Source organism: Devosia lacusdianchii (genome assembly GCF_022429625.1).
Lineage (GTDB): Bacteria > Pseudomonadota > Alphaproteobacteria > Rhizobiales > Devosiaceae > Devosia > Devosia lacusdianchii.
The window spans coordinates 3,491,617-3,547,199 of record NZ_CP092483.1 but is presented as its reverse complement, the minus strand read 5'-3'; the positions used below and the strand labels follow the sequence as shown (position 1 = coordinate 3,547,199).

Sequence of the window (55,583 nt, the reverse complement as noted above, 5' to 3'; positions counted from 1 at the left end):
CGCAGGAATTCGGTCACGCCGGCGTCGCGGGCCTCGGCGATCCGCTTGGCGTCGGGTGCGGCGCTCATCATGATCACCGGAATATCGCGATTGGGATTATCGACCAGTGCGCGTAGCTTGCGGGTGAAGGCGACACCATCGAGGCCGTCAAGGTCGGCGTCGATGATCAAAACATCGAAGGCACGGCGCTTGAGTTCTGCCAGCGCCTTGGTGGCGTCGAAGGCCTCGCGGATGTCCTTGCGGCCCAAAGAGCGCAGCATCTGGCCGACCAGGCTCGCCATGTGGGGCGTGTGATCGGCGATGAGCACGCCGTACTTGGTAATTTCCTCTGAGGCCATGTAATGTCGATGCCCGAAACTTAGGTGCTGGCAGCATAAAGAGGGGGCCTTGCCATGAGCTTAACAGGCGTGGCCGGTTTGCTGGCCAAGGCTGTGCGGGAGAGGGGAAAACAATGACTTTGCTGCGTTGACAGGGCAGGTCAATTTCCCTATGTATGCCGCCAAGTTTCCGGGCGGCGCTTAGAGAAAACTCTTGGGCGCCCCTTTTGTTTGACCAAGGAATCGATCGATGAAAGTCCGTAACTCGCTGAAGGCGCTGATGACTCGCCACCGCGCGAACAAGCTCGTCCGCCGTCGCGGCCGGGTTTACATCATCAACAAGGTGGACAAGCGCTTCAAGGCCCGCCAGGGCTAAGCTTGCCGACCAATAGTATGCATTGCAAAGCCCGCGAAAGCGGGCTTTGTTGCGTTTGCGCCGCCGGTGCGGCGCCAAGGACTGGCGATGCGGCGATCCCATACCATCAGCGTCTCGATCGATCGTTCCTATGACGACGTCTATGCCTACCTATCCAAGCCCAGCAATTATGGGCATTGGGCAGCGGTCGACACGGGTACATTCCGGCCGCTGGCCAATGGCGATTGGCAGGCCAATACACCCTTTGGCTTCAGGTATTTCCGCTTCACCCCGCCCAATGCCTTCGGCGTGCTGGACCATGCGATCTTCGAGCCGGGTCAGGCGGTATGGTACAATCCGATGCGGGTCGTGCCCAACGAGCTGGGCAGCGAGGTGAGCTTCACCTTCTTTCGCCGCGATGGCATGGACGACGCGCAATTTACCTCGGCCGTCGAATGGATCACCACCGACTTCCTGGCGCTCAAGAGCCTGCTAGAGGCACAAAGACGCCCCTAGCGTCAGAGCGTGGAGAGGACGGCCGCCAGGGTTCGGATGCCGGCATGGATGCTGGCTTCGGAGACCTTGGAATAGCCGACGAGAAGCGTGGTCGGTCCAACGTCGCCGCCGAGGGTGTGTCGGGACATGTAGGTGAATGCGAGACCCCGGCGGGCGGCCACGGCCGCCAGCTCGGCCTCGTCGTAGCGCGCCGGCAGAATAATCGAGGCATGCAACCCCGCCGAAATGCCTGCGACCACTGCTTGTGGCGCGAACTCGGCCAAGGCGGTGATCAGCGCCTGGCGTCGCTTGCGATAGATCAGCCGCATACGGCGCAGATGCCGGTCATAGTCGCCGCTGGTGATCAGCACGGCCAGCGCGTGCTGCTCGATGCGGCTGATGCCGTAATCCTGCAGGCGCTGCTCCTCGTGGACAAAGCCCAGCAAACGCGGCGGCAGGACGAGCCAGCCAAGCCGCAAGCCGGGCGCCAGGGTCTTGCTGGCCGTGCCGGCATAGACCACGGTATCGGGGTCCAGCCCCTGCAGTGCCGCGACCGGCTTTCGGTCGTAGCGGAATTCGGCGTCATAATCGTCCTCGACGGCAAAGCCGCCGCATTGACGTAGCCAGCCCAGCAATTGATGGCGGCGCTCGCCGCTGAGCTGCGCGCCGGTGGGGTATTGGTGCGTGGGGGTGAGGAGGGCGGCCTCCACGCGCTGTTCGACGACCTGGGCGACATCGACGCCGGCGTCATCAACCGGTATGCGGACCAGGTTCAATCCAACGGCGGAAAGCGGCGTCAGATTGGTATATCCCGGATCTTCGACGGCGATCCGCGTGATGTCGGCGCGGCGCAGGGCCTTGGCGACGAGGCTGCGCGCCTGCTCGAAGCCGCCGGTGATGACGATCTGGTCCGGGCTGGTGACGATGCCGCGCACCCTACCCAGATAATCGGCCAACGCATGACGCAGGACCGGGACGCCGTGGCGGCCGGCATAGCCGAAATCGGCCGGCTCCATGGCGGCCAGGGCCTTGCCGGTCGCCTTGAGCCATTGGGCCTTTGGAAACGAGGTCAGGTCGGGCGTGCCGATGCGGAAATCGTAGCGCAGCGTCGGGGTGGCCGCGGGCGCCGCCGTTTGAGCCTGCGGCGGGGCGGTGGCGGCCATCGGGGCAACCACGGGAACCGCCCCCTGCCGCACGGTGATGAAGCCTTCGGCCGCGAGCTGTTCATAGGCTTCGCTGATCAGGGGGCGTGAGACGTCGAGTTGCCGGGCGAGTTCGCGGGACGATGGCAGGGCCAGGCCGGGCTTGAGGGAGCCCAGGCGAATGGCATCGCGTAGCTGTTGCTCGATCTGGCCGCGCAGCGTCAGCGGACCGTCGCGATCTAGGCCAATAAGCAATTCGGTGCGCCGACTGGTCAACTATTTCTCTCCAAACTGGCGATTTAGCGCATAGCCAGTCTCGCACAAACTGTCCTCGAAGCAATAAGGCAGTTTTGGCAAGGAGAGGTTCGATGGGTATTTTCAAGCAAGTCGCGATAGTCGTTCGCAGGGCACTGGCTGTGCAGTCGCGCTCGCGGCTGCAAAGGTTGGCCCTGGCGGAGTTGATCGCCTTCAACCCGGCAAGGCTGGATGAATTGGGGATCGATCTCATTGCGGTGCAGGAGGCGATGCGCCAGCCACGTCCCGACCCGACACAGAAGCGCTCGACGGGCCGCCGGCATGGGAAGGGCACCTGCGCGCGCGGCAGCTATGTCGGAGCGTCACGTCCTGCCTAGGCGCCTTGCAGCCGTCTCGCGGGTTCGGCCTGGTGCAGGTAGACGGCGAAGGTGTCCCAAGGCGGGGTGACGGACACCTGCCAGAGAATCCGGCCGACCTCGCCGCGATGATAGCCCCCATGCAGCGCCACCTGGCTCAGCATCTCCCCGCGGTCATGTAGCCCTTTTCGCCATCGGTGAATGCGAAGGCGATAGGCTGCTCCAGATCGGCGGCCGAAACAGAGGTGATGTAGTCGCGGTACTCGCGATCGGAGGCGGCCATGGCCATGCGCAACTCCTCGAGCGCCGGTGTTTCCTCGGTATTGTCGGAGACATAGGCGTGGGGTATGCCGCGCAGGTGGGCCGAGAAAATCCGGGCAACGACATAATAATGGTTGATCAGGCGCAGGGCGGTGTGCAGCTCGCTCTTGTGGCGCTCCGGGTCCAGCGTGGCCAGCTTGGCCAACAGGTCGGCATTGGCCCAGGCGTGATAGTCGTAGATCTTGGCAAGCAGGTTGGTCATTGACGCGAGAGCCTCTATTTCGACAAATGTGAGCTATGTCTCTACATTTTATCGGGGGAGCCTCAGGTGTCCACTCGCGTTGCAAAGTCGCAGCCGACCATGCGGAAAGAGCCTCGGCAGGCCCGTTCGCGGGTCACGGTCGAACTGATGCTCGAGGCTGGGGCTCGCGTTTTGAGCAGTGAGGGTTGGGCCGGGTTCTCGACCAACCGAATTGCCGAACTGGCCGGCGTGAGCATCGGTTCGCTTTACCAGTACTTCCCGGACAAGGTGACGCTGGTGGCCGCCATCCGGCAGCGCCACCTGGACGACTGCCTGGCAATCCTGCGGGATATGCGACCGGACGGGCTGACAGCATCAGAGTTTGCCGATCGGCTGGTGGGGGATATGATCGCCGCGCACAGCATCTATCCGGGTCTGCACAGGGCCTTGCTCGACGAGGCGCCGAGTTCGGATGAGTACCTCAATCCCAATAGCGCGTTCGAGCGTGAGTATCTTGGTTACTATGTCACGGCGATCGCGCATTATTACCGGCGTGCGCCAAACGCGGCCGATCACGTCGCGGCGCTGGTCATGTCCGATGCGATCGATGGTGTCATCCACAATGCGGCGCGACGAGGCGCGCTGAAGGATGCGGCCGTTCGGCAAGAGCTGACGCGGCTGGTGGGGCTGTATTTGGGTGACGCAGTTGAGCAGGAGTGAGGTGGCTGCTCGAGAGGGCGGCGGCTAGGATTGCGGAGGGGCTGCTTCGGGCCGAAGTTCACCTGAAGCAGCCGCCCACCTGTCGTCGAATGAATTTCGTCGCGTATTCATCCATGGCGACAATTTCAGTCGTTTCTCTATTCGAGGACGACGATTGCCTCGACCTCAAAGAGCATGGATTCAACGGCAAGCTTGGGAACTCCAACCAGGGTCTGTGCCGGCAGGCTGTTGGCGAACATTGCCGAGACGTTCTGTGTCAGAACGCCTAGCTTGGACATGTCATGATCGACCACATAGACCGTGAGCTTGGCAACTTGATCTGGCCTCGCGCCGATTCCCTCAAGGGCTGCACCAAGGTTCGCGTATGCTTGTGCGACCTGGGTGGCGAAGTCGGGCGACAAGGCCCCTGTGCTGTCAAAGCCGCCCTGGCCTGAAATATAGGCCACCCGCGCGTTGGCAGGCACGATTATCGCCGTGCTGTAGCCGTTCGGTGTGGGATCGCCGAGGTTCGGCGGGTTGACGATGGTTAGCCCCTGCGCAGTCGCCGCGTTCGATATTCCCATGACGATTAGTCCTCCAATGAGTAGGTGCTTGATTGAGCGAGACATAATTTTTCAGTCCCTCAGAGTCGGCGGGCAACGGCGTGTTGTCCGCCATGATTAACACCGACACTTTACGCGGCCATACCTGTCACTCTGTGTCAGGTTGGTTTATGCCTTTCGCATGAGAGCAAGCCGACTTCTATCCATCCTGACCACGCTGCAAGCGAAGGGACAGGTTTCCGCCGAGGCGCTCGCCAACGAATGCGAGGTTTCGGTGCGGACGATCTATCGGGATGTAGATGCCCTTAGCGCCGCAGGCATCCCGATCTACAGCGTGCAAGGCAGCAGGGGAGGTTATCGGTTGCTCGATGGCTATCGCGTTCGCCTGAACGGCCTATCCTCAAGAGAGGCCGAGGCACTATTTCTGGCCGGCCTCGCGCGGCAAGCTGCTGACCTTGGTATGGGCGCTGTAGCGGCAAGCGCGCGTGCAAAGCTCTTGGCTGCGTTACCGGAAGCTATGCGCGCCGGCGCGATGAAAGCGCGCTTCCACTTCGATGCGCCGGCTTGGTTCGCCGAACCCGAAACCCTGGACCATCTACCAGCGATTGCCGACGCCGTGTGGAATCAGCGTCCGATACATATGCGCTACCAAAGCCGGACGACGGAAAAGGAACGGCGAGTCGAACCTCTTGGCATCGTCCTGAAAGGCGGCGCTTGGTATCTAGTCGTCCAAACGCACAAAGAAATTCGCACCTTCCGCGTTTCTCGGATCAGCCAGATGGCGGTACTCGATGAACGCTTTGAGTATCCGAAGAACTTCGACCTTGAAGCATATTGGGTAGAGAGCATCCGGCGATACGAAGTGGACCTTCATCCGAACCGAGCGGACATTCGTCTTTCGCCTTGGGCTTTGGATATGATGGAGGAGCTTCTACCTCCCTTTGTCCGTAATGGGGCTGTAATTTCGGAAGAAGCCGACGCAAGAGGCTGGAGGCAGGTATCCGTGTCAGTAGGTTCTATGGCGCACGCCGCCATGGAGATATTGCGCTTTGGCAAGGACGCCGAGGTAGTCGGGCCGCCCGAGCTTCGAGCTGAAATGGCGAGTATCGTTGGCACACTGGCAAAAGTTTATGATGGCGAATGCACGCCAAGGCAGCTTTAGGGAATTCGATTTCGTAAATTGAACAGCGGAAATGGGGTCGGAAAGTACCGGCCTGCTCAACGGAAAGGCCCCGAACGTGTCGGGGCCTTTTTCATTACAGAGATCGTGCCGAGGTTCAGCTCGAGCCGGCGCCGTCCTGGCGGACGAAGGCGATGCGGAGCATGTTGGTGGCACCCGGGGTGCCCAAGGGGATGCCGGCTGTGATGGCGATGCGGTCGCCGGGGCGGGCAAAGCCTTCCTGATAGGCGATGACGCAGGCGCGATCGACCATGTCCTCGAGCGACACGGCGTCTTCGGTCTGCACGCAATGGACGCCCCAGACCACCGACATGCGGCGGATAGTGCGCATATTGGGCGAGAGCACGATGATGGGCTTGCTGGGCCGTTCGCGGGCGGCGCGGATGCCGGTGGAGCCTGAGGCGGTGTAGGTGACGATGGCGGCCAGATCGAGGGTTTCGGCGACCTGGCGCGTGGCGGCCGAGATGGCGTCGGCGGCGGTGGCCTCCGGCTCGGTCTGGGCCGCGCGGATGATGCCGCGATAATTGGCGTCACCCTCGACGGCCACGGCTACCTTGTTCATGGTGGAGACGGCTTCGACCGGGTACTGGCCCGAGGCGGACTCGGCCGAGAGCATGATGGCGTCGGCGCCTTCGAACACGGCGATCGACACGTCCGAGACTTCGGCGCGGGTCGGGACTGGAGCCGTGATCATCGATTCCAGCATCTGGGTGGCGACGACCACCGGCTTGCCGTAACGGCGGGCCATGCGGATCATGCGCTTCTGCAGGCCCGGCACGGTTTCGAGTGGCAGCTCGACGCCAAGATCGCCGCGAGCCACCATGATGGCGTCGCAGAGCTTGATGATTTCTTCGAGGCGATCGATGGCCTGAGGCTTTTCGATCTTGGCCATGACGCCGGCGCGACCCTGCACGATCTTGCGCACGTCGATAATGTCTTCGGGACGCTGCACGAAGCTGAGCGCGATCCAGTCGGCATCGGCGGCGAGGCCAGCGAGCAGGTCGGCATGATCCTTCTCGGTCAGGGCGCCGGTGGGCAGCAGCGTATCGGGAAGGGAGACGCCCTTCTTGTCGCTGAGCTTGCCGCCATAGATGACCTCGGTCTCGATGGCGCCATTGCCGACCTTGGTGGCCTTGAGCGCCAGCTTGCCGTCGTCGAGCAGCAGGCGGTCACCGACCGACACGCTCTCGATGATCTCGGGGTGGGGCAGGTAGACGCGCTCGGCATTGCCGTTGTCGTCCTTGACGCTGTCGAGCGTAAACTTCTGGCCGGCGACCAGGTTCACCGAGCCTTCGGCGAACTTCCACACGCGCAGCTTGGGGCCCTGCAGGTCGACGAGTACGCCCAAAGGATGATTGAGCCGCTTTTCGACATTACGTATGCGTTCCACCGTCTGACGCATCAGGTCGTGGCTGGCATGGCTCATGTTGATGCGGAACACGTCCGCGCCGGCCTTGGCCAGTTCCTCGATCATCTTCTCTTCGTGGCTCGCGGGCCCGAGGGTGGCGATGATCTTTGCGCGTCTCATGCGTCTCATTGCGTGTCCGTTTCTTGCGTACTTATGTCGTCCTGCGGCGCGTCGGTCGTCACATCGTCAGGGTCGACAAGAAATGTCGGGTCTTCGAGGTCTTCGCCGGCATCCGGTCCAACCACGGCGGGGCCGTTGGTGTCCTCGGTCAGTTGCAGAGTCCAGTCCGTGCGGTTCTGGGTATCGATTTCGAAGAAGCCGGTGCGCTCATAGCCCCGGGCGAGGCAATCCTCAACCCCGAATATTGTGAAGGTTTCGTCACGCGTGCACATGAAGACCGAGCCGTCCCATGCACCGCCGCCGATATCATCCACCGCGAAGATGTAATAGAAGCGACGCTCAAGATCGCCCTGGTAAAGCACGCGGCAATCGCCCGGAGGGGCCTGCCACCAGCCCTCGCTCATCCAGCCGCGCTCGGCGCGATAGCCGAGGGCCACCGAAACCAGGTTGGCGGTCTCATTGCAGATACGTAGATCAGCCTTTGCCGGGCTGGCAAAAGCCAGGCCGACGCCAATCGCGCCAATCAGGGTCAGGCCTAGACGGGAAGCGTACAAAAGCGAGCCGGATTTCATCGGGAAAACGTGCCTTCTTTGAGCCCATGGTGCCCCCAAGGTCAATGGCTAATGGCGCGATTTGACCGAATTGCGGGTATGCCGGCCAAGCGGATGTGGATTGGGCCACAAAGGGGTTGAACCTGCCGCCGGAGTACGGTTCAAGCAGCGCTTGATCTGAGGGCATGTCGACATTCACGTGATGGCGGCCTGCAAATGGCAGCTTCCTGCGCTTCCGGTGCTCACGTACTCATGTACGCTCCGCTCCGGTTCTCGGAAGCCGCCGTTTTCGACTGGCCCTGACGTGAATCTCAACATACCCGACGAGGATACCCCATGGCCGAAGACAGCGTAGCCCAGGACCAGCTCCGGGCCTTTATCGAGCGCATCGAGCGCATGGAAGAAGAAAAGGCGGCGATCGCCGCTGACATCAAGGAAATCTATGCCGAGGCCAAGGGCAACGGCTTCGACACCAAGATCCTGCGCAAGATCGTGGCGATCCGCAAGCAGGACGCCAATGAGCGCATGGAGCAGGAAGCCCTGCTCGAACTCTATATGAGCGCGCTGGGCATGGTCGCGGCGCCGCCGGAAGACTGAGGCAGCTTTCCCGCGAAGGCGGGGATTGGCATTGACGACGCAGCGCCCTTGGGTTCGACGCCGAGGGCGTTGTGCTATGTGCCGCCGGGTTGAAGGGTGTCGTGTTTGATCGGGCGATGGTGCCAGGACCTCGTGGTTTACAAGCGCACCATGAGGTCTACTGCCCAATCAGATACGAGGCGACGCGCTCTACGCCAGGATATCGAGAACGGCGCCGGCCATGTTGTTGGCGGCGCGGACGACCTGCGCGGAGGCCTTGAAGTCGGTTTCGGCCATCTTGATGTCGACCATCTCGCTGGCCAGGTCGGTATCGCCGAGACCGGTGCCGATACGAGCCACGCGGCTGGCGCTGGCTTCGAGGCGGTCGGCGGCGCGGTGCATGCCTCTGGCGCCGATGGCAATGCTGGAAATGGTCATGGGCTGCGGCCTCTGCTGATCACGCCAGAAAGCCCTGAGATCTTTGATAATGTCTTAGCGGCGCTCGCCACTATCGGTTCAAAGGCCGCGCTTCGTGTCTATGCGGCGGCGAAATCGCTGAACGAGGCCTGGTCGCCGGCGGCGATCATGGCGCTGCCCGGCGGCACGGTCTGCCAGGTATCGCCGGTTTCCCCGAAGGGCTCGGAGGCGATGGCAATGCCGCCTTCCAAGCGTCGCCAATAGAGGGAGGGCGGATGGTCGTCGCTGGCCCAGCGGATGGCTAGCAGGCGCTCGCCATCGGCCAGGATGGCGGTGAAGCGAAGCGCCAGGCTGATACCGTTGGCGGCCATGATGCGCTGGCAGACAGCCAGCGTGCGGGCGAGAGCGGTGATCGGATCGGTGTTGAGGCCGTGGCCGAGGGCGGCAAGGAAGATGGCTTCGCTATCGCCATTGCCGCGCCGGCGGGCATAGAGATCGTCGGGGATCATGGCCTCGACCGAGCGGCGGATGCGGTCATAGCCGCCGATCTGGCCATTATGCATGAACAGATGCCGGCCGGCGGCGAAGGGGTGGCAATTGGCCATCGAGACTTCGCCTGATGTCGCCGAGCGGACATGGGCCAGGAACATCGGCGCCACCACCTGGTGGCAGAGCGAGGCCAGGTTGGCATCGGACCAGGCGGGTAGGGTGCCGCGATAGATGCCCGGTTCGGTCCGGGCGCCATACCAGCCGACGCCGCAGCCGTCGCCATTGACGACGGTCTTGGCCTCGCGGGCCGCCAGCGACTGGCTGACCAGCGAGGAAGCCGGTTCGATCAGCAAGGTATCGAGGAAGACTGGCTCGCCCGTGTAAGCGAGGAAGCGGCACATATCAGGCGGCGCGTTCCAACTCGTCCGCCAGGGCGAAGCGCACGGCGGCGTCGGCGTGGATGGCGGTTGAGTCGTAGCCCGGGAGGGGGAGGGCGGCTGGGTCGACTAGCAGGGAGATTTCGGTGCAACCCAGGATGACGGAGTCGATGCCGCGAGCGCGAGCGGCCTCGATAATGGCGAGGTAGCGGGCGCGGGAGGCGTCGTGCACCTTGCCCTGGCAGAGTTCGTTGAAGATCACGTCATGCACCGTGCCGCGATCGTCGGTCTCGGGGACGACAACCTCTATGCCGTGGCGCTTCATGCGCTCGGCATAGAAGCCGTGCTCCATGGTGTAGCGGGTGGCGAGCAGCAGCGGGCGGCGGCGGCCATCGGCACGTAGCGCCTTGGCGGTTTCGTCGATGATATCGATCAGCGGTACACCGGACATGGCCGCGACCGGTTCGGAAACCAGGTGCATGGTATTGGTGCAGATGAGGACGCAGGCGGCGCCGGAGCGGGCGAGACCGGCGCCGGCTTCGCCGAGCAGTGTGCCGGCATCGTCCCAGCGGCCAGCCTTCTGCAGCTCGACGACGCGAGTGAAATCGAGGGAGCGCATGGCGATCTCGGCGGAATGAAGCCCGCCGCGCTGCTGGCGCACCGCCTCGTTGATGAGGCGGTAATAGACCGCCGTGGATTCCCAGCTCATGCCGCCGATGAGGCCAATGGTCTTCATGATGTTCTCCCGTATTGCCACCAGCATGCTTGAGGTTTGCTGCAAGCAGGATGCGAAATTGCTTGGGTGAGGTGTTCCTTGTGCAACCCGACGGCGCTGGGGAGCGGGATTGCGCCGCAGGATTGCGATGGATCGCGAAATCATGCATGAATCGGGCATGTTGGATGATCGCGACCGCAAGATACTCGACCTGCTGCAGGCCAATGCCGAAATGGCTGTGACCGATATTGCCGAGGCGGTGGCGCTATCGGCGTCGGCCTGCTCGCGGCGGATTACGCGGCTCCGCGAGGAAGGCTATTTCGCGCGCAGCGTGGCGATGCTCGACCGCAAGAAGCTCAACCTGCCGACCACGGTTTTCGTCATCGTGCGCACCGGCAAGCATGAGGCGAGTTGGCTCGAGCAGTTCCATGCGGCGGTGAGTACCATCCCCGAGATCGTCGAGGTGCACCGGCTGACGGGCAATTTCGACTACATTCTCAAGCTCGTGCTGCCCAATGTGGAGCATTACGACGTGATCTATCGCCAGCTTGTTGGCCGGGTCGAGCTGTTCGACATGTCGGCCTATATCTCGATGGAGACGGTGAAGCTGTCGACGGGCGTACCGACCAATTATGTCTGAGGCGAGAGGCTCGCGGAGATGAGCTTGATCGAGCGCCAGTAGTTGTTGGCGATGCCGGGGCGCGGGGCGATGGCGTCGGGATAGTCGAAGAGGATATCGACGAAGCCGTCGATGACGGCGCTGGCGGGAATGGCGACGGTGAAACGGTCGGTCCGGTCTGATGTGACCAGGGCTTCGCCGATCTTTGCACCGCCAGCGCTGATCTCGACGCGATGCTCGGGCGGTCCGTCGAGGGTGGTGGCGGTGAGGTCGAGGGTCAGCACGAGATTTTGCGGGCTATCGACGGCGAAGCGCAGGCGGGAGGCCTCGCCGATCGAATGCGTGCCGTCGCCGGCCGGACCCTCCCAGCCGCAGGGGCGCAGTTCCCTGGTGTCGGGCCCGCCGGAGCGGAAGTCGAGCTCGGTGCCGAGCGTGTAGGCGCCGGTGACGGGTTGGGGCAGGCAGGTGGTGGTGCGGTCGATGTAATAGGCGCGGTAGTCGTCGGAGACGCGTGGGTGCAGCGTCTGCCAGAGCACGCCAAGCTCGATAAGGGCGAGGAGGGCGGCCAACGCATAAGCGCCTAGGGCGGCGGGGTGGCGATCAGACAAGCGCAACATTGCCTCCCAACCAGGCCAGAGTGGCGAACCAGGCGCCGGCGAGCAAAGCGGCGAGGCTCAGCATGAAGATGATGCGGTTACGGCCGAGAATGGTCATGGCCGTGATGGTCAGCGGGGCCATGCCGGACATGAAACGCAGCATGGAGGCTAGGCCGGCTGACAGCGGGATGAAGATGCAGAGCAGCGCGAAGACCGCGGCTGGCCATTGCCGGCGCCAGGCGAGGATGCCGGTCAACACAATGCCGGCAGTCGCGGCGAGGGCCAGGATTTGCGAGGGGGTGAGCCAGCGTTCGTCATCGGGCCAGGCGTTGAGGCCCTGCCACAGGTAAAGTATCGGGTTGGCGATCTGGCGGCCCCAGGCGCGCTGCACATGGCTGAAGGCCAGGCCGTCCCCGATCCAGTAATGGAGGAACGCCATATAGGCGAAGAGACCGAGCGGGGCGATGAAGATGGCGAGCACGAGCCTGGGCTGGCCAAGAAGACCACCGATAACGCCGCGCCAGGTGCCTCTGTTGCGGCGATAGTCCATCAGGGCCTGCACGCCGATGGAGAGCGAGGCAAAGACGCCAACGATGCGGGTGGCCGAGAGCAGAGCTGTCGCGGCGGCGGCGCCGAGATAGTTGGAGCGGCCGAGGAAACGGAAAACCAGCGTGGTCAGCAGGACGAACATCACCTCAGTAAAGAAGGTGGTGAAATAGATCGATACCGGACCCGACAGCATGAAGGCGGCGTAGAGGATATAGGCTTTGCGGCTGCGGCCGAGCAGCGGCCAGGCGGCGATCACGGCGGCATAGGCGGTGGCGATCGAGACGAGGCTGGCGGTGACGATGGTCGGCAGCGGCACCAGCTTGGTGATGACGCCGACCAGCATGGGGTAGAACGGGAAGAAAGCCCAGTTGCCGGCATTGGTGCGGTTGGGAACCGGGAACGGGTCATAGCCCGTTTCGGCCATGCGGACATACCAGCCGCAATCCCAGCGGCAGAGCGACTGGAAGTAGTTGGTGAAGGGGATATCCGGGAGCTGATAGCGGAAGGCGAGGAAGCGGATCAGCGTGCCCAGAAGAGCAAAGGCGAGCGGCAGCAGCAGTACGAATAGTGTGGCTCGATCCTCGCGTGGATCACTGCTGGCCTGAAACACGGCGCCTCCGTTTCAATAGATCGCGTCAAGTGCCACATCAGCCCACCGATAGCACTTGCAACAAATGCAAGGCTGCCATGGCAGAATTGCTGCAACCAGAACTGCTGCTTCGTGCTTTTAAGGAACTAGCGGGAAATCCGCCCGAAAAAAGCAAGAACAGGTGTGAAAACCCATGTCGATCGGATCAACGACGCTTCCGCTGGTCGAACAGAACGTCACCTTTCATCCGCCGCAGCTCGCCGTTATCGTGCCGAGCTACAATGAGCGCGAGAATATCGAGCTGTTGTACGAGAAGGTCGCGATCGCACTGGGCGATGTGGCCTGGGAGATGATCGTCGTCGACGACAATAGCCCCGATGGCACGGCCGAAGTGGTCAACGAGCTCTCGCGCGTCTACGCCAATGTGCGCTGTCTGCGCCGCTTTGGCCGTCGCGGGCTGGCCTCGGCCTGTGTCGAGGGCATGGCGGTGACGTCGGCGCCCTATGTGGCGGTTATCGACGCGGACTTGCAGCATGACGAGGCGATCCTGCCCGAGATGTTGCGAAAGGCGCTGGATGGCGCCGACCTTGTGGTCGGTTCGCGGTTTGCCGAAGGTGGCTCGGCTGGTGATGGTCTTAGCAGCACGCGTCTGTCGGGTAGCAATCTTGCCAATAAGCTGGCCGGGATGATTGCTGGACAGGCGGTGAGCGATCCGATGAGCGGGTTCTTCCTCATCCGCCGCGAGGCGGCGCTGAAGGCGGCGCCAAAGCTGGCCAGTGACGGCTTCAAGATCCTTATCGACCTGATCGTGACCTCGGCGCGCATGGGGGCGCCGCTGAAGGTTGCCGAAGTGCCCTATACGTTCCGCCCGCGCCATGCCGGCGAAAGCAAGATGAGCCCGCTGGTAGTGATCCAGTATCTGGGGCTGTGGTTCAGCAAACTCACCAATGGCGCGCTGCCGCCGAGCTTCCTGCTGTTCGGCCTTGTCGGCGGTACCGGCGTGGTCGTGCACCTGGCGACGCTGGCGGCGTTCACTGCGGTGGGACAAGGCTTCGTGGTGTCTCAGATCGCCGCGACGCTGATCGCCATGGCGTGGAACTTCGTGCTCAACAACAACCTGACCTATGCCGACCGCAAATTGCGCGGCACGCGGCTGATCACCGGTTTCCTGAGCTTCTGCGCCATCTGCGCGCTGGGTGGCATTGCCAATATTTCGGTGGCCAATGCGATCTACCAGTGGGATCACCAGACCTTCATCGCGGGCCTGTCGGGCGCGGTGATGAGCTCGGTGTTCAACTATGCGGTGACGCGGGCGTTTACGTGGAAGTAGCCCGCTGAGGGGTCGGAGTACCCCCTCCTAGCCTCCCCCTGATAGGGGGAGGACAGATCGCGTTTGGGGGGCGCCTTTCCATTTCACCACGGTGTTCCCTCGGGCTTGACCCGAGGGCCTGTCGCCGCTTGTGCCGTGTTGAGAGTGGCCCTCTGGGCCTAGCTGCGTACAATCGCTCCACCGGAGCGATTTTGCGCGAAGTGCGCCGGCGGCTACTTGATCTTGCCCAGTGCTGCTGCCATGGCGGCCTCGTCGAAGCCCAGCGTCGTAAGTGCGGTGGCAACGATGCCTGACCGGTCGAGGCCGGCGTCGGCGTACATGTCGGCCTGGCTCGAATGTTCGACGAAACGATCGGGGATCATCAGCGGGCGGAAGCGCAGTTTGCCGTCGAGCAGGCCGTTGCTGGCGAGGAAGGTGGCGACATGACTGCCGAAGCCGCCGATGGCGCCTTCTTCGGTGGTCAGCAGCACATCATGGGTGCTGGCCAGTTTGGCGATGAGCTCTTCGTCGAGGGGCTTGAGGAAACGCGCGTCGGCGACGGTGGGGTTGAGGCCCAGGGCGGCGAGCTTGTCGGCGGCGGCGAGCACTTCACCCAGGCGGGTACCGTAGCTGAGGATGGCAATGGTTGCGCCTTGCCTCACAATGCGGCCTTTGCCGATGGCGAGCTTTTCGCCACGCGCCGGCATATCGACGCCCATGCCATCGCCGCGCGGGTAGCGGAAGGCGATGGGGCCGTTGTCATAGGCGGCGGCGGTTGCCACCATGTGGCGCAGTTCGGCCTCGTCGGCGGCCGCCATCTGCACGATGCCGGGAATGGCGCCGAGATAGGCGGCGTCGTAATTGCCGGCATGGGTGGGGCCGTCGGCGCCGACATAGCCGGCGCGATCGATGGCGAAGCGCACCGGCAGGTGCTGGATGGCGACATCGTGCACGACCTGGTCATAGGCGCGCTGCAGGAAGGTCGAATAGATGGCACAGAACGGGCGCATGCCTTCGCTCGCCATGCCGGCCGCGAAGGTCACCGCGTGCTGCTCGGCAATACCGACGTCGAAAATGCGGCTGGGGTGGATCTCGGCGAACTTGTCGAGGCCGGTACCTGAGGGCATGGCCGCGGTGATGGCGACGATGCGGGGATCGTCGTTGGCTTCCTGGATCAGGCTTTCGGCAAAGACGTTGGTGTAGGACGGCGCGTTGGACGGTGCCTTGGATTGGGCGCCGGTGATGACGTTGAACTTGGAAACGCCGTGATACTTGTCGGACGAGCTTTCGGCGGGGGCGTAGCCCTTGCCCTTCTGGGTCACCAGATGCACGAGGATCGGGCCTTCGGCGGCGTCGCGCACATTGTCGAAAATGGGCAGCAGGCTTTCGAGGTCGTGCCCGTCGATGGGGCCGACATAATAGAAGCCGAGCTCTTCGAACAGGGTGCCGCCCGTGAAGAAAGAGCGGGCGAATTCTTCGGTCTTGCGCGCGGGTTCGTGCAGCATCTTGGGCAGCTTGCTGACGACAGTCTTAGCCGCCTCGCGGGTGCCGCGATAGAAGGGGCCGGAGACCAGCCGGGCCAGATAGGTGCGCAGGGCGCCGGTGGGCGGGGCGATCGACATATCGTTGTCGTTGAGCACGACGATCAGCCGCGCGTCCATGGCGCCGGCATTGTTCATGGCCTCGTAGGCCATGCCGGCCGACATGGCGCCATCGCCGATGACGGCCACGACATTGCGCGGCTGTTCCATCAGCTCGCTGGCGACGGCCATGCCGAGGCCGGCCGAGATCGAGGTCGAGGAATGGCCGGCGCCGAAGGGGTCGTATTCGCTTTCGGCGCGACGGGTGAAGCCGGAAAGGCCATCCTTCTGGCGCAGGGTGCGGATGCGGTCGCGGCGGCCGGTCAGGATCTTGTGCGGATAGGCCTGGTGGCCGACGTCCCAGATGATGCGATCATGGGGGGTGTCGAACACGGCGTGGAGCGCCACGGTCAGTTCCACCACGCCGAGGCCGGCGCCAAGATGGCCGCCGGTGACCGAGACTGCGTCGATCATCTCGGCGCGCAGTTCATCGGCCAGTTGCCGCAGCTCGCCGCGCGGCATGGCGCGCAGGTCGGCAGGCGAATTGACGGTATCGAGCAATGGTGTCGAGGGCTTGTCGGCCAAGCGGGCAGTCCTTTGCCAAAAGCGGCACTATCCCAGTTCTTTAGGCTCGGTCCCTTTGCTTTGCAATAATGGGACGCTCCCCTGCGCCAAACTGAGGCAGGGGTGTGCTACTGGCAGATCGTGCTGGAATTGCGGCTGGCCTAGTTGGAGGCCAGCGCGATCGGTGCTGCCGAGACGAAGCGGGTGTGGGACAGGCCCTGGGGGAAATCGCCAACGCCCATGACAGTCACGTAGCGACCCATCTCGGTCGTCGGGCTGAAATCGGCCTCGTCGTGATCCCAGATCACCGCGAAATGCTCCGAAGTCAGGGCGGCGGGTGCGGTGAAGACTTCGGCAATGTGCTCAAGATCGGGCGCGATGAGGTCGGGCGTGCGCATGTCTGATGGTGCCGGGCGGCTGGCGATGTGGGAGGCCAGAGCGGCGGCCATGGGCTCGTTTTGCTGGGCGGCGCCAAAGGTGCTGCTGAAGAGACCGGCCAGCGCGCCGGTGACCGGCGAATTGCCGCCGAGCGACGCCGTACGCAAGCCGGTTGCTGCGGTCAGTGGTGGCAAAATGGGTAGGCGTGACGCCGGAGTCGGCGGGGCGACAGCGGCGGTGGTTTCTCGCGCAATGATCATTTCGAGCGCGCGCTGGGCCTCCGGATCCTGCGCCGGCAGATAGGCGGCCACGACCGGGGCCGGTTCGGGCTCGGACATGATGAGGCGGGGCTGCGGGATCGGCGCGGTGAGCGCGGCGATCGCCGTCACGGCGTCACCGGAGGGCAGGGCCGAGGCGGTGGCGACCTGCAGGGTCTGCGACTTCATCGCCGGGACCGGGGCAAGCATGGCGGTCGTGAGTTCGGACTCATCGAGCGGCGCGCTGCCGTTGGTGGAGAATGGGATAGGTGGAGCAACGGCGGCGACCGCGACCGGTGCGGCCAGGCCGCCCAGATTGGCCGGACGCATGGCCGGAACCGGCGCGGCCTGCGGCATGGCGGGCTGGGGCGCTACGGCGGCGACCTGAACGGGGGCAGGGGCGGGCGTGGGGGCGGGTTGATTGTTCTTGCCGCCGAAGAACAGGTCCATCAGCGTCGTGCCACTACCATCGCCTTGGGCAACCTGAGTCCCGGAGGAGGAGCCACCATTGCACGGATAGGCGTGGCAGCGTTTCCACTCGGCCATGGCTATCTGGTAGCCCTCCTGCGAGAGCGGCGTGCCGTCGGTCGGGACGTGCATGGTGCGGCCGTCGGGGAAGATTTCCTTGAGCTGCGCGCGGGTCATGCGCGGCCAGGCGCGGACCGAGCCGGTATCGAGGTGCACGAAGGGGCTCCCGGATGTGGGGTAGAAGCCCACGCCGCCGACCTGCTTGCGCATGGCTACGGCGCGCAGCTTGGCCAGGGGGACACCCGGGATGAAGAAGTCCATCGCGTTGCCCTTGGTATGCTGGCTGTTTTCGGCGACGCCCGAAGACGAGGCGCGCAGCATTTCGTTGGTGGCGGGCGAGCGATAGGCGGAAACGATGTTGATCGGCTGGCTGGCGCCAACCTCCTGGTAGACTTCCCAGATCAGATCGAACAGGCGCGGGTCCATCCGGGCCGGTTCATTGCGGCGCCAATCGCGCAGGAACTGGTTGAGCTCGTTGAGGCCCGATTGCACATATTGCCCGTTGCGCTTGAAGACGATGCGGGCCGTTTCCTTGGTGTGCGTGTAATAGAGAAACAGGGCGCGCTCAGTGGCGGCGGCAGCCGGGATAACCGCCTGCGGCAGGATGACGGTGATGCTCATAAGGGCGGCAATCACAAGCCGCACGATATGGTGCCGTATCAAATAGGAATTCCCCGTCACGCCAAACTCTGCCGGTTATTGCCAGTTGCCGTCGGACGTTAGCGTATAAAAGGATCGAATTGATTAACGCTAACGAGCTGTCAACCGGCTAATGCCGGACCCCTCACGCTTAGTTTATTACGGGCAAAACGGGGCGCAACCAAGGCGAAATTGTAAACCGGAGGTTAAGCGAGCCTTCAGGGGGAGAGCTCGTTGACCACCGGCGCCGCATCGGCGGTGATGTCGGGGATGGCCGATGGCGTCGGCTGCTCCAGGCCCATGGCAGCGATCAGCTTGGCATTGTGGCCATAGACGTCGCCGAACGACTTGAGCGAGCCATCGGGTTGCACGCGCACAGTGAAGTAGGCGATGTGCACCGGGATCTGCTTATCCGGATTGACCCAGCGCTCGGCGGGACCAAACATGGCCTCGAGCGAGGCGCGGCTGATATTGGCCTCGTTGGCCATCAGCGCATCGGCGAACTCCATGGGGTTCTGAACGCGCACGCAGCCGTGGCTATAGGCGCGGAAGCTGCGCGAGAACAGCGACTTGGACGGCGTGTCGTGCAGGTAGACGTCGTGCTTGTTGGGGAACAGAAATTTGATCTGGCCCAGGGCATTGCCCGGTCCGGGACGCTGGCGCACGCGGAAGGGGAAGGTGTCGCCGACCACGCCCCAATTGACCTGCCAGGGGCTGACCACGTCGCCATTGTAGATCAGGTCCATGTTCTGGCTGTCGATATAGCCCGGATTGGCGCGCGTCTTGGGCGCGATCTCGCCCTTGATGATCGAGCTGGGGACGTTCCAATAGGGGTTCACAACGATGTGGCGGATGTTGTCGGAAAAGACCGGGGTCTGGTTCTTGACCGTGCCGACCACGACGCGGGTGGTGTATTCTTCGACGCCGTCGCGGCTGATGGCGAGACGATATTCGGGAATGTTGACGAGGACGTTGAAGGCGCCCAGTTCGCGCGGCATCCAGCGCCAGCGCTCCATATTGGCGATGATATCGGCACGCGTTACCGGAAGGCCGCCATTGAGCGCAGCCAGCGTGGCGGGACCCATGACGCCGTCGACATCAAGGTCGAGAGTGCCCTGGAAGGTCTTCATCGCCGCGACGAGAACGTCATCGTAAACAACGTCCTCGACAGGCGTAAGGCCCAGGCGCACACGCAGGGCCGGCACACGCGGGTCGCTCATGCCGGGCTTGAGCGTCTGGCCTTCGGCGATCGGGGTGGGGCGGTCGACATTGCTCTCGTCAAAGGTGGCGAGGGCCGCCTTGAGGGCGAGGAATTCGGGGTGGGTCGGCTCGAGCTTGGCCAGCACAGCGACAGGATCGGGGCTCGATGCCAGCTCGACCAGGAGCGTGGCCTCATCGAGCTTCTTGGGCTCGATATCGAGCAGTTCGTTGACCGAGCGGGGGGCGACACGGCCGGTATAGATATGGGTCGCGTAGCGCAGGGTGGCGCCGGAGAAAGCGGTCTCGAGCGCCGCCATCTTGAGCGGGTCACCCTTGGCGCCAGCCGGGTCGAGAGCGGGCGTCAGGTAATCGCTGGGACGAAGGCCCTCGCTTTCGGCGGCTTCGAAGAGCTTGAGGATCTTCTGGGCCGGCTCGGAAAAGGCGATGTCGCCATTGGGGGCTTCATCGAGCCAGATCGGCTCGAAATGGCGGGCGCCATAGAAGAAATAGAGCTTCTGGGCCTCCCCATAGGCGGCGGTGTCCTTGCGGGCGCCATAATAGGACGCCGACAGCCCGGCCTTGATGGTCTGAGCCAGCGGGCTCTGGGGCGGCGCGATGATCACCGGTCCGGCGGCGAGGCCGGCGGCATCCTGGGCCATCGCCGGCAAAGCGATTCCAGCGCCGAACAAGGCGGCGACGAGGCAGACCAGGACTTTGTTCATGTGAGCTCCATGCACGGCGTCGCAACAGCCAACCTGCCGGCCCGAAAAACCGGACTCAGCAAGACGCCCCCGCGCAGCAAATCAATACTCTGCAAACCTTAACGGGAACAATCGCTCTCAAAGTTGTGAGCAGGTTTTGTTGTGCCGCAGCAACGGTTGTGGTCGCAGCCAGGCCGCATCAAAGTCGCGCCAAACGCAATACTGTGTGGGGCGGCCGAGTTATGGTCGCACCGCGGCCCGGCAACCCCCAGTTGGGTTCTGAAACGCCTAAAACTTGACGGTGAGCCCGGCTGTGCCGGCAAGGCTGTAGCTGCCGCCGAAATTGACGAGACTTGTATTGACGCCAGCCTGGCCGTGGAGGGCGTACTTGTCGTCGCCCCAGGTGTACGTGCCGCCGACCCCTACGCCACCCCACAGATTATCCTGCGTGTTGACGAGTTGCACTCCGGCGAGGTTGGTCCTGCTATCGGGAAGGACGTCATAGTAGAGGTTGGCAATGCCATAAGCATGGATACGGCTGGTGTCGCCGGCTTCATCGATCCAGGCGTCCTGATAGTCGGCCGAAAGGCCCAGCCGGATGGTGAGATCATCGCCCTCGGCCAGTGAGACGGCGGCACCGAAGGCATCGGTGAAGCCACTGTACCTGACATCGGAATAGGTCAGCTGGGCCTGGGGTGTAATCGACCAGTTCTGGCCAAGCGCGATCTGCTGACCGGCCTCGACACCAAGGGCATAACCGAAACCGCCATTGCCCGAAACCAGACCGGTCGCGGCGGTTGAGGAAGCCAGTGCACTGTCATACCAGGTCAGGTTCGCCTGGGCATCGAGATAGAACCCACCCGAACCATACCAGGTCAGCGATCCACCCAGGCCATAGCCGGTGCTGCTGATCGAGCCGTTTCCGAACGGCGAAGTCACGTCACCGGCAATGGTGCCGTACCGCGCCGAAAGGCCCCCAACAAGGTTGCCAGCGTCGCCCGCATAGAGCTGTTGATCGGCACCGGCCTGCAATTGCCAGATGCCGACATCGAGGTCAGCACCGGTGGTGGAGAATTTGGAGCCCATGCTGGCGTGACGGCCGACAATGCGGCCCCAGATCCCGCTATTGGCGCCTGCTGCCGCAGGCACGGCACCCGTTTCAATCGTACCGGCCATCCAGGACCGGTTGCCGACGCGCTGCTGCAAGGTTTCAAGTTCATTGAAACTCTGTAGTGCCGTGACATAAGCCTCGTAGACAGGCGCCCCGGCCTGGTAAAGCGGTACCGTCGGGGTACCCCCATCGACTAAGGCCGACCGCAAATACCAGTCACCGTCGGCAGGCGTGCTGACGCCCCCTTGGTAAAGACGATAGGCATAAGCTCCGCCAACCACTGCGGGAGCCCCTTCGAAGGTATAGCTGCCAAGCAGCGTGAAATCGCCAGCGGACACGCCACCCACATTGACGATTTTTATGCCTTCATTGGTCTGCGCGCCGGCACCGCCGAGATTGATGACTCGAACATTGGTGCTGCCGGACGTATCGCCGGTCACCACCAGCAAGTCTGTGGACGAGCTGTCATCGCCAAGAACCGTCTCGATTTCGAGCGTACCGCCGTTGCCGACATAATTGCCTGCCACGGTAAGCGTCCCGATCGAATTGCCGGGTGCGATGGTGCCTCCGGCAAAGTTCGTCGCTGCCCCCACCTGGCCGGTACCCTGCAGTCGTCCGCCTATGGCCTCAATCGACCCGCCAAGCGTGCCATTGACCGAGAGAATGCCGTTATACACTCGCGAGACGCCCGACAGGCCGAAGCTGTTTGCACTAAGCGTGGTCTGGCCGGAGCCTACCTGCCAAACGCCACCCGTCCCGGCGATCGTTCCGCCGAAGGTCACCGCATCCGAGCGATTGAAGGCCAGCACGCCGCTATTGGCGACGTTCCCCACGATACTGCCGCTCTTCCCGCCATTGCCCAGCTGCAAGGTGCCGGCCGTGATTGTCGTGCCACCGCCATAGGTGTTGGCGCCGGTGAGCGTCAGCGTGCCCAGGCCATCCTTGGTCAGGCTGCCCGCGCCGGTCATGACAGGGGCAATGCCGATATTGTAGCCATTGGTGTCGATGATGCCGCCGCCGGCGCCAAGGGTAATCTGCTGAGCGCCATAGTTGCTGACGAAATCGGTATTGTTGCGGATGGCCCGGACGATGCCGCCATCGAGGGTGACATTTGCAGTGCCCATGCCGCCCCGGAAACCGCTGGTTTCCAGCACACCGCGCGCGCCTGGTGTGCCCAACACATTCAGCGTACCGCTGGCTGTCGCGTCAGAGATGCCCAGATAGACACCGGTTTTCGCATAGACCCGCCCGCCATCTGCGATGGTCATCGCGCCGACCCCGTAATTGCCCAGGGTAAGGTTGAAGCTGGTCATCTCCCAGCCCGAACCCGTGCCAGTCACCGTTACAGTGCCATTGCTGCCGGCTTCGGAGCCTACATAGCCCTGGTTGCTGGTGACGCTGGCCCAGTCTTCAATGCGCAGAACGCCTTCATCACCCCAACCGACCGTGAGCTGGCCCGCCATGGTCCAGGAGGCGCCCGAAGTCAGGAGTACTTCACCATGCTCATAAAGGCCGAGCACTGCATCATTGCTCGACAGAGTGGCGCCATCCGAGAGCTCGATATTGCCCTGTCCGTTAAAACCGACATTGACCCGCCCGGCAACCGCGACATGGCCCAATTCCGCAACATTGAGCGTTCCTGTCCCCGGATATCCGATGTTCAGATCTCGCCGAAGCGACCAGGTCGAAGCGTTGCCCGAACCATCCGCGCCTGTCACCGTCACGACACCGACGCCGCCCGCACTGGCACCTATATAGCCAGTTTCGCCGCTGACGAACCCGCCCGCCTCAATGTCAAGCGTCCCATTGCCAGACTGTCCAATGACAACGTCACCGAGATTGTCCCAGCGCGAATCCTGCCCCGAAACCGTCACCACGCCGACGCTGCCGACATCGAGCCCCACGTAGCCGGTGGCATTGGTCAACGTGCTGCCATTGAGAATGCTCAAGCTACCAGCACCGCTTACACCGATTTGCAAGTCAACACTGCCGTCTATGGCCGCAGGATTTGACGGTGTGCTATCGCCGCCAATCGACACTTGCGCCAATGCAGGCGAGAGCGTCGCTAGCGCGACAACGAATGGCGCTGTCGAAATGAGCAGGTACTGGCGGGACGACGAACCACCTTGGGGAAAACGGCTTCTCTGCATAGCAACCGAGCTAAAGCTTAATTCAGGCAATGTCTGAGCTTGCGAACATTATGCTTAATTATTCACTAATTCCCCGTCTCGGCGCTCAGCGAAGTCTGCTCCCATCATTGCTGAAGACGCGGATGTGAGCGGCCTCGATCGCGCATTCCACCTGCGCCGCTGTCTGGGACAGCCCGCGCTTCTCGACGACGACATTTTCACCTGCCGGGCCCCTAGCATAGACGAAATTGGTGGTGCCAAGATGCTCGACCACGTCGACCGTGAGCGTCAGGCGCGCATCGGGCGACACGCTGTCCATATGTTCGGGCCGAATGCCGATCTGTACGTCCTGGCCCGGCGACGGCGGCGCGGACAGGTGCGGCACGGGCAAGGTCTGGCCATCGGCAAGCAGGAATGCCGGTTTGCCATCGCGTTCCGAGACGGTTCCCTTGAAGAAATTCATGCGCGGGGAGCCCAGGAAGCCGGCGACGAAGGCATTGTCCGGGTCGGCGTAAAGCTGCAGCGGCGGGCCGGCTTGCTCGATTACCCCGGCGCGCATGACCACGATCGTGTCGGCCATGGTCATGGCTTCCGTCTGGTCATGCGTCACATAGATCATGGTGGTGCCCAGGCTTTTATGCAGCCTCGAAATCTCAACGCGCATCTGCACGCGCAGTTCGGCATCGAGGTTGGACAGGGGCTCATCGAACAGAAACACCTTGGGGTCCCGGACGATGGCCCGGCCGATGGCGACGCGCTGGCGCTGGCCACCTGAGAGCTGGGCGGGACGACGGTCGAGCAGGGGCGTGATCTGTAGAATGTCGGCGGCCTGGGCGACCCGTGCGGCGATTTCGGCTTTTGGCGTACCGCCCATGCGCAGACCGAACCCCATGTTCTCGCGCACGCTCATGTGTGGGTAGAGCGCATAGGACTGAAAGACCATGGCGATGCCGCGATCGGAAGGATCGACATCGTTGACAGGTTTGCCGCCAATACGCACCTCACCCGAGCTTGCCGTTTCGAGCCCTGCGATGATGCGCAAAAGCGTGGACTTGCCGCAGCCGGAGGGACCGACAAAGACGCAGAACGCGCCGTCCTCGACCTCCAGATGGGTGTCCCTGATCACTTCGTGCTTGTCGAAGCTCTTGCGGATGCCGACCAGTTGCAGATGTGCCATTGCGAGGTCCTTTCGGTCAGCGACCGCCGAAGCTGCCGGCCGTCAGGCCGGAAATGAAGGCCCGGTTGCCAAAGATGAAGATGATGAGCACCGGTGCGACGGCCAGGACGCTGCCGGTCATCAGCAGCGGCCAATCGGTATTGTACTGCCCCTGCAGGGTGGAGAGGGCCACGGTCACGGTCTGCATTTCCGGACGTGTCGTGGTGATCAGCGGCCACAGGAAGTTGTTCCACTGCGATACGAAGGCGAAGATGGCCAGCGCTCCAAGCGCCGGCCGCGCCAGAGGCAGGACGATGAAGAGGTAGATCCGCCAGTGCCCGCAATTGTCGAGCCGCGCTGCCTCCAGCAGTTCGCGCGGAATGGTCTTGAAATACTGGCGCAACAGGAAGGTGCCGAAACTGGAAAAGGCGAAGGGCAGGATGAGGCCCTGGTAGGTGTCGATCCAGCCGAGGGTTCGCACCAGCATGAAATTGGGAATGATGGTGACTTGGGGCGGGACCATAAGGGCGGCCAGATAGATCAGGAACACCGTCTCGCGCCCGCGGAAGGTCATGCAGGCAAAGGCATAGGCGGCCATCGAGCAGATGATGAGCTGCAGCACGGTGATGGCGAGCGTCACGATCACCGAATTGACGAAGGCCCTTCCAAAGGGAATGGCGAAGAAAATCTCAATGTAGTTCCGCCATTGCGGATCGGCGGTGAACACGGTGGGCGGATAGCGGAAGACTTCGGGATCAGGCTTGATCGAGGTCGTCAGCATCCAGGCAAAGGGGCCGACCGTGACCAGTGCGCCTACCAGCAGAAGCACGAATATCAACCAGTCGACCGGCTTGTTGCGCGCGGTGTCAGCCATAATGCACCCACCGGCTCTGCAGCCCGTATTGGACCAGGGTCATGATGAGCACGATTACAAACAGGACCATGGCCGCGGCGCTGGCATAGCCCATCTGATAGAACTGGAAGCCGTTCTGATAGATGTAATAGACCAGCGTGTTGGTGGCGTTGGCAGGCCCCGCCTGGGTCATGACAAAGACCAGTTCGAAAATCTGGAAGCTGCCGATGATCGAGATGATCAGCACGAAAAAGGTCGTGGGCGAGAGCAGGGGCAGGGTGATGAACCAAAAGCGCCGCCATCCCCTGGCCCCATCCATGGCGGCAGCATCGTAGAGATCGGCGCGAATGTTCTGGAGGCCGGCCAGGAACAGCACCATGGCATAGCCCAGATTCTGCCAGATCGAGACGATGATCACAGCCGGCATAGCCCATTGCGTCGATGCCAGCCAGCGCGGCACGTCGGTGATGCCTGCAAGGCTCAAAAACGCATTGATGAGGCCGAAATTGGCATTGAACAGCCAGGCCCAGACCAGGGCCGCGGCAATGGTCGACGTGACGACGGGCAGGAAATAGGCGATGCGGAAGAATGTCTGCCCGCGAATGCCGCGATTGAGGGCCAGAGCGCAGCCGAGCCCGAACAGCATCTGGATCGGCACCGAGAGGAGCACGAAGTAGGCCGTATTGCCCATGACGCGGGAGAAGATGGGGTCGCTGAGAAGCTTGCTGTAATTGCCCAGCCCGATGAACTGGGCCGGGTTGAACAGATCCCACTGGGTGAAGGATATGCCGAAGGCGGCAATTACCGGAATCGCCGTAAAGGTCAGGAAGAGAACGAGGCTTGGCAGCAGGAAAAGCCAAGCCGTCAGTTCATCCTTGCGCGCAAAAGCCGGTGTGCTCATTCCGCCTCTTCGACACCGAACATGCGCGCCGCGTTGCGGTAAAAGATCTGGTCCTGTTCGTCGGCGGTCAGACCCATGGTGTCAAAGGCCGCCTTCCAGCGAAGGATGTCGGCCTTCATGCGGCGGTGATCGCTGTCCGAGCCGTAGATGAGTTTGCGCGGGCTGATTTCCTTGCCGATATAGCCGCCCTCGACAATGTGGTTGTGCACCACGTCGCCGCCGGAAATGTCGAAATAGACCCGTGGCCGCCAACGCGCCACGGCCGACGAGGTGCGGTAGTCCGGCCAGCCCATATGGGCGCCGATGACGAAGAGTTCAGGGAAATAGAAGCCGATCGTATCGAGATAGATTGGCTGCATGCGCGCGCTGGAGTAACCGAAGGACTCGCGCTTCATCTGTCGGCTGAGGCGGGTGACGAGCTTTTCCTCGTCCTCGGTATTGGCGGCCGGTGGCGCCTTCCAGGCGTCTTCCTTGCTGCCTTCGAGGTAGTCCACCGGACCACCGAGAATGCCGGTATGGAAGAGGATGCGCAGGTCGCGCGCGGCCGCGGCCTCATAAAAGGGGAAATAGGCCGGGTCGTCGTAATTGCGCGACACGCCGGAAATCTTGATGCCGTGGAAGCCACGCTGGTAGAATTCTTCCACGAGCGACACCGGATCGTGGTCCAGTTCCAGTCGCCCCATGGCGACAACCAGGTCGGGCCGCGCTTCGAGCGCCTTGGACAGCTTGGCATTGCCGAGGCCGGGATTGGCGAGGAGCGCAACCTTAACGATGCCGGCATCCTCGCAGACCTCAGACAGTGTCTCCAGAAAGCCCGTTTCTGCATCGCGGGTGAACAGCTTTTCCCAAAAGCCATAGTGGACGTGGGCGTCGAAGACCCGCATGGGCATGCTCCCTGACAAAGCGAAATGAGGGCTGGGCGGCACCGGGCCGCCCAGTCTGATCGGTTACTGCGCCAAGCGCGCCTGAACGTCGGCGGTGATGCCGTCGATGGCGTCCTGCGCCTTGGCTTCGCCGGTCCACACCAGGTCGAGCGCCGGCTGGATGTAGAGATTGGTGATGTCCACATAGCCGGCGAATTGCGGGAAGAGCTTGCCGTACTCGCTCTCGGCCAGGAATACGTCGGCGAAGGGGGCCTTGAACGCGGCACGCACGGCATCGTTGCCGACCATGGCCGGTACGGCCGAGGCATTGGCCGAAGCAAAGGTGACCTGACCCGGCTCGCCGGCGAGGTAGGACAGGAAGTTCCAGGCGGCTTCCTTGTTCTTGCTGAACGCATTCATGGCGAAGCCGGCGCCGCCGAGACGGTTGGCGTGTATGCCGGTGCGCCCGGTTGGCAGGGGAGCAACCGCCCACTCGAAGCCCGCATCGGCGAAGGTGCCCAGGCGCGCAGCATTGGTGACGACCATCGCCACCTGCTCGCCGAGGAACAACTGGCTGGTGCCGCCGCTCTGCTGAAGCTCCTGGAAGCTGGGCATGACGTGATCGACGTTGATCATGTCACCCAGGAACTGGATCGCCTCGGTGGCCTCGGGCTTGTTCATGGTGAAGGTGGTCGGCTTGAGCGGATCGTCGAAGACGTCGCTGCCATTCTGGATGATCCAGCGCGGCCAGTCGTTGGATTCGGTGGCAAAGCCGTACATCGACACGCGGTTGCCATCGCGCCTGGTGAGCGCCAGGGCCGCCTCGCGCAGGTCGTCCCAGTCCCAGTCCGCCTGCGGATACGCGACGCCGGCGGCGTCGAAAGCGGCCTTGTTGTAGTAAAGTGCGTTGGTATCGTTGTCGCGGGCGATGGAGTAGAGCGCCCCATCCAGAGAGTGGATCGCCAGTGCCTCCTTATTGTACTGGTCGATCGGAAAACCGCTGTCGGCGATCCACTTGTCCAGGGGTTCGAGCTGGTTGCGCGCGGCATAGGCCGGCACATTGGTGATGAAGAACACGTCCGGACCCGCGCCGGCGGCCAACTGGGCATCGAGGCGGGTGAAATAGCCCGACCAGGGTGCATGCTGCACTTCTATGTCGATGCTGGGATTGGCCGCTTCGTAGTCAGCCACGATCTTTTCAAATGGCGGCAACTCCGCCGGATCGCCCCAATAAGCGAAGACCAGCTTTGTCTGATCCTGGGCCATACTCCCGACGGTCATCGCGAGCACGGTCGCGGCGGTCGCAAACAGCAATCTCTTCATTTTCGTTCCCTCAATGATTGACGACAAGGTCAGGCCGTGTCGCGGCCAGTTGGTGACGGAAAGCGTCCAGCGCCTCCGCTGTTGGGCACGCTCTTCCGCCGGTGGCTGTTGTGGACAGCGCCCCGCAGAACACGGCCAGTTGCACGGCCTCATCGAGGCGTGAGCCACGGACCAGGCCAAGCAGCAGGCCCGCGTTGAAACTGTCGCCGGCTCCGACCGTGTCCACGACGGACACCCGGGGTGAAGGGATGCTGAAACGGGACGATGCGCCGAAAACTTCAGCGCCGGCCTCGCCGCATTTAATGACGATGGTTGGCGCCAGTCGCGCGAGCCTGGTACCAGCCTCATCGATCGAGCCGGCACCGGTCAGCCGCAACGCTTCTTCGGCATTGGGTGAGAAAATATCGGCCTTGCGGATCAGGGTCTCGACCCCGGCAGTGTCGAGATCGAAGTCGCCGCCGCGGCAGTCGAGCAGCACTTTTGCGCCTCGTGCCCTTTGCGCCGCGACGAAGTCGATCCAGTCCGGCTCGAAACGGAATGTCTGCAATAGCCAGCTATTGTCGATGGTCTGGTAAAGCGCGGGCGCGGGTGGCGTCACGGCAGGACGGCTGAAGCTGATGAAGCCGCGTTCTCCCCCAGCGGCGTAAGCAACCGACACCCGCTGCACCGGCCGGTCGACCAGGGTGAAGGCTGATCCGTCAATGCCGTCAGCTGCCGCCATGTCCCGGACGTAGCGAGAGAAAAGGTCATTGCCGAAGGTATTGGCCCAGCGTGTTGCGACGCCCAGACGGGTTAGGGCCAAAGCCATGGTGTAGGTGCCGCCCGGCATGATGGCGAGGTCTTCCGCCATGTGTTCAGTGCCCATTCGCGGCGCCCCGTCGAGGCCGGCAAAAACCAGGTCGCAGAAATACTCGCCGGCGACCAGCACATCACACCGCGTCATGCCCGCCCCCATTCGCCGACATGGGCGGCGTGCGCACTAAGGTAGCGCTCAACGAGCGGTTGCGCCCGTGAATAGGATTGCACCAGCGGGTGCACGACCAGGGCATCGACGGCCAGTGAGCGGTCGCTGTCGCGAATGGCGGCAACGGTCATACGCTCATAGGTCTTGATGGTCTGGACCAAGGCGGCCTGCATCTGCGGCATCTCGCCGACATGCTGCGGATGCACGCCGTCGCTGTCGATGCGGCAGGTGATCTCCACCACGTCCTCGTCGCGCAAACCCGTAATGGCGCCGTTATTGCGGGTATTGAGGCCGGAGCGGATGGGAGCGCCACCGGCCAGGGCTCCAATAATGCCCAAGGCCACACCGGCATAGCCCTCGCCATCGTCGGCCGCCGGATGAACGGTGGGCGCTGCAATGCTGCCGGACTGGTTGGCTTTGGCCATATAACCGGCGCTGCGGCGGTGCTCGTAGTTGAAATAGACGTCGAGAGCGCGGGCAGGGTCCTGCGTCACGCCGGCCGCTTGAAGGTCCGGTAGTAGCCGGTCATTCAGGGCCTTGATCTCCTCGCCGCGCGTTTTGCCCGACTGCAGCGATTGCAGCGCCTTTTCGGCATAGTAGAAATAATAGAGGTATTCGTTGAGCCACATGCCCTGCCGGCGCACCACGTCATGGGCGAAGACGCGCTGGGCCGTGGTGTCCAGAAAGCGGTCGTCGGCCAGCGCTTCAGGCAGCACATCGCGGCCATTGAGCAAGGCGCGACGGGTGAAGGACAGGTGGTTGAGGCCAAAGAGATCGGCGTCGATGGCCTGATCGGGGACATCGAACCACCTGGCCAGCGCGCGCTGCGCGCCATTGGCGCTGTCGCAAATTCCGATGACTTTGACAAAACCGGCATCATGCAGCGCCTGGGTGACCAGGCCCGCCGGATTGGTGAAATTCATCAGCCAGGCATCGGGGCAGTATTCGGCCATCTGCCGCGCATAATCGAGAATGACCGGGATAGAGCGCAAGGCCATGGCAAAGCCGCCGGCGCCTGTGGTTTCCTGTCCCAGAACGCCGATATCGAGCGCTATGCGTTCGTCGGTGATCCGCCCCTCGATGCCGCCGGGCCGGATCGTGGTAATGACGAAGTCGGCGCCGGTCAGAGCCTGGCGGCTGTCGGTTGTCATGGTGATGCGGGTGGGGCTGCCTTGCTGGCGCGCCAGTTCGACCGCCAGAGCGCCGAAAGTCTCGAGCCCGCTTTCGGGCAGGTCCATGAGGCAGAGCTCATCGAGGCCGAGCGCTTTTGCGCGCCGCAAAGCGGACTGGACGAACAAGGGGGCCCTCACCCCGCCGCCTCCAATCAACGCCAGCTTCATCAGCAGCCTCCCCAGCTCGCTATAACTGGATATAACCAGCTATAGTTGGGCTAGTAAAGGAACAAAATTGGCGTATAGGAAAGGGGCTTAGAAATCCTGTTCTGTGGACGCGAGGCAGGCAGAACCCATGTTTGAAGCGGTCAGTCGCGACAATCCGCTCCCGCTTTACAAGCAGGTGAAGTCCCATATTTTCGAGATGCTTTACGGCGGCACGGTTCCCGCCAATGGCAAAGTGCCGTCCGAGCGTGAGCTTGTCGATGCGCTGGGCGTCAGTCGGATTACCGTGCGCCAGGCACTCAAGGAACTGGTTTCCGAGGGCCACCTGACGGCGCAGCCCGGCAAGGGTTTTTATGCGACGGGCGGCGGTGCGCCGCAGGGCTACGAGCTCGAACTGCTGCGCAGCTTCACCGAAACGGCCATCGCCCACAATCAAAGGCCCGGTTCGCGCATTCTCGAGGTCGCGCGCATCCGCGCTGACGAAGAGATTGCCCGTGCCCTGCGGCTGACGCATGACAGGACCGTCACCTCGCTGCGACGCCTCCGATTGCTCGACGGCGAGCCGGTTGCCATCGGGCATGACTGGGTTCCGCTCGACCTGGCGCCAAACCTGGCCGAGCTGGATTGGTCGGTTGATAACCGATCGCTTTATGCGGAACTGCGCGATCGATATGGCCTGGTACCGCATGGGGGGCGCACGGTGCTCAGCGCCTCCAATGCCGATCCGGACGATGCCGCGCTCCTCAAGCTCGAAGGCGCCACCGCCGTGCTGAACGTCTTCCAAGTCGCCTTCGACGCTCTTGGACGACCGATCAACGTGACTCGGTCGCTCCATCACCCACAAAAATACCCGCTCGAGCTCGAGCAAATGAAACCGGGTATCTACTCGCCCCCAGGATCCGCTGAGCGGCCGTAGGCACAAGGCCGCCAGCACCCCCAAACTGCTGATACTGCCGGCGCCGGGGTGCTGCCTCAATAGTCGCTGGCGCGAGTGTGGCGATCTTAACTTGACAATGAAGTCATTAATTCTGGTGCCAAGCTGCTATCGGCTGGCATGCGGGGGCCGTGGTCGGCGCCGGCTATCTGCTGGTCGTGGATGTCGCCGCCCGCATGCTGTTCCGGCCGGCCGAAATCTCCACCGGCATCGTCACCGCTCTGATTGGCGCGCCAATTTTCATCTATCTCACCCGCAAGCGGGCACACTGATGAGCACCGCTGTCGCCTATCGCTGGCATGTGCTGCGTCTGTTCGGCGAGCGGATCGCCCTGCGCCTGCCGGTGGCAGCTTTGGCCTGGCTCACGGGCCGCGACTTCGTGCCTTTCGAGGCCAAATGAACGGCGTAGGCAGCAAGTCTTCTGCCGAACCATGACCCGGAGTGCGGCGCTTGGGGCGCCGCGCGACGAGGACAGGACGATCACGGCGTCCCGTTGTCGTCCTGTCCTAGGCCGCGGCGTTGTCGCTGTTGAGGCCGGTGATCATCGACACGATCTCGTTCTTGTCGGTCACCGCGGTGGTGCGGACGCCGATCTGCTTGCCGCGGCGCAGCACGCAGATGCGGTCGGCGAGGCGGAATACCTGGTCGAGGCTGTGGCTGATGATCAAGACGCCGATATTGCGCGCCTTGAGCGCGGCTACGATGGTCTCGACCTTGGCGGTTTCGGCCACGCCGAGTGCGGCCGTTGGCTCATCCAGCAGGATCAGCTTCTTGGCCCAATGGGTGGCGCGGGCAATTGCTACGCCCTGACGCTGCCCACCCGAGAGGTCGCGAATGGTGGCGTGCGGCGAGGGGATGCGCACGTCGAGCTCGTCGACCAGCCGCTGCGTCTCAGCGATCATCGCCTTGCGGTCGAGTTGCCCGAGCGGTCCCTTGGTCAGCTCCCGGCCGAGGAACAGGTTCATGTAGACTGACTGCTGCTCGGCCAATGCCAGGTCCTGATAGACCACCTCGATGCCATTCTCGCGTGCCTTGGTTGCGCTCGACATGGCCACATGCGCGCCGTCGATGACGATGTCGCCCGAGGTCGGCGTATAGACACCGGAGATGATCTTGATCAGTGTCGACTTGCCGGCGCCATTGTCACCCACCAGAGCGACGATTTCGCCCGGGGCGATGGCGAGGCTGAAATCCTCGATGGCGACGACGCCGCCAAAGCTCTTGCGGATGTTGCTGAGGGCCAGAACCGGCGCCGTTTGAGACTGGGTCATCTTGGCTCCTAGACCGGCCAGGCTTCGGCATGACCGAAGCTGTTTTCGATGGTTTCGACTTTCGGATTGCCGGTCGATATGCCGGACACGCCCACGACATAGGCGCGGGTCACGAAGGCCTGGCCCCGGAAACCGAATACGGCGGTGTCGCCCGGCTCCGGCACGCGGGCGGTGTTGGCGTCGATCATCGCGTAATAGTCGATGGCCGCCGGGGGCGGGATTTCGACATCGAGCAGCGCCCGCGCATCGGTGGTCGGTTCGCGCGAAACGATGGCCTTGACCGGATAGTCCGGAAACACCGGATCGATATAGAAGCCGCCGCCAAAGCAATAGGCCTTGCCGCCCGAGAGGTGCGACACCTCGGTGAGGTAGAGCACCGCCGGTAATTCCGGCAGGTCTTCCACTGCGTGCAGGGCCGTCGTGCCATGGAGCCCATTGCCCGGCTCGCATTGCGTTGCACCCGCCGCGGCCAGCGCCCCCAGCAGCACCGACGAGGTGGTGCCGGGTGCATTGACCTCGATATCGCTACGACCGGCACGACGCAGCGCCTCGGCCGTGCGCGTGAGTGTCGCCAGGTTCGGTGTCGGCTTCACCTTGCGGCTGGTCTGATCGAACAGCAGCGCCGGGAAGGTGGTTATGCCGGCAAAGCGACCGCCCTCCAAATGGTCCATCGCGTCAGCGACGGCCACGATATCGTCGGCATCGAAACCGCCCTCATGTCCGCGATAGAAGGTGTCGCCATCGGCCTTGATCCGCGCCAGCAGGTTTTGCACGCGGCCGGACTTGCGCGCTCCAGCCGCCGCCTCGGCGGCCTTGGTGGCGTTGAATACCGTCCAGTAATCCGGGCGCAGCGTTGCCGCCGCCGCATCGGCCTCAAACCGCGCCACCTGCGACAGGTGCCCGAGATGGCCAACCTTCATGCCCGCACCATGCGTGGCGCGGGCGCAGGCCATGTCGACGGCCACCGATTTGGCAATGCCGCCCGCCATGACGGCGCGGCAGAAGCTTGAAGAGCGGCCGACCTGCTTGGTCATGGCGTAAATCTTGAGGCCATGCCGATCGGCCTCGTCCTTGAGAACCTTCGCATTGGCGATCACTGCATCAAGGTCGAGCACATAGGCATTGGCCGGGATGCGGCCCTGCTGGTGCAGTGCCATGGCGGCTTCGATGAAGCGCGGGTTGCGGCGGCGCAGAACGTCGAGAAACATGATGGCTCCTTCAGCGCGCGGTTTCGCGCAGCGACACGGCTACGGCGACGAGAATGATGAGGCCGCGCACGATCATCTGGTCGGAAACGGAGAGGCCCATCAGGATGAGCCCGTTATTGAGCAGGCCCATCATCAGCGAGCCGACAAGCGCACCAATGATCGAGCCCTTGCCGCCATTGAGCAGCGTGCCGCCGACGATGACCGCGGCGATGACCGTCATCAGGTCGGTCTCGCCCAGCGTATACTTGGCGGCCTGCAGGCGGCCCGAATAGAGCAGGCCGGCGAGACCCGCCATGGCGCCGCTGATGAGGAATACCGCGAGGCGTACGCGCGGCACCTTGATGCCGCTGACCATGGCTGCCCGGGAATTGTCGCCAGTTGCCAGCACATGGGCGCCAAAGCGTGTCTGTCGAAAGGCGAAATGGCCGATGGCAATCGCGGCGATGGTCCAGATGACCAGCGACGGAATGCCGAAAAGTGAGCCGGAGCCGAAAATGCCGGTGAACAGCGGGTCGGTCACCGGGATCGAGCGCAATTGCGTCAGCGAGCGCGCCACGCCGGCAAACAGTCCCATCGTCGCCAGCGTCACCAGAAACGATGGCAGCCGCAGATAGGCAACCAGGATGCCGTTAACGAGCCCGATCGCCAGCCCCGCCCCGAGACCTGCGGCCACTCCGATGAAGAGCCCGGCCTGCGGCACGGCGGCCATGGCCATGGCGGCGCATAGCGCCGACACTGCGACCGTGGACCCGATCGAGAGGTCGATATCGCCAGCGGAAAGCGCGAAGACCAGGCCGATAGCCATGATCGTCGCCGGCGCCGTCTGTAGCACGATATTGATGAGGTTGCGCGATGTCAGGAAGCCGCTGTCGCGCAGCACGACCGCGAAAAAAACGAAAATGACGACGAAGCCGACATAGACCACATATTGCTGCAGGTTGAGGCTCGTGAGCCGGGTCCGGAACGACGGCGTAGGATCGGTGGCGGTCTGTGGCGCAGCCATGGCGAACTCCTTGGAGAGGCCGGGCGGGAACTTCTTGCCCCCGCCCGCAGGTATTACTGACCGAGCACCGAAGCCGGGGCGTCGCGATGCAGCGACTGCTGCCAGCCTTCGGCAACATTGGCGGCGGTGACGGTGAGGGCAGGGGCGACGACGAAGGCCGGCACGTCCTCGCCGAGCAGGCCCTTGAGGCCGGCAGCGGCCATGGCGCGGCCCAGCTCATAGGCTTCGTCGGCAACCAGACCCACCACATTGCCGCCCTTGACCATGTCGAGCGCCACCGGCTCGGACAGGTCGAGCGTCACGATCTTGGTTTCGGTATTGCCGGCACCGCGCAGGGCAGCCAACACGCCTTCGGCAGGCTCGGCCCAGGTCACGTAGATGCCGTCGAGATCGGGGTTCTGCAGCAGCATGGCGCTGGCCAGTTCCTCGGCGCGTGCCGGATCGGAAATGCCCTGTTCAGCAACGATCTTGATGCCGGGATAGTCGGTCTCGATCGTGGTCTTGAAGGCCTGGTCGCGCTGGTTGGTCACGTAATAGGCCGCATCGTGGAAGATGTAGCCCACCTCGCCCTCGCCGCCGATGGCGCTGGCCAGCGTATCGGCTGCCTGCTTGCCCATCTGGAACAGGTCGTCGGTGACGATGGCGGCATAATCCGTACCGTGCACATAGTCGGCAGGCAGGTTGGACAGGAATACCAGCTCCACGCCCGAAGACACCGCCTCGCGGAAGGCCTCGGCCGACGTCACCGGGTCAAGCGGCAGCGACAGGATCACGTTTGGCGAAGCCGCCAGCGCCGTTTCGATATCCGAGCGCTGCTTGGCTGCGTCGAAACCGGCATCGGTGGTCACGACCACTTCCACACCGGCGCGGGCGAACTCGTCCTTGGCGCCGGCCGACACGGCGTTGATGAAGTCCGACGAGGTGTGCCAGAGCAGCGCCGCCTTGTAGCCCTTGCCGGTCAGCGCGGTGATGTCGGTATCGCTGAGCGCGACTTCGGAGGAGGGTGTCGCGGTCTCGCCATTCGGCCCGACGGTCTGGGCCTGCGCAGCGATGGGGCCAAGGAGTGTTGCAGCCAGCAGAGCCGCCGCCAATGTACGTGTGGTTTTCATGTTCAGTCTCCCTTGAAGATACAGTTCCCTACGATTGGTCTTCCACGCCGCAATAGCGGGCGATGAAGCTGGCAAAGGCGACGATCCCGGCGAGGTATTCCTCGACGCTGACGCGCTCCTCGAATGTGTGGCAGTTCCGGATGTCGCCCGGCGCGCAGTAGACCGTCGGTATGCCCAGGCGATTGACCAGGAATGGGCTTTCCGACCAGAACGGCGCGCCCTCCAGCGCACCACGGCCGGGCATTGCGGCGGCGACCGCCGTGCTGAGTTCGGCCACAGCCGGGTGGCCGGTGTCGACCTCGGCCGCCGTGCCGCCCAGCGGATGATCGCGCCCCGCCGGATAGTTGATGGAGACGCTGATCGCCGGATCGGCGACCGCTCCACGAATAACCGTCTCGAGCTCCGCCGCTGCGGCATCGAGTGACTCGCCGGGCAGGAGTTTGCGGATCAGCGACAATGTGCAGGCCTCTGGCACCGCGATGAAACCACCACCGGTCAGCGTCGTAATCAGCAGAAAGCCACGTCCGATCAGCGCGTGCTCAGCTCGACTGGCGACTTGATCGGAATGCGCCCACAGCGCCGACATGATGGCGTGGCTGGCCTTGAGGGCGTCATGGCCCAGCTCCGGCACGCCGAAATAGGCCGACTTTCCGGTCACCGCGATATCGGCGATGAAAAAACCGATCTGCGCCGGATAGACCGCCAGCCGGGTCGGCTCGACATAAACACAGAAGTCGGGCCGGCCAACGCTGCCGGCCTCGATGCGTGCCACGTAATCCTTGATCCCTGCCGATACGCCGCTGCCCGGCTGGCCGCTTTCCTCGTCGCCGACAAAGGCAAAGGCGACGTCGCCCTTGAGCTTGATACCGGCGCGGTCGAGCAGTGTCAGCGCGGCGAGGCTGGTGCAGATTCCCGCCTTGAGGTCACCCGCGCCGCGACCCCAGATTTCACCATCGATAACGGGCGCGCCAAACGGATCCTCGCGGAGATCGCCGGCCCAGTGCTCACGCCAGCCATCAACATGCACCGTATCGGTGTGGCCGATAAACTGCAGCCGGGGCCCGCCACCCGAGCCCGCCCGATGCCCCCAAACATTGGGGCGTCCGGGCGCGAATTCCGCCGTCTCGACACCGGCCAGACCGCGCTGGCGCATCTGCGTTTCAAGGTAGCCGACGACATTGGCCTCATTGCCGGTAATGCTGTTCTTGCCGATGGCGCCGCGCAGCAGGGTGACAGCATCGTCGCGGTCCAGCGCCGCCCAAAGCCGCTCCTGAAGTTCGGGTAGCGCGCTCACAGCAGCACCTCGCGCATGGAAACGGCATTGGCCGGCGGCAGTGAAATGCGCGCTTCCGGGCTGTCGGCGCCAAACAGGGCATTGTGCAAATGGCTGAGCCCGATCGCCGCCGCGCCGACTAGCGCCGCGTGATTGCCCAGTACGCTGGCCTCGATCTGTACGGGATAGGGGAAGCACAGGGGCAGCACCTGCCGCACCCGCTCCACCATCTCCGGCCGCGCGCCGATCGATCCACCCAGGATCACCTTTTCGGGGTTGGCGATGGCTGCAATTGCGCCGATGCCGCGCGCCAGATAGCGCGCCGTTTCGTCGAGTACCGTCACCGCATGGGCGTCGCCCGCATTGGCGCGCTCGAATATAGCCGGAACCGTCGCGTCGTGTCCCGCCAGTTCACGGTACCGGGCCGCGATGCCAAGCGAGGCCACCTTGCGTTCATAAGCGCCGGCCCGCAGCGATTCCGGCTCGAACGGATCGGCGCCGAACGGCAGAAAGCCGAGTTCGCCGGCGGCATTGGTCGCGCCGCGCACCAACTGGCCATTGAGCATGAGCCCGCCGCCAATGCCGGTTCCCAGCGCGATAAAGGCTAGATTGTCGATGCCCTGGCCAGCGCCGAGCCAGCTTTCCCCCAGTACGGCCAAGTTGACGTCATTTTCCAGCATGACGTCGAAACCCAGCGCGCTCTCCAGCGCTCCGGCGACGTCCATCTGGTCGAAGCCGGCAATATTCGGTGCGAGCAGGACGCGCCCCGTCGTGGCTTGAGGTGCGCCAGGTGCGCCGACAACGGCGATCCGCAGCTTGTCGCGCGGAACATCGCCTTTCTCGGCCACCCGCCAGCACAGGGCCGCAATCTGCTCGATCACGGCTTTTCCGCCGGCAGCATGCGTTGGCTCGCTGTCCTCGGCGAAGACGTGGCTGGACAGATCGCAGATGGCGACACGAACCTTGGTGCCACCCAGATCGACGGCCACGATATAGCCAGCGGAGGGTACCAGCTCGTAGGTGACTGCCGAACGGCCGACGTGGCCGCTGGTTCGCCCGGTCTCGCGCACCCAGCCCTCATCTTCGAGCTGCCGCACGATTTCTGAGATCGTCTGCTTAGACAGTCCCGTTTGTTTAGCAATCGAGGCGCGCGATACCGGACCGCCTTGCACGATCACTTCCATCACGGATCGCAGCGAAAACTGACGCGATATGCGATTCGACTGGCTCACGCTGTGCTTCCTATTAGTTCGGTCATATACCGAACTAATAGAGAAAGCTGAAACATGTCAAGCGGCGGGCGTCGCTACCTCAACTGCTGGCGCAGATTTGAGCTGGAGCACTTGTCAGCACCGCCTGCGATCCGGATCATCAGCGTTAAGTTGACAACTCTGGTCACCAATAATAGGAAATCAGACTATCTTACTCATATTATCGTAGAGTGAGCAGGCTGGAGAAGGTGAATGAGCGGGTTGGCTGGTAGGTGCAAGTGGGTGGGGGCTGGTATGGTTGCGCTTACCCTCGTCGGAACCGCCTTGGCGCAGGACATCGTAGTGACTGACCATGAAGATCGCCAGGTGACATTGGCAGGCCGGCGGAGCGCATCGTCACCATTCCCATGCCGATGGCCTCTGGTGTGATTGCGCTGAGCGGTACCGATAAGACGCTGGTCGGGCTCAACCCGCTGTCGCTCACCGCGATCCGCGAGGGCATTCTGGGCAAGATTTTCCCGGATGCGGCCAACATTTCGGATGCCGTTACCGGCACCGATTTCGTGCCCAATGTCGAGGCTCTCGCCGAGGTCAATCCGGATCTGGTGATCCAGTGGGGCGGCCGAGGTCCCGAGATCGTCGATCCGATCGTCAATGCCGGGCTCACCACGCTGCTGATCAAGTACGGCACCGAAGAGCTGACCCGCCAGTACACGACCATGGTGGCCACCGCCATCGGCAAGCCCGAGCGCATCACCGAACTGGTGGAGTGGCGCGATCAGGTGCAGAAGGACATCGAGGCCAAGCTCGCCGGCATTGCCGAGGAAGACCGCCCGAGCGTGCTCTATCTGGGCCGCTCGCTCTCCGACATCACCGCTGCCGGCAATAAGGGTAGCTACAATGCCTGGTATATCGAGCTGACCGGCGGCCGTAACGCCGCAGCCGAGCTAGACGGCAGTCTATCGATCAATCGCGAGCAGATCGCCCAGTGGGATCCCGAAGTCATCCTGCTCAACAGCTTTGAGCCAGGGCTCGATGTCTCCTGGGTCTATGATGATCCGATCCTGTCGCTCACGAAGGCCGCGCAGAATCGCCGCGTCTACAAGATGCCGCTGGGTGGCTATCGCTGGGATCCGCCGAACCAGGAATCGCCGCTGACCTGGATGTGGCTGGCTGAACTGCTCCACCCCGACGTCTTCGACTACGACCTCCGCGCCGAAATGACCAAGGCGTACAAGGTGCTCTATAATTACGAGCTGACCGACGAAGACATTGACGGCATCATCTGGACCGCCCAGCAGGGTGATGGCTTCGGCTACGACCAGTTCGCGGCGGAATAGGCCGTGACCGCAGCAATCGAGACGGCGGGGACATCTCCCCCCGCCGGGCCGGCTGGACGCGCACGGCAATCGCCTTTGCCGTCTTCATCGCCGCTCTGGCCGTGGCCGTGGTGGTCAGCCTCTGCGTTGGCCGCTTCTCGGTCAGCGCTGGGCGCGCACTCGAAATTCTGGGCAGCGCAATCGTCAATCCCGGACGGACCATCGAGGCCATGGATGAGCGCATCGTGCTGCTGGTTCGTGCACCGCGCGTGATCATCTCTGCCATGGCCGGCGCTGCGCTGGCGACGGCTGGTGTCGCCCTGCAGGGAGTGTTCCGCAATCCGCTGGTGTCGCCCGAAGTCCTCGGCATTTCACAGGGTGCGGCCTTTGGCGGGGCCTTGGCCATTACGCTTGGCATCTGGGGCGTGCCACTGCTCGCCATCGTTTTCCTGAGTGGTTTCTCGGCGCCGGTTTTTGTCGGGCTGCTGGCCCGTATCGATGGGCGCACCGAAATCATCACCGTCATCCTCTCCGGCATGGTGGTGGGGTCACTGTTCTCGGCCATGGTGTCGTTGCTGCAATTCATCGCCGACCCCAATAGTTCGCTGCCCGCCATCGTCTATTGGCTGATGGGATCGTTCGCCACCGCGACCTGGGATCGCGTGCTGGTTTCCGTACCTGGCTTGATGATTGGCATCGGTCTGCTCTGGGCGCTGCGCTTCCGGCTCAATGTGCTGTCGCTTGATGACGCCGAAGCGCGCAGCCTGGGTGCCAATCCCGATCGCGAACGCTGGCTGGTGTTTGCATTGGTCGCCCTGATCGTCGGTTGCCAGGTCGCCGTTTCGGGCATTGTCGGCTGGGTTGGACTGGTCATTCCACACGCGGCGAGGCTGATCGTCGGCTACGACCATCGCCGCCTGCTGCCTGCTACCGCCATTCTTGGCGCGGCCTTTATGGTCACCATCGACACTTTGGCCCGCACCATCACCGCCGCCGAGATCCCGCCGGGTGTGCTGACGGCTATTGTCGGTGCACCGGTTTTCGCGCTGCTGCTGCGCCGGCATTTTCGAGACAAGGAAGCCCGATGATCGGCCTCACGGATGCCGTGGTGCGTTTCGGCAATCGCACCGTCCTCGATGGCTTGAGCTTCAGCGCTCCGGCAGGTCGCAGCCTCGCCATTCTTGGCCCCAATGGCCGCGGCAAGACCACGGCCCTGCGCACCATGCTCGGGTTCCAGACACTGCATGGCGGCAGCCGCACAGCGCCGGCCATTGTTGGCTATGTGCCGCAATATGCGTCCAGCAACCAGAGTTACAAGGTACTCGATGTCGTGGTCATGGGCCGCGCCGCCGGCCTTGGGCTGTTCGGCCAACCAAGCGCGAAGGACTTCGCCGCGGCCCGCGAAGCGCTGGAAAAGGTCGGCGCCATCAGGTTTGTCGATGAGCGCTTCGACCGTCTCTCTGGCGGCGAGCGGCAACTCGTGCTGCTGGCCCGGGCACTGGCGACGGGCTCCAGCGTTCTGGTTCTCGACGAGCCCGGTTCGGCGCTGGACCTGCACAATCAGGAGCGGCTGCTGACCCTGCTGTCCTCGCTTCGCGCGCCGCGCGATCGAACCATCGTCTTCACCACCCACGATCCGAACCACGCGCTTGCGGCGGCCGACGACGCCTTGCTGATGTTGCCTGATGGTCCGGCCCTCTTTGGCCCTGTCGAGCAGACCATCGTGCCTGAGCACCTCGAGCATCTCTATGGGGTCCCGATGCGGCTGGTCAGCCTGACCGGCGCTGATGGTACGCTGCATCAGACCGTACTTCCCGCCTTTGCGGGCATGCGTGCCGCATGACCGTGTTGTTGATCCACTCGCACTATGGTCCACCGCCGGAAGGCTACGCTACGGCGGCGGTCGACGGTCGTCTTGCCATCGTTCGCGAGCGCGATCTGACGGCGGCTGATTTCGCGGCGGCGTCGGGCCTTATCACCACGACCCATCTCGACCAAGTCGGATTTCTGACCCATGCGCAGGCCTACACAGCCCTGCTGGATCGCGGCGGTCGGTGGTTCTTCAACGGCCACATGCTACGCTATTTCATCGATGGACTGGGGCTCTACCGTCCCTTGGTCGCGCCCAAGCGTGCTGGCTATGCGCTGACCCGGCTCTACGATCACCCGATCTTTACAGGCATCGACCAGCGCGGCCTTGAAGAAAACAAGGGCGTCGCCGGTTTCTATGGCCGCGGTCACAACCCACTGCCGGCCGGAGGCATTGCCGTCAACGGCATCGGGCCTGAAATGCACGCCATCGACTGGGTCTGGGCACGGCCGGATGGCGGGCAGGTATTTTCCCACGCCGGCAATGATCTTGGCGGCATGGGTGGCGAGACCGGCAATGGCGCGCTGCTGACGCAACGCATCATCGCGTGGTGCGCGGGGGAGCTGGGCGCATGAGCATTCTCGTCGTCCATCCCGGCGCCTACTATCATATCGAGGGCTTCGAAAGTCCGCGTTACGCGGGCTATTTCGACGCGCTGGTCCGCCCTGAGGACCTGCCAAAGACTGACTTGTCAGTGCACAATGTCGTATTGATCCCCTGTCGGACACCGGCCGATCGGATGCAGCCGCATGTGGCACAATTGCGTGCCTACCTTGATGCTGGCGGCACCGTTGTCGCCACCGGCGAGAGCGAGAGCCAGTTGTTCCTGCCCGGCATTACCTTCACGCCGCAACCCACTAATTTCTGGTGGTGGCTGACGCCGGGCGCTGATCTCGGGGTGCGCATTGCTGCGCCCGACCACGCTTTGTTCGAGCACCTCGCCCAGCGCGATGTGACCTGGCACCTGCATGGCTGGTTCGATCCGCCTGATGGTGTCGAGGTGCTGGCGGTTAACGGCGAGGGCAAACCGATCCTCTATGTCGATGACATCACCACCGCGGGCCGGATGGTCATCACCAGTCTTGACCCCTTCTTCCACCATGGCAGCCATTTCATGCCGGCAACCACGCGCTTCCTCGATGGTTTCCTGCCGTGGATGCGCAGCGAACTCGACCAGAAAGCCCAGAAATGACCGACGCGATCACCGTTCACGAGGGCGGGCAGGAGATGACCTTCACCTTTGCCGACCTGGCGCGTTATCACGGCTTCGGGTTTCCCGGCGGCGTGGCCCATTCGTTCAAGGTCATGCAGCGCGCCTTGCCGCTGCTGGACGAGGGCCGCCCGGTTGAGCGGCGGGAAATCTCCATCCGCACGCCGTTCAAGGGGCCGGGCGCTCGTGACGGATTCGAAATGGTGACCCGCGCCACCAGCGAAAGCCGCTACACGATCGATGACGGCCTGTTGGCGCTCGAACGCGGCGAGTTCCTCAAGTGATAGGTCTTCATCCTGACCTATCGCGGCAAAACCTTGAAGCTCACGATCCGCGAGGGCATCGTCCGCGAAGAATTCATCCTGCTCAGCCGTAAGCCCGACAGGACCGAGGCGGAGAACGAGCGACTGGCAGCGCTCAAGACAGACATGGCCAACCACCTCCTGGCCCTGCCCAGCGAGCAAGCTTACGACGTGAGCCAGGTCGCCTAGGTCCGAGCGGCCGGCCGCTTGCCTCAGTCGCCAAACCGGGCATTGGCGAGCAGGTAAGAAGCACCGGCCTGGATATCCTTGACGATGGCGGCGCTGGCGGCGGCGGCGTTCCCGGCTTCCAGCGCGGTCAGGGCGTCTTCGTGATAGTCGATCGCCAGAATGCCCGACAGGTCACCATCGAAACCCTCGGCGAAGCGGCGCAGGAATGGGCCGACCTGCATCCAGAGCGTTTCGATAAGGAAGATCAGCGCGTCATTGCCGCAGTGGCGGTAGATCGAGAACTTGAAGTCATAATTGGCAGCCAGATAGGCGCCAATATCGCCCGCACGGGCGGCCTCGGTGAGCTCGGTGCTGAGGCGCCGAATAGTGCGCAGGTTGTTGCCGTTGAGCAGCGTCGAGGCCCGGGCGGTAGCGCCACCTTCGACGATGGTGCGGGCATCCATCAACTGCCCGAATGCCTCGACCGTCATGACAGGGACTTCCAGACTGCCATTGGGCAGTGCATTGAGCGCGTGCAGCGCTTGCAATCGCAGCAGAGCGCTGCGCACGGGCATGTCGCTGGTGCCCAGTTCCTTGGCCAGCTTGCGCGACGTCAGCTTCTGGCCCGGCTCAAACTGCCCGGAAATCAGCGCCCGTACGATCTCACGATAGACCTTCTCGTGCAGCGGTTCGGTTTCAAGTGCCGCGAGGCCAAACTGCGCCCGTTTTTCCACCTTAGTCTCCATCTGTGTGCCAAGTCGGACGCAGTCTGCCGCCCATGCAATATAACTTCCCAGCCTCGCGTGTCATCTCTAGGCTCCTAACCTGGTAGAAAATTCTGCGATCGGTGATCGTGATGGTCGAGCGCTAGCGTGTCGCCTTACCGCATCGCCAAAGGCGGCGAAAATTGCGGCTGAGGTGGGATCGCTGGTCGCCCAGTACTCCGGATGCCATTGAACTCCGAGCGCGAACGCTTGGGCGTTGTCTGGGGATACGGCTTCGATAATCCCATCCTCCGCGAAGGCCTCGGCGCGAAGTCCGGCCGCGAGCCGGTCAATGGCCTGACGGTGCAGGGAATTGACCTGGATGGGTGCTGCTCCGGCAATGGCGGCAAGGCAGGTGCCGGGGGCTGCGGTCAGCGTCTGGCGCGGCGCGTAGCGTTTGTCGCGGGTAGGAGCGTCGGGCATCCGGTGGTCAAGTGCGCCGTCCCGCTCCTGGATTTCGGTCTGCAGGGTGCCGCCCAGAGCCACATTAAGTTCCTGCATGCCCCGGCAGATCGCCAGCACTGGAATGCCACGCTCGAGCGCCTTCCGGATCAGCGGCAAGGATGTCGCGTCCCGCGCCGGATCGTAGGGGCCGTTGGCTTCGCTGGCGTCGCCGCCATAGAGCGCGGGATGCACGTTGGACTTGGAGCCGGTCGCCATTACCCCATGCACAGCATCCAGCACGCGATCAAGATCGAGCGTGGCGCCCAGCGCCGGCACCAGCAACGGCGTTACCCCGGCGGCATTGGCGGCCGCACTGACGTATTGCTGCTGGGTTGCATGCCAAAGGGCGCCGTCAAACTCACGAGTGTCGCAGGTCACGGCGATGAGGGGGGTGTTCATGCTCACACGGCTTCCAGATAGGTCCGGTATTCGAACGGGCTGACATGGGCCGCGAAGATGTCCATCTCCTGCCGCTTGCAGGCGAGGAGCGACTGGATCAGCTCAGGATCGAAGATTTCCGCCATCATGGGACCTGCTTCAAAAGCGTCGGCGGCGGCGCGCCAGCTATTGGGGAGCTTCGGCAGGTCGTTGGCATAGGCGTCGGCCAGGCGTGGCTCGCCGGGAGCCATGGTGCGTTCGATACCGATCAGGGCGGCGCCGAGCATCACGGCCATCACCAGGTAGGGGTTAGCGTCCGCTCCGGCCACGCGGTGCTCGATCCGCCTTGCCTTGTACGATCCGCCAGGAATGCGGATGGCGACCATGCGGTTTTCATAGCCCCAGGCGACGGCGGTGGGGGCATAGGAATTGGGCCGCAGGCGGCGGTAGGAGTTGTAGTGCGGCGCGAAGATCAGTGTGCTTTCCGCCATGCCCGCCAAGAGGCCGCCAACGGCGTGGCGCATCATATCGGTGCCGCGGTCGGTGCCGTCGTCAAAGACGTTCTTGCCCTCGCGGTCGAGCAGGCTCATGTGAATGTGCAGGCCATTGCCGGAGAAGTTGCCATAGGGCTTGGCCATGAAGCTGGCAGCAAAGCCATGCTTGCGGGCAATGCCCTTGACCGTGCGCTTGAAAAACACGGCATCATCCGCCGCCCGCAGCGCATCGGGCAGGTGGCCCAGATTGATCTCGAACTGGCCGCTGCCATTTTCGGCGATTGTCGTGTCGACCGGAATGTCCTGCTGACGGCAGGCGGCGTAGACCTCGTGGAAGTAGGCCTCGAACTGGTCGACCTCCTCCATCGCCATGGCGGCGGCCGTATCCAGGTTGCGTCCTGTGGTTGGTGAAACAGCGCCTTTGGGGATGTCGCCACTGGCGTCGACGAGGTGAAACTCCAGCTCAACCGCCGTCATCGGCGTCAGCCCCAGCGCCGCATAGCGCGCCAGAACTGCGGCAAGGGCCCGGCGCGGATCGGCCAGGTAGGGGACGCCGGCATCGTTCTGCAGCCAGACGGGCAGAAAAGCCGTCGGATGCGCTGTCCACTCGACCGGCAGGATGCCGCGCCCGGTCCAGGCGCCGATGCCGTCGACATCGCCGGTGTTGAACACCATGGGATTGTTGTCGATGTCGCCGCCCCAGATGTCGAGGCCGACCACGGACAGCGGCATGCGCAGGGTGTTTTCCATGACCTTGCGGGCCTGGTCGACCGGAATGCGCTTGCCGCGCATCACCCCGTTCAGGTCGCAGACGGCGGCGCGTATCGTCTGGATGTCGGGCCGCGTCTCCAACCAGTGCAGGACATCGGCGATTGTCGAAGGATTGTGCAATTTCAGCTCCGGGGCTTGGTCGCGCGGGGCAACCACAGGCTTGTGTCAGTTCTTGAACCGAATCCAGGTGGTTTTGAGCGCAGTGTATTTCTCGACCGCGTGGCGCGAGAGGTCACGGCCCGAGCCGGATTGGCGGAAGCCGCCAAACGGTACAGCAGGATTGATCGGATCGACGACGTTGACCCCGACCACGCCGGCGACCAGTTGTTCGGACACCCGATGGGCGCGCGACAGGTTGTCGGTCCATAGCGAAGCGCCCAGGCCGTAGATGCTGTCATTGGCCAGGGCGATGGCCTTGTCCTCGTCCGAAAAGCCAAGCACGGCCAGCACCGGGCCAAAGATCTCCTCGCGGGCGATGACGGCATCCGGGTGCACATCGGCAAAGATGGTCGGCTCGATGAAGCTACCGCTACCGTCAACCTGGACTGCATTGCCACCGGCGACCAGCGTCGCCTCGCGCCGCCCCGCCTCGACATAGCGCATGACGTTGGCGGCATGCCTGGCCTCGACCATGGCGCCCAGGCCCGATCGCGGATCGAGCGGATCGCCCGGTTGGTACTGGGACAGGCGCGCCGTCAACAGGTCGAGGAACTTGGTGCGGATGGAGTTCTGCACGATCAGGCGCGACCCGGCTGAGCAGACCTGGCCCTGATTATAAAAAATTCCGGATGCGACCTGGTCGGCCGCGGTTTCCAGGTCCTCGCAATCCTCGAAGACGACCACCGGAGATTTACCGCCGCATTCCAGCCAGACCTGCTTGAGGTTGGAGTCGCCGGCATAGCGGAGGAACATCTTGCCGACGGCGGTCGAGCCGGTGAAGGCCAGGCAGTCGACGTCCATATGACGCCCCAGCGCCTGCCCGGCCGTTTCGCCAAAGCCCGGTACTACGTTGAGCACGCCCTCGGGCAGGCCCGCTTCCAGCGCCAGTTGCGCAAACCGCAGGGCGGTCAGCGGCGACTGTTCGGCAGGTTTGAGCACGACGCTATTGCCGGCGGCGAGCGCCGGCGCACACTTCCAGACCGCCATGTTGAGCGGAAAATTCCAGGGCACTACAGCGCCGACAACGCCAAGCGGCACCCGGCGAATGAGACCGATATTGCCCGGAGGCAGTGGGGCGACCTCGTCGTAGACCTTGTCGATCTCTTCGGCATGCCACTGCAGGATGTTGATGGCGGTAGGGATATCATTGCCGGAGGCGTCGCGCACGAGCTTGCCCATATCGAGCGATTCCATCGCGGCCAATTGCTGCTGCTCCGCGCGCATCAGCTCCGCCAGCCGCAACAACACCTGCTTGCGGGCTAGCGGGCTCTGGTTGCGCCAATGGCCGGCGTCGAAGCTGCGTCGGGCCGCGGCAACGGCGGCGTCGATGTCGGCAGCGTCGCCCTCGGCGATATCAGTCAGCAGCGCGCCAGTCGCCGGATTGATCGTCGCGAAACGTTTTCCGGAGCGCGCATCCACCTGTTGCCCGCCGATGACGGCCTGGTTGGGCAAGGCGACCGATCCGGCCAGGGCATGCCAGTAATCCCGATCCCCAACACGCGCACTTTCGGTCATCTATCATGCATCCCAATTTGTAGTTTTTTCGCAGGCAGATCGGCCAGTGTCGAATTTTTCCGCAATTATTCTAATGCTGTAGGCGGAATTAGCCTGAAATTATCAAACGTCATTGCGCGATTTGCGATCGCAGTATATTGATGCCTGCATGACTTGCCAAGCACCTTGTGAGTGCCTGTCAGCATAACCTTTCGAGAGCAGGACGAGGCGAATATACAATGGACAAACTGGCAGTTCGCGCCAACCTGATCGGTGGCGCTTGGGTGGATGGCGCCGAGGCGCGAGAGAACCGCAGCCCTTCCGACATCGATGACGTCATCGGGCTCTATGCCAGCGGCACAGCCGCTTCGGTCGATGCGGCGGTCGACGCCGCGCGCCATGCGCTGGCCTCGTGGTCGCTCTCCACGCCGCAGCAGCGTTTCGACATTCTCGATCGCGCCGCGACGGAAATCCTGGCCCGCCGCGATGAATTGGGTGATCTGCTGAGCCGTGAGGAGGGCAAGATCCGCGCCGAGGGACGGGCCGAAGTCGTCCGCGCCGGCATGGTTTTCAAGTTCATGGCCGGCGAAGCCCTGCGCAATCCGGGCGACGTGCTGCCATCTATCCGCGCCGGCATCAAGGTTGAGGTGACGCGCGAGCCGGTCGGCGTCGTCGGTATCGTTACGCCGTGGAATTTCCCCATCGCCATTCCGGCCTGGAAGATCGCGCCCGCGCTCGCCTATGGCAATACGGTGGTGTTCAAGCCGGCCGATCTGGTGCCGGCCTCGGCCTGGGCCCTCGTCGACATATTGCGGCGCGCCGGCCTGCCGGACGGCGTGCTCAACATGGTCATGGGTCCCGGCCGCGTGGTCGGGCAGGCGATCATGGAGCATCGCGGCATCGACGCGGTATCGTTCACCGGGTCAGTGGCCACTGGCCGCGCGGCCATCGCGACCGTCGCCGGGCGCGGGGCGCGTATTCAGGCCGAAATGGGCGGCAAAAATCCTTATGTCGTGCTCGACGACGCCGATCTCGACATTGCCGTGGAAGCCGTGGTCAGCGGCTCCTACTACTCCACCGGGCAGCGCTGCACGGCCTCGAGCCGCATCATCGTCACCAAGGGTATCCACGACCGGCTGCTCGACGCGCTGCGCACGCGGATCGAGGCCATCCGTGTGGGCCATTCGCTGGATGACGCGAGCCAGGTTGGTCCGGTCGTCGACGCGCGGCAGTTGCACCAGGACCTGGACTATATCGCGATCGCCAAGGCGGAGGGCGGCGTGCTCGAAGCGGGCGGGGAGCTTGTGGATCGTCCGACCAAGGGCTTCTTCCTGCAGCCGGCGCTATTCTCGGCCACTAGCAATGCCATGCGAATCAATCAGGAGGAGGTCTTCGGCCCCGTCGCCTGCTTGATCCGCGTCGAGGATTACGACGAAGCGCTGGCCGTTGCCCAGGACACCGAATTCGGGCTGTCGGCCGGCATTGCCACCACTTCGATCAAATATGCCGAGCACTTCAAGCGTCATTCGCGCAGCGGCATGGTGATGGTCAACGTCGCCACGGCGGGCGTCGATTTCCACGTGCCCTTCGGCGGCACCAAGGCGTCCAACTACGGTCCGCGCGAGCAGGGCGCCTACGCCAAGGAATTCTACACCACGGTCAAGACCGCCTATTCCGGCTGGTGACGCCATGGACGGGGCCGGGCCGCAGCTCGACAGCATCCATATCTATCCGTTGAAATCGGCTGGCGGCACTGCTGTTGGCAGTGCGCGGCTGGAGGACAAGGGACTGGCCGGCGATCGCCGGATGATGGTGATCGACGCCGGCGGCGTGGCTTTGACGGCGCGAACCGCGCCAGAACTGCTGACCATCTCGGTGCAGGTGGACCGGGACGAGATCGTGCTGACGGCGCCGGGCAGGGCGCCGTTGACCATTTTCCTGCCGAGCCTTCTCCCCATGACGGGCCAGGCCAGTGTGTGGGGGGACGCGGTCGCGGCGCTCGATGGGGGCGATGCGGCCGCGGACTGGCTGGCCGCACTGCTTGAGCGTCCCTGCCGGCTGGCCCTTGAGCATGCCGGAACGAAGCGTCAGGCTGGACTGCCGCAAGGCGGGCCCGTGAGTTTCGCCGACACGGCGCCGCTGCTGCTGGTGAATGCGGCCTCGCTGGCGGCGGTCAACGCGCAGCTCGAGACGCCAGTCGACATCGCGCGCTTCCGGGCCAATCTGGTGGTGACCGGCGCGGCCGCCTTCGCCGAGGATAGCTGGGAGAGCATCCGCATCGGCGATGTCGAGTTCACCGTGGCCGGTCCCTGCGACCGCTGCGTCATGATTACGCTCGATCCGGAAAGCGGCGCCGCCGACCCGCAACGCGAGCCGCTGTCGCTCCTGGTGCGCCATCGGCGCGGGGCCGATGGCAAGGTCTATTTTGGCCAGTTCCTGGTGCCTCGCTCGCGCGGCCGCATATTTGCCGGCACGCCGATCGAAATCCTGTCGCGCAAGCCGCCGCCTGAGCTGTCCGGACCGCCTCTGGTGGCGCCGGTGTCATCGCTGCCGGCGGCGCGGCCTGCCCCCGGTGGCGGGCGTTCCGAACTGGTGCTGACCTGTGTCGGTCGTGTCGCTGAAACCGCCGACATGGTGAGCTTTCGCTTCGAGGCGGACCGCGCCTTCGACTACCTGCCTGGCCAGTACCTGGCCATCCTGCCCGAAATCGACGGGGAACCAGTGCGGCGGAACTACACGATTTCCTCGTCGCCATCGCGGCCGGCGCATCTGTCGATCTCGGTCAAGCGCGTGCCAGGCGGTGTCGTCTCCAACCACCTGCATAACAAGCTGCGCGTTGGCGACCGGCTACGCGCGGTCGGGCCGGGGGGTAAGTTTCACCTCGGGATCGTCGACGCGGCCCGGCCGATCCTCATGATCTCAGCCGGCAGCGGTATCACGCCGATGATGTCGATGCTGCGCTACATCGCCGATCATAATCTCGATCGCGACATACGGTTCCACCACAGCGGCCGCGATGGGGTCGACCTGCCGTTTCGGCGCGAGCTGGAGGTGCTGCAGCGCCAGATGGCCGGGCGGCTCAGCATCACGTGGAATGCCACGGGCCGGCCCGCCCGCGATATCCATGCCGGCCGCCTGGATGCGGCCATGCTGGCGGCGGTGGCGCCGGACCTTACCGAACGTGCGGTGCTTTGCTGCGGACCGGAGGGCTTTCGTGCGCTTGTCAGGGACCTGCACGCGAATTGGCCCGTGCCGGTTCGTGGTTCCTATGTGGAAGAAAGCTTTGGCGGAGAGAGGGTGGATGCCCGCGCGCTGCCGCGGATCGGGCGTTACGATGTTACCTTCGTCAATAGCGGTCGCACCGCGACCGGCGAAGGCGCGCGGACGCTGCTCGATCTGGCCAGAGATCGGGGCATCATTCTGCAATCCGACTGCGAGGCTGGCATCTGTGGAACTTGTCGCTGCCGAATTCGCAGCGGCCAATGGCAACTCGCGGCGAACTGTGCCGATCCGGCGCGTAACGTCCTGTCAGATCAAGAAAAACAGGATGGGTTCGTGCTGGCTTGTTCGACCAATCCTGTGGGTTCCGTCGAGGTGGAACTCTAGCGTCTCAGCGTCGACGGGTCATTCTGCCTTGGATGCTATTGTGCGATCTGCGATCGCACTATATAGAGTCGGTGGAGATCAGTTTTGTGGGCTCGGACGTGCGGGTTCCGGGGTCGGAGGGAATGTTGTCATGCATGGTGCGCTTGGTGCTGCAGCCGCGGGAATCGATGCTTTGAAGGCGCAAGACCGCGCGTCCTTCTTCCACCCGTTCACGGCGATCAGGGACCAGCAAGCGGTCGGCCCTATCGTCATGGATCGCGCCCATGGCTGCACTGTCACCGATATCGACGGACGCACCTATCTTGACGGTGCGGCGGGCCTGTGGTGCGTCAATGTCGGCTATGGCCGCGAGGAGATTTCGGCGGCTATTGCCGCGCAGTCGCAGCAGTTGCCGTTCTTTCACTCGTTCAACGGCATCAGCAATGCGCCCAGCATTGCCCTGTCGGAGCGGCTGCTGCGGCTGGCGCCGGCGGGGATGAAGCGAGTGTTCTATGGCTCGTCGGGTTCGGACGCCAACGACACCGCGGTCAAGATGCTGTGGAGCTACAATATCTGTCGCGGCAAGCCGGAAAAGCGCAAGATCATCTCGCGCTCCTACGCCTATCACGGCGTGTCGGTGGCCTCGGGCAGCCTCTCCGGCGTGCCCATGGTGCATCAGCATTTCGGCCTGCCGCTGAACTTCGCCCGCCATGTGTCCAAGCCCGATCTCTACCGCGACGCGCCGGCCAGGCAGTGCACGAGCGAGCTGGCCTATTCCACCATCCTGGCGCGTGAGATCGAGGACATGATCCTCGCGGAAGGTCCCGATACCGTTGCCGGTTTCATCGCCGAGCCCGTCATGGGCACTGGCGGCGTGCTGCCGCCGCCCGAAGGTTATTTCCAGGCCATTCGCGAAGTGCTTGAGCGCTACGACGTTCGCCTGGTGGCTGATGAAGTGATCACCGGCTTTGGTCGCCTCGGCACTTGGTTCGGCTCGGATCTCTACGACATGCAGCCGGACCTCATTCTCGCTGCCAAGGGTCTGACCAGCGGTTATCTTCCGCTGTCGGCGGTGCTGGTTGGCGACAAGATCTGGTCGGTCTTCGAAGCGGCCGCAGCCGATGGCCGGGTGTTCGCGCATGGCTTTACCTATTCGGGCCACCCGACCTGTACGGCTGCCGCTATGGCCAATCTCGATATCCTCGAGCGGGAAGGGCTGGTGGAGCGCGTGGCCGAAATCGCGCCGACCTTCGCCCGCATGTTTCCCGACACGCTTGCCGGTCTCGACCTCGTCGGCGATATCCGCTCGGCCGGTCTGATGATGGGCGTCGAACTGGTCGCCGACCAGGCCAACAAGACCGCCTTCGCGCCGACAATCAAGGCAGCCGGGCGGGTTGCCCTCGCCGCGCGGCGTCGCGGCATTCTGGTCCGCGCATTGCCCAATTCCGATACGATTGCGCTGTCGCCGCCCTTCATTGTCAGCGAGGCCGAGTTGGCGACCCTGGCCAATAGCCTGCGCGATGCCATTGCCGACGTCGCCGTTGAACTTCGGGCGGAGGGGTGCCTGTGAGTCAGGGTCCGTTCCGGTCCGCGGGCATAGCCACCGTCGCCATCGTTGGCGGCGGGCTCATCGGCGGGGCGTGGGCGGCGTTCTTCCTGAGCCGCGGCCTCGCCGTGCGCGTGCATGATCCGCGACCGGATGCCGAGGTGGCCATCCGCCCGATCATCGAACAGGCTCTGGCCGATCTGGCGCAGTTGTCATCCTTGCCCACCATCCCGCCCGCGGCGCTGCAATTCTGTGCGGAGTTGGAAGGTGCCGTTGGGCCGGCTGATTATGTGCAGGAAAATGCACCGGAAGTTCTTGAGCTAAAGCAGGCGCTGCTGGCGCGCATCGATGAAATTGCCGCGGCTGATGTTCTTATCGGCTCCAGCACTTCATCGCTGCGAGCCACCGACCTGCAGCGCGATTGCGGGCATCCCGAGCGCGTGCTGGTTGCTCATCCCTTTAACCCGCCGCATCTGGTGCCGCTGGTGGAGCTGGTGCGCGGTGACAAGACTGCGTCGGAGGCTCAGGAAGCGGCCTATGCCTGGTTCGAACGCCTCGGCAAGGCGCCCATCCGCGTAGCCAAGGAAGCCCGAGGGCACGTTGCCAATCGCATGAGTTCGGCGCTGTGGCGCGAGGCGGTGCATATCGTCGCCGAGGGCATTGCCAGCGTGGAGGATGTGGACCGTGCCATTCGCTTCGGACCCGGCCTGCGCTGGGCCGTCGATGGCCCGCATATGCTCTATCATCTGGGCGGTGGCGCCGGCGGCATGGCCGCGTATCTCGATCATCTGGGTCCTGCCCAGGAAGCCCGTTGGGCCGAGCTAGGCGCGCCGGCCCTTGATGGCCGCACGCGCGAGATGTTGGTGGCGGGCGTTGCCGACGAGGCGAAAGGTCGGACGATCTCGACCCTCGCCGCCGCGCGGGATCGACGGCTGATTGCCGTGCTGCAGGCGCTGGACGAAACGCCATGATGACCCTGCCACGCATCATGGTGGCGCCCACCGGCGCCCGGCGCACCAAGGCGGACCACCCGCAACTGCCCATGACGCCGCAGGAAATTGCGGCGACGGCGCGGGAATGCCAACTGGCCGGCGCCGACGCTATTCACGCCCATGTCCGTGCTGACGGTGGCGGGCACCTGCTTGATGCCACCCGCTATCGGCAGGTGATCGATCTCGTCGCGGAACAGGCGCCGGGCATGCTGGTGCAGGTTTCGACCGAGGCCGTCGGGCGCTACACGCCGGAAGCGCAGATGCAGATGGTGCGCGACCTGCGGCCCGCTGCCATTTCGGCGGCGCTGCGCGAGCTTGCTCCGGCAGGTTCCGACGAGCCGGCCGCCGCCCGGTTCTACCAATGGTGTGCTGCGGCCGACATTGCCGTGCAGCACATTCTCTACGATGCGGCCGACCTTGAGCGGCTCGTTGGCCTGGTCGCCTCGGGCGCGGTAGACGGCGCAAGCCTGTCACTACTCTATGTGCTGGGCCGGTATTCCGTCGACCAGAGCAGCGCGCCATCCGACCTCGAGTCTTTCCTCGACGCGGCGGGTGGGCTGTCGCATGCACCCGACTGGATGGTGTGTGCCTTCGGGCAGGGCGAAACCGCTTGCCTGGCAGCGGCGCTGCGCGCCGGCGGCAAGGCGCGGGTCGGCTTCGAGAACAATCTCCTGCACGCCGATGGCAGCGTTGCGCCGTCAAACCAGGCGCGTGTTGCCGCCATTCGGTTGATCGCTGAAGCTATCGCCTCCACTCCGCGTCAAGGCGAAGGCCAACCATGATCGCCGTTCCCACCCCATCGTCTTGCTGCAAGTATTTCGAGCTGATGCGCTTGTGCGCGCGCATCGGCTATTCGCCGCCCGCCCAACCCTGAGCGAACCGTCGACCACCTCTTAGAGACATCCATCAGGACTTATGTGATGACCACCAATACCAAATACTCCCGCGCCCAGTTGCAGCAGGCCGACACCCACCACCTGCATCCCTTCACCGACCACAAGGAGCTGCGCGCCAATGGCGCCCGCATGATCGTGCGCGGCGAGGGGCCCTATATCTACGACACCGAAGGCCTTGAACTGCTCGACGGTATGGCCGGCCTGTGGTGCGTCAATGTCGGTTATGGCCGCAAGGAGCTGGCCGACGCCGCGGCTCGGCAGATGGAGGAATTGCCCTTCTACAATTCCTTCTTCCGCTGCTCGACGCCGGCCCCGGTCATGCTGGCTGCCAAGTTGGCCGAGATCGCGCCCGAGAACATGAACCAGGTGTTCTTCGGCACGTCCGGCTCGGAGGCCAACGACACGGCGCTGCGCCTGGTGCGTCACTTCTGGGCGCTGGAAGGCAAGCCGGAGAAGAACATCGTCATCGCCCGCAACTCGGGCTATCACGGCTCCACCATTGCCGGTGCGTCGCTGAGC

General features: G+C 63.7%; 56 protein-coding genes (2 of these 56 only partly in view). 24 read left to right on the top strand and 32 right to left on the bottom strand.

Annotated features, from left to right (window positions below):
* Positions 1-338: the 5' portion of a response regulator gene (locus MF606_RS17495; RefSeq protein WP_240230613.1), read on the bottom strand. The gene continues 166 nt to the left of window position 1, outside the view; 338 of the gene's 504 nt are visible here — the first part of the coding sequence; the start codon lies at positions 336-338; the stop codon falls past the left edge of the window.
* A 229-nt stretch (positions 339-567) separates the two neighbouring features.
* Between MF606_RS17495 and ykgO the strand changes: the two genes are divergently transcribed.
* Together ykgO and MF606_RS17485 are read left to right on the top strand one after the other, a co-directional pair.
* Positions 568-693, top strand: coding sequence for a type B 50S ribosomal protein L36 (gene ykgO, locus MF606_RS17490; protein ID WP_046139985.1), 126 nt, complete (start codon positions 568-570; stop codon positions 691-693).
* A gap of 87 nt (positions 694-780) precedes the next feature.
* Entirely contained in the window at positions 781-1,188 is a 408-nt protein-coding gene (locus MF606_RS17485) for an SRPBCC family protein (protein WP_240230612.1), read from the top strand.
* A 2-nt stretch (positions 1,189-1,190) separates the two neighbouring features.
* On the opposite strand, the gene pdxR is transcribed toward MF606_RS17485, so the two are convergent.
* The gene (gene pdxR, locus MF606_RS17480) at positions 1,191-2,585 is read right to left on the bottom strand and encodes a MocR-like pyridoxine biosynthesis transcription factor PdxR (protein WP_240230611.1); all 1,395 of its coding nucleotides are present in this window, start codon (positions 2,583-2,585) and stop codon (positions 1,191-1,193) included.
* Between the two features lie 92 nt (positions 2,586-2,677).
* Between pdxR and MF606_RS17475 the strand changes: the two genes are divergently transcribed.
* The gene (locus tag MF606_RS17475) at positions 2,678-2,941 is read left to right on the top strand and encodes a hypothetical protein (RefSeq protein WP_240230610.1); all 264 of its coding nucleotides are present in this window, start codon (positions 2,678-2,680) and stop codon (positions 2,939-2,941) included.
* 136 nt (positions 2,942-3,077) lie between these two features.
* Here MF606_RS17475 and MF606_RS17470 read toward each other — a convergent pair whose 3' ends face one another.
* Complete coding sequence (locus MF606_RS17470) at positions 3,078-3,443, bottom strand: DinB family protein (RefSeq protein WP_338084384.1); 366 nt, start codon at positions 3,441-3,443, stop codon at positions 3,078-3,080.
* Between the two features lie 66 nt (positions 3,444-3,509).
* On the opposite strand from MF606_RS17470, the gene MF606_RS17465 reads away from it, so the two are divergent.
* A complete protein-coding gene (locus MF606_RS17465; protein ID WP_338084383.1) occupies positions 3,510-4,142 on the top strand; it encodes a TetR/AcrR family transcriptional regulator in 633 nt (210 codons plus the stop codon).
* Positions 4,143-4,279: 137 nt separating this feature from the next.
* On the opposite strand, the gene MF606_RS17460 is transcribed toward MF606_RS17465, so the two are convergent.
* On the bottom strand, positions 4,280-4,750 hold the full coding sequence (locus MF606_RS17460) for a RidA family protein (RefSeq protein WP_240230609.1): 471 nt from the start codon (positions 4,748-4,750) through the stop codon (positions 4,280-4,282).
* A gap of 115 nt (positions 4,751-4,865) precedes the next feature.
* Between MF606_RS17460 and MF606_RS17455 the strand changes: the two genes are divergently transcribed.
* Positions 4,866-5,846 carry a helix-turn-helix transcriptional regulator gene (locus MF606_RS17455; protein WP_240230608.1) on the top strand — a complete coding sequence of 327 codons (981 nt, stop codon included), beginning with the start codon at positions 4,866-4,868 and terminating at the stop codon, positions 5,844-5,846.
* A gap of 115 nt (positions 5,847-5,961) precedes the next feature.
* On the opposite strand, the gene pyk is transcribed toward MF606_RS17455, so the two are convergent.
* Entirely contained in the window at positions 5,962-7,401 is a 1,440-nt protein-coding gene (pyk, locus tag MF606_RS17450) for a pyruvate kinase (RefSeq protein WP_240230607.1), read from the bottom strand.
* Positions 7,398-7,964, bottom strand: coding sequence for a DUF1036 domain-containing protein (locus MF606_RS17445; protein ID WP_338084382.1), 567 nt, complete (start codon positions 7,962-7,964; stop codon positions 7,398-7,400). The genes pyk and MF606_RS17445 overlap by 4 nt, the downstream gene beginning before the upstream one ends.
* A gap of 315 nt (positions 7,965-8,279) precedes the next feature.
* On the opposite strand from MF606_RS17445, the gene MF606_RS17440 reads away from it, so the two are divergent.
* Positions 8,280-8,540: a DUF2312 domain-containing protein gene (locus MF606_RS17440; RefSeq protein WP_240230606.1), complete on the top strand. Its 261-nt coding sequence runs from the start codon at positions 8,280-8,282 to the stop codon at positions 8,538-8,540.
* Between the two features lie 189 nt (positions 8,541-8,729).
* On the opposite strand, the gene MF606_RS17435 is transcribed toward MF606_RS17440, so the two are convergent.
* The 3 genes from MF606_RS17435 to MF606_RS17425 all read right to left on the bottom strand — a co-directional run bounded on the left by MF606_RS17435 (position 8,730) and on the right by MF606_RS17425 (position 10,538).
* Positions 8,730-8,957: a hypothetical protein gene (locus MF606_RS17435; protein ID WP_240230605.1), complete on the bottom strand. Its 228-nt coding sequence runs from the start codon at positions 8,955-8,957 to the stop codon at positions 8,730-8,732.
* Between the two features lie 98 nt (positions 8,958-9,055).
* Entirely contained in the window at positions 9,056-9,826 is a 771-nt protein-coding gene (locus tag MF606_RS17430; RefSeq protein ID WP_240230604.1) for a class II glutamine amidotransferase, read from the bottom strand.
* A gap of 1 nt (position 9,827) precedes the next feature.
* On the bottom strand, positions 9,828-10,538 hold the full coding sequence (locus tag MF606_RS17425) for an aspartate/glutamate racemase family protein (protein WP_240230603.1): 711 nt from the start codon (positions 10,536-10,538) through the stop codon (positions 9,828-9,830).
* Between the two features lie 157 nt (positions 10,539-10,695).
* On the opposite strand from MF606_RS17425, the gene MF606_RS17420 reads away from it, so the two are divergent.
* Positions 10,696-11,157 carry an Lrp/AsnC family transcriptional regulator gene (locus tag MF606_RS17420; protein WP_240233884.1) on the top strand — a complete coding sequence of 154 codons (462 nt, stop codon included), beginning with the start codon at positions 10,696-10,698 and terminating at the stop codon, positions 11,155-11,157.
* Here the strand turns inward: MF606_RS17420 and MF606_RS17415 are convergent.
* Both MF606_RS17415 and MF606_RS17410 read right to left on the bottom strand, forming a co-directional pair.
* Positions 11,148-11,744: a hypothetical protein gene (locus MF606_RS17415; RefSeq protein ID WP_240230602.1), complete on the bottom strand. Its 597-nt coding sequence runs from the start codon at positions 11,742-11,744 to the stop codon at positions 11,148-11,150. The genes MF606_RS17420 and MF606_RS17415 overlap by 10 nt on opposite strands.
* The gene (locus MF606_RS17410; protein ID WP_240230601.1) at positions 11,737-12,891 is read right to left on the bottom strand and encodes a hypothetical protein; all 1,155 of its coding nucleotides are present in this window, start codon (positions 12,889-12,891) and stop codon (positions 11,737-11,739) included. Before MF606_RS17410 ends, MF606_RS17415 begins: the two co-directional genes overlap by 8 nt.
* A gap of 172 nt (positions 12,892-13,063) precedes the next feature.
* Between MF606_RS17410 and MF606_RS17405 the strand changes: the two genes are divergently transcribed.
* Positions 13,064-14,200, top strand: coding sequence for a glycosyltransferase family 2 protein (locus MF606_RS17405; RefSeq protein WP_240230600.1), 1,137 nt, complete (start codon positions 13,064-13,066; stop codon positions 14,198-14,200).
* 212 nt (positions 14,201-14,412) lie between these two features.
* Here the strand turns inward: MF606_RS17405 and dxs are convergent, their stop codons facing one another.
* The 11 genes from dxs to MF606_RS17350 all read right to left on the bottom strand — a co-directional run bounded on the left by dxs (position 14,413) and on the right by MF606_RS17350 (position 30,666).
* Positions 14,413-16,344 (bottom strand): 1-deoxy-D-xylulose-5-phosphate synthase, encoded by a 1,932-nt coding sequence (gene dxs, locus MF606_RS17400; RefSeq protein WP_275693098.1) that lies wholly within the window; start codon positions 16,342-16,344, stop codon positions 14,413-14,415.
* A 140-nt stretch (positions 16,345-16,484) separates the two neighbouring features.
* Complete coding sequence (locus MF606_RS17395; RefSeq protein ID WP_240230599.1) at positions 16,485-18,107, bottom strand: peptidoglycan L,D-endopeptidase MepK; 1,623 nt, start codon at positions 18,105-18,107, stop codon at positions 16,485-16,487.
* A gap of 236 nt (positions 18,108-18,343) precedes the next feature.
* A complete protein-coding gene (locus MF606_RS17390) occupies positions 18,344-20,047 on the bottom strand; it encodes a L,D-transpeptidase family protein (protein WP_240230598.1) in 1,704 nt (567 codons plus the stop codon).
* A 267-nt stretch (positions 20,048-20,314) separates the two neighbouring features.
* Complete coding sequence (locus MF606_RS17385; RefSeq protein ID WP_476728693.1) at positions 20,315-23,287, bottom strand: autotransporter family protein; 2,973 nt, start codon at positions 23,285-23,287, stop codon at positions 20,315-20,317.
* A gap of 85 nt (positions 23,288-23,372) precedes the next feature.
* Positions 23,373-24,443: an ABC transporter ATP-binding protein gene (locus MF606_RS17380; protein WP_240230596.1), complete on the bottom strand. Its 1,071-nt coding sequence runs from the start codon at positions 24,441-24,443 to the stop codon at positions 23,373-23,375.
* Positions 24,444-24,459: 16 nt separating this feature from the next.
* Positions 24,460-25,296: a carbohydrate ABC transporter permease gene (locus MF606_RS17375; RefSeq protein ID WP_240230595.1), complete on the bottom strand. Its 837-nt coding sequence runs from the start codon at positions 25,294-25,296 to the stop codon at positions 24,460-24,462.
* Positions 25,289-26,176 (bottom strand): carbohydrate ABC transporter permease, encoded by an 888-nt coding sequence (locus MF606_RS17370; protein ID WP_240230594.1) that lies wholly within the window; start codon positions 26,174-26,176, stop codon positions 25,289-25,291. The genes MF606_RS17375 and MF606_RS17370 overlap by 8 nt, the downstream gene beginning before the upstream one ends.
* A complete protein-coding gene (locus MF606_RS17365; RefSeq protein ID WP_240230593.1) occupies positions 26,173-27,060 on the bottom strand; it encodes an amidohydrolase family protein in 888 nt (295 codons plus the stop codon). The genes MF606_RS17370 and MF606_RS17365 overlap by 4 nt, the downstream gene beginning before the upstream one ends.
* 63 nt (positions 27,061-27,123) lie before the next feature.
* Positions 27,124-28,362, bottom strand: a complete 1,239-nt coding sequence (locus MF606_RS17360) for an ABC transporter substrate-binding protein (RefSeq protein ID WP_240230592.1) — start codon at positions 28,360-28,362, stop codon at positions 27,124-27,126.
* Between the two features lie 10 nt (positions 28,363-28,372).
* Complete coding sequence (locus tag MF606_RS17355) at positions 28,373-29,305, bottom strand: carbohydrate kinase family protein (RefSeq protein WP_240230591.1); 933 nt, start codon at positions 29,303-29,305, stop codon at positions 28,373-28,375.
* Entirely contained in the window at positions 29,302-30,666 is a 1,365-nt protein-coding gene (locus MF606_RS17350) for a family 4 glycosyl hydrolase (protein ID WP_240230590.1), read from the bottom strand. The genes MF606_RS17355 and MF606_RS17350 overlap by 4 nt, the downstream gene beginning before the upstream one ends.
* Before the next feature lie 127 nt (positions 30,667-30,793).
* On the opposite strand from MF606_RS17350, the gene MF606_RS17345 reads away from it, so the two are divergent.
* From MF606_RS17345 to MF606_RS21650, 3 genes are all read left to right on the top strand, one after another.
* Positions 30,794-31,579, top strand: coding sequence for a GntR family transcriptional regulator (locus MF606_RS17345; protein ID WP_240230589.1), 786 nt, complete (start codon positions 30,794-30,796; stop codon positions 31,577-31,579).
* 149 nt (positions 31,580-31,728) lie between these two features.
* Positions 31,729-31,869 (top strand): iron chelate uptake ABC transporter family permease subunit, encoded by a 141-nt coding sequence (locus MF606_RS17340; RefSeq protein ID WP_240230588.1) that lies wholly within the window; start codon positions 31,729-31,731, stop codon positions 31,867-31,869.
* Positions 31,869-31,997: a hypothetical protein gene (locus MF606_RS21650; protein WP_275693097.1), complete on the top strand. Its 129-nt coding sequence runs from the start codon at positions 31,869-31,871 to the stop codon at positions 31,995-31,997. The genes MF606_RS17340 and MF606_RS21650 overlap by 1 nt, the downstream gene beginning before the upstream one ends.
* A 106-nt stretch (positions 31,998-32,103) precedes the next feature.
* Here MF606_RS21650 and MF606_RS17335 read toward each other — a convergent pair whose 3' ends face one another.
* Genes MF606_RS17335 through MF606_RS17310 form a run of 6 tightly spaced genes read right to left on the bottom strand, consistent with a single transcriptional unit; the run spans position 32,104 to position 38,693 of the window.
* On the bottom strand, positions 32,104-32,868 hold the full coding sequence (locus MF606_RS17335) for an ATP-binding cassette domain-containing protein (RefSeq protein WP_240230587.1): 765 nt from the start codon (positions 32,866-32,868) through the stop codon (positions 32,104-32,106).
* A gap of 8 nt (positions 32,869-32,876) precedes the next feature.
* On the bottom strand, positions 32,877-34,076 hold the full coding sequence (locus tag MF606_RS17330; protein WP_240230586.1) for an alanine racemase: 1,200 nt from the start codon (positions 34,074-34,076) through the stop codon (positions 32,877-32,879).
* A 10-nt stretch (positions 34,077-34,086) separates the two neighbouring features.
* On the bottom strand, positions 34,087-35,079 hold the full coding sequence (locus MF606_RS17325; RefSeq protein ID WP_240230585.1) for an ABC transporter permease: 993 nt from the start codon (positions 35,077-35,079) through the stop codon (positions 34,087-34,089).
* A 53-nt stretch (positions 35,080-35,132) separates the two neighbouring features.
* Positions 35,133-36,188, bottom strand: a complete 1,056-nt coding sequence (locus MF606_RS17320; RefSeq protein WP_240230584.1) for a substrate-binding domain-containing protein — start codon at positions 36,186-36,188, stop codon at positions 35,133-35,135.
* A gap of 28 nt (positions 36,189-36,216) precedes the next feature.
* Complete coding sequence (locus MF606_RS17315; RefSeq protein ID WP_240230583.1) at positions 36,217-37,482, bottom strand: M20 family metallopeptidase; 1,266 nt, start codon at positions 37,480-37,482, stop codon at positions 36,217-36,219.
* Complete coding sequence (locus MF606_RS17310) at positions 37,479-38,693, bottom strand: ROK family transcriptional regulator (RefSeq protein ID WP_240230582.1); 1,215 nt, start codon at positions 38,691-38,693, stop codon at positions 37,479-37,481. Before MF606_RS17310 ends, MF606_RS17315 begins: the two co-directional genes overlap by 4 nt.
* A gap of 392 nt (positions 38,694-39,085) precedes the next feature.
* Between MF606_RS17310 and MF606_RS17305 the strand changes: the two genes are divergently transcribed.
* From MF606_RS17305 to MF606_RS17275, 7 genes are all read left to right on the top strand, one after another.
* Complete coding sequence (locus MF606_RS17305) at positions 39,086-40,012, top strand: ABC transporter substrate-binding protein (protein ID WP_240230581.1); 927 nt, start codon at positions 39,086-39,088, stop codon at positions 40,010-40,012.
* Between the two features lie 101 nt (positions 40,013-40,113).
* A complete protein-coding gene (locus MF606_RS17300; RefSeq protein WP_420842217.1) occupies positions 40,114-41,079 on the top strand; it encodes a FecCD family ABC transporter permease in 966 nt (321 codons plus the stop codon).
* Positions 41,076-41,834: an ABC transporter ATP-binding protein gene (locus MF606_RS17295; protein ID WP_240230579.1), complete on the top strand. Its 759-nt coding sequence runs from the start codon at positions 41,076-41,078 to the stop codon at positions 41,832-41,834. Before MF606_RS17300 ends, MF606_RS17295 begins: the two co-directional genes overlap by 4 nt.
* Positions 41,831-42,436 carry a hypothetical protein gene (locus MF606_RS17290; RefSeq protein ID WP_240230578.1) on the top strand — a complete coding sequence of 202 codons (606 nt, stop codon included), beginning with the start codon at positions 41,831-41,833 and terminating at the stop codon, positions 42,434-42,436. The genes MF606_RS17295 and MF606_RS17290 overlap by 4 nt, the downstream gene beginning before the upstream one ends.
* A complete protein-coding gene (locus MF606_RS17285) occupies positions 42,433-43,053 on the top strand; it encodes a hypothetical protein (RefSeq protein WP_240230577.1) in 621 nt (206 codons plus the stop codon). The genes MF606_RS17290 and MF606_RS17285 overlap by 4 nt, the downstream gene beginning before the upstream one ends.
* Entirely contained in the window at positions 43,050-43,355 is a 306-nt protein-coding gene (locus MF606_RS17280) for a hypothetical protein (protein WP_240230576.1), read from the top strand. Before MF606_RS17285 ends, MF606_RS17280 begins: the two co-directional genes overlap by 4 nt.
* A gap of 33 nt (positions 43,356-43,388) precedes the next feature.
* Positions 43,389-43,562 (top strand): hypothetical protein, encoded by a 174-nt coding sequence (locus MF606_RS17275; RefSeq protein ID WP_240230575.1) that lies wholly within the window; start codon positions 43,389-43,391, stop codon positions 43,560-43,562.
* A gap of 23 nt (positions 43,563-43,585) precedes the next feature.
* Here the strand turns inward: MF606_RS17275 and MF606_RS17270 are convergent, their stop codons facing one another.
* The 4 genes from MF606_RS17270 to MF606_RS17255 form a co-directional block, all read right to left on the bottom strand.
* Positions 43,586-44,275 (bottom strand): GntR family transcriptional regulator, encoded by a 690-nt coding sequence (locus MF606_RS17270; RefSeq protein ID WP_240230574.1) that lies wholly within the window; start codon positions 44,273-44,275, stop codon positions 43,586-43,588.
* A gap of 78 nt (positions 44,276-44,353) precedes the next feature.
* Positions 44,354-45,148: a gamma-glutamyl-gamma-aminobutyrate hydrolase family protein gene (locus MF606_RS17265; RefSeq protein ID WP_240230573.1), complete on the bottom strand. Its 795-nt coding sequence runs from the start codon at positions 45,146-45,148 to the stop codon at positions 44,354-44,356.
* Between the two features lie 2 nt (positions 45,149-45,150).
* Positions 45,151-46,512 (bottom strand): glutamine synthetase family protein, encoded by a 1,362-nt coding sequence (locus MF606_RS17260; protein WP_240230572.1) that lies wholly within the window; start codon positions 46,510-46,512, stop codon positions 45,151-45,153.
* A 45-nt stretch (positions 46,513-46,557) separates the two neighbouring features.
* Positions 46,558-48,066, bottom strand: coding sequence for an aldehyde dehydrogenase (locus tag MF606_RS17255; protein WP_240230571.1), 1,509 nt, complete (start codon positions 48,064-48,066; stop codon positions 46,558-46,560).
* 218 nt (positions 48,067-48,284) lie between these two features.
* On the opposite strand from MF606_RS17255, the gene MF606_RS17250 reads away from it, so the two are divergent.
* The 6 genes from MF606_RS17250 to MF606_RS17225 all read left to right on the top strand — a co-directional run.
* Positions 48,285-49,730 (top strand): aldehyde dehydrogenase family protein, encoded by a 1,446-nt coding sequence (locus MF606_RS17250; protein ID WP_240230570.1) that lies wholly within the window; start codon positions 48,285-48,287, stop codon positions 49,728-49,730.
* Positions 49,731-49,734: 4 nt separating this feature from the next.
* Positions 49,735-51,651, top strand: a complete 1,917-nt coding sequence (locus MF606_RS17245; RefSeq protein WP_240230569.1) for an MOSC N-terminal beta barrel domain-containing protein — start codon at positions 49,735-49,737, stop codon at positions 51,649-51,651.
* 130 nt (positions 51,652-51,781) lie between these two features.
* Positions 51,782-53,200 carry an aminotransferase family protein gene (locus MF606_RS17240; RefSeq protein WP_240230568.1) on the top strand — a complete coding sequence of 473 codons (1,419 nt, stop codon included), beginning with the start codon at positions 51,782-51,784 and terminating at the stop codon, positions 53,198-53,200.
* On the top strand, positions 53,197-54,147 hold the full coding sequence (locus MF606_RS17235; protein ID WP_240230567.1) for a 3-hydroxyacyl-CoA dehydrogenase NAD-binding domain-containing protein: 951 nt from the start codon (positions 53,197-53,199) through the stop codon (positions 54,145-54,147). Before MF606_RS17240 ends, MF606_RS17235 begins: the two co-directional genes overlap by 4 nt.
* Entirely contained in the window at positions 54,144-54,950 is an 807-nt protein-coding gene (locus MF606_RS17230) for a beta-keto acid cleavage family enzyme (protein ID WP_240230566.1), read from the top strand. Before MF606_RS17235 ends, MF606_RS17230 begins: the two co-directional genes overlap by 4 nt.
* Before the next feature lie 138 nt (positions 54,951-55,088).
* Positions 55,089-55,583 carry the 5' portion of an aspartate aminotransferase family protein gene (locus MF606_RS17225; protein WP_240230565.1) on the top strand. Its footprint extends 882 nt past the window's final position, so the window shows 495 of its 1,377 coding nt (coding positions 1-495); its start codon is at positions 55,089-55,091; the stop codon falls past the right edge of the window.

Excerpts from the sequence above, each read along its gene's own strand:
- MF606_RS17355 (WP_240230591.1), bottom strand. The coding sequence starts at position 29,305 with ATGACGCGGTGTGATGTGCTGGTCGCCGGCGAGTATTTCTGCGACCTG.
- MF606_RS17320 (WP_240230584.1), bottom strand. The coding sequence starts at position 36,188 with ATGAAAACCACACGTACATTGGCGGCGGCTCTGCTGGCTGCAACACTC.
- MF606_RS17305 (WP_240230581.1), top strand. The coding sequence starts at position 39,086 with ATGGCCTCTGGTGTGATTGCGCTGAGCGGTACCGATAAGACGCTGGTC.
- MF606_RS17385 (WP_476728693.1), bottom strand. The coding sequence starts at position 23,287 with ATGCAGAGAAGCCGTTTTCCCCAAGGTGGTTCGTCGTCCCGCCAGTAC.
- MF606_RS17365 (WP_240230593.1), bottom strand. The coding sequence starts at position 27,060 with ATGCGGGTCTTCGACGCCCACGTCCACTATGGCTTTTGGGAAAAGCTG.
- MF606_RS17380 (WP_240230596.1), bottom strand. The coding sequence starts at position 24,443 with ATGGCACATCTGCAACTGGTCGGCATCCGCAAGAGCTTCGACAAGCAC.
- MF606_RS17485 (WP_240230612.1), top strand. The coding sequence starts at position 781 with ATGCGGCGATCCCATACCATCAGCGTCTCGATCGATCGTTCCTATGAC.
- MF606_RS17280 (WP_240230576.1), top strand. The coding sequence starts at position 43,050 with ATGACCGACGCGATCACCGTTCACGAGGGCGGGCAGGAGATGACCTTC.
- MF606_RS17370 (WP_240230594.1), bottom strand. The coding sequence starts at position 26,176 with ATGAGCACACCGGCTTTTGCGCGCAAGGATGAACTGACGGCTTGGCTT.
- MF606_RS17395 (WP_240230599.1), bottom strand. The coding sequence starts at position 18,107 with ATGAGCATCACCGTCATCCTGCCGCAGGCGGTTATCCCGGCTGCCGCC.
- MF606_RS17390 (WP_240230598.1), bottom strand. The coding sequence starts at position 20,047 with ATGAACAAAGTCCTGGTCTGCCTCGTCGCCGCCTTGTTCGGCGCTGGA.
- MF606_RS17440 (WP_240230606.1), top strand. The coding sequence starts at position 8,280 with ATGGCCGAAGACAGCGTAGCCCAGGACCAGCTCCGGGCCTTTATCGAG.
- MF606_RS17285 (WP_240230577.1), top strand. The coding sequence starts at position 42,433 with ATGAGCATTCTCGTCGTCCATCCCGGCGCCTACTATCATATCGAGGGC.
- ykgO (WP_046139985.1), top strand. The coding sequence starts at position 568 with ATGAAAGTCCGTAACTCGCTGAAGGCGCTGATGACTCGCCACCGCGCG.
- MF606_RS17240 (WP_240230568.1), top strand. The coding sequence starts at position 51,782 with ATGCATGGTGCGCTTGGTGCTGCAGCCGCGGGAATCGATGCTTTGAAG.
- MF606_RS17425 (WP_240230603.1), bottom strand. The coding sequence starts at position 10,538 with ATGAAGACCATTGGCCTCATCGGCGGCATGAGCTGGGAATCCACGGCG.
- MF606_RS17375 (WP_240230595.1), bottom strand. The coding sequence starts at position 25,296 with ATGGCTGACACCGCGCGCAACAAGCCGGTCGACTGGTTGATATTCGTG.
- MF606_RS17330 (WP_240230586.1), bottom strand. The coding sequence starts at position 34,076 with ATGTTTCTCGACGTTCTGCGCCGCCGCAACCCGCGCTTCATCGAAGCC.
- MF606_RS17230 (WP_240230566.1), top strand. The coding sequence starts at position 54,144 with ATGATGACCCTGCCACGCATCATGGTGGCGCCCACCGGCGCCCGGCGC.
- MF606_RS17455 (WP_240230608.1), top strand. The coding sequence starts at position 4,866 with ATGAGAGCAAGCCGACTTCTATCCATCCTGACCACGCTGCAAGCGAAG.
- MF606_RS17460 (WP_240230609.1), bottom strand. The coding sequence starts at position 4,750 with ATGTCTCGCTCAATCAAGCACCTACTCATTGGAGGACTAATCGTCATG.
- MF606_RS17350 (WP_240230590.1), bottom strand. The coding sequence starts at position 30,666 with ATGAAGCTGGCGTTGATTGGAGGCGGCGGGGTGAGGGCCCCCTTGTTC.
- MF606_RS17255 (WP_240230571.1), bottom strand. The coding sequence starts at position 48,066 with ATGACCGAAAGTGCGCGTGTTGGGGATCGGGATTACTGGCATGCCCTG.
- MF606_RS17295 (WP_240230579.1), top strand. The coding sequence starts at position 41,076 with ATGATCGGCCTCACGGATGCCGTGGTGCGTTTCGGCAATCGCACCGTC.
- MF606_RS17335 (WP_240230587.1), bottom strand. The coding sequence starts at position 32,868 with ATGACCCAGTCTCAAACGGCGCCGGTTCTGGCCCTCAGCAACATCCGC.
- MF606_RS17245 (WP_240230569.1), top strand. The coding sequence starts at position 49,735 with ATGGACGGGGCCGGGCCGCAGCTCGACAGCATCCATATCTATCCGTTG.
- MF606_RS17420 (WP_240233884.1), top strand. The coding sequence starts at position 10,696 with ATGTTGGATGATCGCGACCGCAAGATACTCGACCTGCTGCAGGCCAAT.
- MF606_RS17475 (WP_240230610.1), top strand. The coding sequence starts at position 2,678 with ATGGGTATTTTCAAGCAAGTCGCGATAGTCGTTCGCAGGGCACTGGCT.
- MF606_RS17290 (WP_240230578.1), top strand. The coding sequence starts at position 41,831 with ATGACCGTGTTGTTGATCCACTCGCACTATGGTCCACCGCCGGAAGGC.
- MF606_RS17430 (WP_240230604.1), bottom strand. The coding sequence starts at position 9,826 with ATGTGCCGCTTCCTCGCTTACACGGGCGAGCCAGTCTTCCTCGATACC.
- MF606_RS17265 (WP_240230573.1), bottom strand. The coding sequence starts at position 45,148 with ATGAACACCCCCCTCATCGCCGTGACCTGCGACACTCGTGAGTTTGAC.
- MF606_RS17445 (WP_338084382.1), bottom strand. The coding sequence starts at position 7,964 with ATGAAATCCGGCTCGCTTTTGTACGCTTCCCGTCTAGGCCTGACCCTG.
- MF606_RS17435 (WP_240230605.1), bottom strand. The coding sequence starts at position 8,957 with ATGACCATTTCCAGCATTGCCATCGGCGCCAGAGGCATGCACCGCGCC.
- MF606_RS17250 (WP_240230570.1), top strand. The coding sequence starts at position 48,285 with ATGGACAAACTGGCAGTTCGCGCCAACCTGATCGGTGGCGCTTGGGTG.
- MF606_RS17325 (WP_240230585.1), bottom strand. The coding sequence starts at position 35,079 with ATGGCTGCGCCACAGACCGCCACCGATCCTACGCCGTCGTTCCGGACC.
- MF606_RS17470 (WP_338084384.1), bottom strand. The coding sequence starts at position 3,443 with ATGACCAACCTGCTTGCCAAGATCTACGACTATCACGCCTGGGCCAAT.
- MF606_RS21650 (WP_275693097.1), top strand. The coding sequence starts at position 31,869 with ATGAGCACCGCTGTCGCCTATCGCTGGCATGTGCTGCGTCTGTTCGGC.
- MF606_RS17360 (WP_240230592.1), bottom strand. The coding sequence starts at position 28,362 with ATGAAGAGATTGCTGTTTGCGACCGCCGCGACCGTGCTCGCGATGACC.
- MF606_RS17405 (WP_240230600.1), top strand. The coding sequence starts at position 13,064 with ATGTCGATCGGATCAACGACGCTTCCGCTGGTCGAACAGAACGTCACC.
- pyk (WP_240230607.1), bottom strand. The coding sequence starts at position 7,401 with ATGAGACGCATGAGACGCGCAAAGATCATCGCCACCCTCGGGCCCGCG.
- MF606_RS17345 (WP_240230589.1), top strand. The coding sequence starts at position 30,794 with ATGTTTGAAGCGGTCAGTCGCGACAATCCGCTCCCGCTTTACAAGCAG.